This window comes from Halonotius roseus (assembly GCF_006861655.1).
GTDB classification, from domain to species: domain Archaea; phylum Halobacteriota; class Halobacteria; order Halobacteriales; family Haloferacaceae; genus Halonotius; species Halonotius roseus.
On record NZ_SESI01000001.1, the window covers coordinates 977064 to 1032102 of the forward strand.

A 55039-nucleotide genomic window follows, 5' to 3' on the forward strand; every position below is an offset into this window, starting at 1 on the left:
CGTCCTGCAGGGCCGCCGTCGCGTCGGTGAAGACGCCCGTCCCGTGGCCGACGAGGATTCGATTGGGGACGAACGGTGCGAACAGCTCCCGTGGCGGCCGAATCCGCAGAATCCCGTAACAGGCGAGTCGCTCGTCGCCAACGGTGTAAAATGGGGCCGTCCCGAGGGCGTCAGGGACGTACAGCGTTCCGTTGCGCTCGCGGGAGGCGATGGCTTCGTCGTAGCCGGGAAGCGGGTTGTACCGCGTGAGTTCAACCCCGCTGTCGCCGAGCGTTGTCGCCCGCTCTACCGACGCGTCCACCCGGTCGGCAGCCCGATCCAGCCACGGCGGCACCGTCACGGGCAGATCGTGGCGGGCGGCGATGGCGTCGGCGTCGCGGGCGTGGTAGTTCGACAACACCGCGATCCCGGCGAGGTCGCCGACGGCGTCGATCCGCTCATCGAGATCAGGGATGTCGAGGGGGTCGAGCAGCCACGGGCCGCCGGCCCCGTTGAGTAGGTGACTCGCGCGCTGGCCCGTTTCGTCGGGATGGGCGAGCCACTCGATCCCGCCGTCGAACTCGGTGACACGGGGATTGTCGGGCGCGCTCCGGTCGTAGACTGGCATGTCGCCACGGTGTTCGTTGGGATGCTGGATAGGGTTGGTGACAGCGGCCGCACTGGCATCGAAGTCGCTTTCAGGAGCCTCTACCAACGAGAGCATATGCACGTCGGCGCACACGTTTCCATCTCCGGCTCCCGCGTCTCCTCGGACAGCGAGACGCCCGCCTACGACGACATCCGCAACGCAATCGACCGCCAGCGCAACTTTGGCGGCAACTGCGGGCAGATCTTTACCACCTCGCCGCAGGTCTGGCAACAGCCTTCGATCAGCGACGAAGCCGCGGCGGGCTTCCGCGACCTCACGGCCGAACAACTCGACGGCCCATGGGTGATCCATGCCTCCTATCTCGTCAACCTCTGTACGCCGAAAGACGACCTTCGGGAGAAATCCATCGACAGCATGCAGGCCGAACTCGACGCCGCCGACAAACTCGGGATTCCGTACGTCAACGCCCACCTCGGAGCCCACACCGGCGCGGGCGTCGAGGGCGGTCTCGACAACGCCGCGGGTGTGATCGCCGACCTTGAGGTACCCGATGGCGTCCAACTCCTCATCGAGAGCGACGCCGGCAGCGGCACCAAACTCGGCGGCGAGTTCGAGCACCTCGCCGGGATCATCGACCGCACCGACGAGGAACTCGGCATCTGTATCGACACCGCCCACACGCTCGTCGCCGGCAACGATCTGACGACGCCGGAAGCGGTCGACGAAACGATCGGGCGGTTCGACGACGTGGTCGGCCTCGAACACCTCGAATACATCCACCTCAACGATTCGAAACACGACGTGGGCACCCACAAGGACGAACACGCGCTGATCGGCGAGGGCTACATCGGCGAGGACGGCATGCGCGCCATCGTCAACCATCCCGACCTGCGCGACCTACCGTTTGCACTCGAAACGCCGACCGAGGACGGCAAAGGCTTCGCGTGGAATATCGAACGCGTGAAAGACCTCCGCAACTGAGTCGTGCGCCGGTTTACGCCCGAATATCTCAGCCGCACGCGCGAGGGAATGTGGGCCGATTCGCGGGACGCCCTCACGGATCTCGATCTCTCGAACCGCGAGCGGGTTCTCGATGTCGGCTGCGGCACCGGCGAGTTGACACGCGTCCTTGCAGCCGAATCGGCCGACGCCAACGCCGAAGTGATCGGCGTCGACGCCGACCCCCGGCTGCTCGACGTTGCCAGCGACCACGTTCCAACGGTCGCTGGCGACGCGCTTCGCCTGCCGTTTGCCGACGACAGCGTCGATCTCGTTGTCTGCCAGGCCCTTCTCATTAATCTTCCCGAGCCAGCCGCCGCCCTCCGGGAGTTCGCCCGCGTTTCGACCGACTTGGTCGCCGCGATCGAGCCGAACAACGCCGCCGTCAGCGTCGACTCGACTGTCGACAGCGAGGTCGACCTCGAAGCACGGGTTCGGGAGGCCTACCTCCGCGGTATCGACACCGATGTCGCCCTCGGCGAACGAGTCGAATCGCTGTTTGCGGAGGCCGGGATCGATCCACTCTCGACCCGGCAGTACAACCACGAAAAGCGCACTGAACCGCCCTACAGCGAGGACGCATTGCGGAGCGCGAAACGGAAGGCCAGCGGCGAGGGACTGGCCGACCACGAAGTCGAACTCTGCCGCGGGCTGGACGGCGAGGCGACGTATGACACGCTCCGGCGAGCGTGGCGCGAGATGGGCCGGGAAGTTATTGAGCAGATGCAAGACGAGTCATACGAGCGTGTGGAGACAGTGCCGTTCACCGTGACTGTCGGACAGGTCGATAGCGACACCGGCTGAGGATCAGATCACGTCGCCGCGAACGCTCGCACCCGTTTGTTCGGTTCGGTAGCGGCTGACCGTGTCGGCGGCCGCATCTGCGGTATCGGCGTCGACACCCATCTGTTCCAGCGCGCCCGACAGCGTTGGAAACGGGAGTTCGCCGCCGCGAAGCTTGCCGAGGAGGTCGTCGTCCCACTCGCCGTCGACCCACAGACAGACGCCACGAGGGTCGAGGATCTGTTCGTAGGACTCACGATCGAGCGCGCCCCGCAGCCGCTGGGTGACGTTTTCGTCAAAGCTCGCGTTACAGACTTCGAGGTGGATCGGCTCATCGTCACCGAGCAGGTGGGCGGCCAGACACTTCTCTGGGGCGGCGTGGCCGTTGTCGTTGGCGCGGATGTATTCGGGAAACGCCTCGGCCCACTCGGCGTCAACGCTCTGGCCGACACCTTTCACGCCGTGTTGCTCGTAATACTCCTCGGCGGCGTCGCTGTCGCCGCGCAGCAGGATGTCCTTCGTGAGATAGATGTCGAGACGATCGATCGGATCGAGCCCGAGAGCAACATCGCCGTACACCCAGATCTCCCGGACTGGCACCGGCATCGGCTCGGAGTCGACCGTCTCGATCAGCTCGACGATGCGGTCGATGGCGGCGTCGCGGTCGAGTGTCGCCTCGCGTGTCATTGCTGACCCTGGGATCGCAGGCCACAAACCGGTTTCGACGCCGTGCGGTCGGGTGTGTTGTGGAATGGTCTGGCGTGTATGACAGACCGATCGTGTGTCGTATGACACGCTGCGTCGGTGTCGACGAGGGCAGCCGATCGCCCCGAAGAGCGAAACGGGTATCCCAGCCGGCCGGCAACGCTCCGGTAATGGAGTGCGACAAATGCGACCGTGACGCCGTCATGCAGGCGGCGTACTCCGGCGGCCATCTCTGTGAGACGCATTTCTGCCGGTCGGTCGAGAAACGCGTCCGACGACGAATTCGGGCGGATACACTGCTCGATCCCGAGTCGACACCAGACAATCCAGAAACGTGGGTGATCGGCCTTTCAGGTGGCAAGGACAGCGTCGTCCTCACACACATTTTAGACGAGACCTTCGGTGAAGATCCCCGCATCGAGATGCTGGCGTTGACGATCCACGAGGGGATCGAGGGCTACCGCGACGAAAGCGTCGACGCCTGCGTCGAGTTGGCCGACGATCTGGAGATGCGCCACGAACTCGTCAGCTACGAGGAGGAGTTCGGGATCCGCATGGACGATGTCGTCGACGACGACCCCGAGGACATGGCCCCCTGCGCCTACTGCGGTGTGTTTCGGCGTGATCTCTTAGAGGAGTACGCCGACGAGTACGGCGCGGACAAGCTGCTGACCGGCCACAACCTCGACGACGAGGCCCAAACCGCGCTGATGAACATTCTGGAAGGCGATGTCAAACAGATCGCCAAACACTTCGATGCAAGCATCGGCGATTTCGAGGAGCGCGCCGAACAGGATGATTTCATCCCGCGGGCCAAGCCCCTCCGGGATATCCCCGAAAAAGAGGTCGCACTCTACGCCCAACTCATGGAGTTGCCCGCCCACATCACCGAGTGTCCCCACGCCAGCGAGGCCTACCGCGGCGAGATCCAGGAGCTGTTGTGGAACCTCGAAGAGAATCACCCCGGGACGCGGCACTCGATCATGTCCGGCTACGAGGAGCTCGCGGAGCTGGCGGCCGATCGGTATGGTGGCGACGACGAGGAAAACGACGACCTCAGCGAGTGCGAGCAGTGTGGCTCGATGACCGGGGGTCGGATCTGCCGGAAATGCCGGCTATTGGAATCGATTGCGGCGGTATAGCGTTAGTACCAGTTGCGAGAAATCGACCGTCGCCGTCTAACGTCGCCATCTAAAACGGCCGTCGCGCTGAAAAAAGCGTTAGCGGATGACGTCGAGACCGTTGTTCTGTTCGACTTCCTGTTTGCCGCCGTCAGACTCCCAGGCCGCGGTGTCGGAGCTGACGTTCGCGCTGGCGTCGAACTCGGCGGGGTCGCCTTCGATGCTGGCGCGTGACTGATCGGCCTGTTTTTGGGTCGTCGAGCCGAGCACCTGCGCGCTCTGGACGCCGGTCATGATCGCCATGACGCGAACCTTGCCCTTGTACTCGTCTTGGATCCGGGCACCCCAGATGACGTTCGCGCTGGCTTCGAGCCGTTCGGTGATGTTGTTGGCGATCCCCTCGGCCTCCTTCAGCGTGAGGTCGGGGCCGCCGGTGATGTGGACGAGCCCGCCGCTCGCACCGCGGTAGTCCACATCCAGCAGTGGGTGGTTCATCGCGTCGCTGACCACCTCTTGGGTCTTGTTTTTGTCCTGGGTTTCGCCGACCAGCATCACGGCGACGCCGCCCTGATTCATGATCGTCGACATATCCGCGTAGTCGAGATTAATGAGGGAGGGCTGGGTGATCGTCTCCGAGATTCCTTTGACGGTTTCGGCGATGATCTGATCCATCACAGAAAAGGCCTTGCCGATCGGGAGGTTCGGGACGTAATCGAGCAGGCGGTTGTTGTCGAGGACGATGATCGAATCAGCGGTATCGCGGAGCTGTTCGAGGCCTTCCTCGGCTTTGACCGTCCGAGCGCGCTCAACATTGAACGGCGTCGAGACCATGCCGACGACGATCGCGCCCTGTTCTTTGGCGATATCCGAGATCACCGGGGCCGCGCCGGTGCCGGTGCCGCCACCCATGCCGGCGGTCACAAAGACCAGGTCGGCGTCGCCCAGCACTTCCTTGATCGTTCCCTGGGCCATCTCGGTGGCGCGCTCGCCCATCGAGGGGTCGCCACCCGCGCCGAGGCCCTGGGTGAGAGATTTGCCGACGAGGATCTTCGTGTCGGCTTCGATCATCTTCAGGTGCTGTTTGTCGGTGTTGATGGCGACGGTTTCCGCGCCGTCGACGCCGATGTTGTACAGCCGGTTGACCGTGTTGTTGCCCGCGCCGCCGGCGCCGACGATGACGATCCGTGGATCGCCGAACTCGTCGTCATCGTCGAAGCTGGCGTCCATGTCACGGTCTTCTGCTTCCGCGTTGTCGAGGGCGTCTTGTACGATATCCTGCATAGTTACACCTTCGCCCAGCTGCGCTCGCTTTTGTTTCGTCGTGGTTCTGTACTCTCGGTCTCGTTGAGCATCTCTCGGACGGCCGACCGGATCGCCTCACTCCGGTTTGGGAACTGGCCGGTTTCGACCATTTCCTCGACCTCGTCGATCTGCTGCTTTGGAATTCGTAGTGTCACACGCTCCATTGTTACATTCCCCGGTAAGACAGTCGGCGACGCCGACAGCCCCACAGCGTGCCACGGACGGGCACACTGTAAGACGATTGTCTTACGCGGTCGTAACACTATGCCGAGGGTATATAAATTTACTGGCGGATGTAAGACATTCCGGCTATCGAGGCAGCCACGAGGCCGTGAGATCGGGGTGTGTGTCTGTCATCCGTTGTCCAACACGTCGGCCGCCGGGGTGCGACGCCCACAGCCGGGACAGAACGCCCAGTCCGATCGGAGCTCGTCGCCGCAGTCACAGAACAGCCGCCGGGAGGCCTTTTCGCCACAGTTCGGGCAGTACACGTGCTCGCTGTCGACCGCTTCGCCACACTGACCGCAGCTGTGGGCGTCGTCTTCGCCGGCTGTCGGCTCCGGTTGTGGGTCGCCCTCGGCGTCAGGCGTCTTACGCTCAACGGCTTGGTCGGTGACAGTGGCCTCCTCGTCGACTCCCTCAAGGGTGATATTGACCGACACGTCGGTGCCGGCATCGGCCGGATCGCGGCGGGTCGCCAGCGCGGAATCGACGCGTTCGGCGACGAGGCGGTCGATTCGGTCGTCGATGAGGGCGTCGATCGAGTCGGCGTCGGACGTGTGCGCGTGTGTGTCCGTCGTTTGCGCGGTTGTCTCACGTTCCGACCCGTCGAGGTACTGACGGAGGGCCTCCCGCATGACCTCGGATTTCGAGGCGTCGAAGGCCTCTAACCGGCCAACGAGGTCATCGTCGGCGCGGAACGTGATCTTACTCATGTGCAACAGGTGTGTTACACAGGGTATTCAATCTTCCCACTCTGTCAGACATCTGTCGGCGGCGCGCTTGGAACAGAACCCTTAATTGTACGACCGGGATACGAAAGAGTGCCCGCCCTTAGCTCAGCCTGGTAGAGCAGTCGACTGTAGATCGACTTGTCCCCCGTTCAATTCGGGGAGGGCGGACTTTCTCCTGCGAACAACGTGAGCAGTGTGAAATCTCTCCCGACCCGAATTGAGCAGCGAACGACCGCAGGGAGTGAGTGAGTTCAATTCGGGGAGAGACGATGGCAGATGGTCAGCACCCGATGTGGAAACCGGGGGTGCAAGCTATGCCGACACACAGTCGGAGGCCGCATGACTATCTTCCGTGCGATGCCAGTACGCTGCTCAGGATAAAATGTAGTCGCTCGCTGCTGTTGCCACATCTTCGATGCGTTCGTCAACGAGGGAGGTCATGTAGTAGTCGACTGCTGTAGCACTGTTGAGCGTCACGAGCGACCACGGAAGCACGTGACTTCGGGTTCCCAAGGCCTCCCACTGTAGTCCTCGTCCCAGAGCGTGAGCGACTCCTCGTGGTAGGTCTTCGTGGAAATCAAGACTGTAATGAGTTGAACGCCGTGGGCCGGAAATCGAGGCGTGCCGACCACGAGCATCGGCCGCCCTTTGTCCGAGAGTGGATCAGTCGCCCAGACGATATCGCCGCGGTCGAGATCGTCAAACGCCGTCACTGTACGCGTTCCATCTCGTTGGTCTGGAGGGCTTCGAGAGCCTCGTCGCCGTACTGCTCGGTTGCGGTTTCGTGGTACTGATGGAGCTGGTAGGCTGACTGGAGTCGTTCGTCGTCGTCGGTGATCGCCCAGTATGGGCGTTTGTGTCGGACGAGCCCGCGGTGCTTCAGTCGTGAGAGGATCGCACTGACAGCGTCCTCCTCAAGATCGAGTTGGTCGGCGATTGTCGACGCCTTCCACGCACGGTCGTCGTGCTCGTCGAGGAAGCGCACGATCCGCTCGGTGTCGGTTCGCCCATTGAGTTCGTCGGCATCGGTGTTCTCGAACTCGTCGATATCGATACTCCCGCTTGACATACGCGACTGTTGGGGCTGTTGGCTGATAGCTGTTTGGAGTATTTGGAGTATTAGTTTAGCAGTCAAAGCAGCGAGATAGCGATCCAACGCAATGGGCGTCTGGGGCAGTTCGCCAGTAGACACGGTATATTGGAGGGCGAGACATTATCCGGGGGTTCCGACTCTATCCCGAGAACACGGGCGACGAGTCGCTCCCGAAGTTTATGCAGTAGATGGTGCGGACAAATTGTTCCTATCTGAGCGCGACAGCGTCAGTCGCGGCGGGAACAAGCTTGATATTCTCGTATACGCTTGTATACAACATGAGCGAAGCATCGAAAACGATCCGCGTCTCCGACACACTCCACGCTCGTATCAAGGCGGATAACCGTGAGGGCGAAACACTCAACGAGACGCTGGAACGGCTGCTCGGCGAGCCGTCGCTCCGCGAACTCGCCGGGACGCTATCCGATGAGGACGCCGCGACGATGCGCGAGGCTATCGACGCGAGTCACGAGCAGCACGCGGCGGAACTCAGCGAGCAGTTCGACGGGATGGAATGATTCTCGACACCTCCTTTCTGATCGACGTGATGAACGACGATACGGCCGCGTTGGAGACAGTCGATGAGATCGAGGCCGCCGAGGTTCCCCAGCGGATTCCGGCGATGACGCTACAAGAGTTATATATCGGCGTCGGGATGAGTGACTTGCCCGAGCAGGAGCGACGCGAGATTGAACACGTTATCGAATCCCGGCCGGTCGTGCCGACGAGCGCGGCCATCGCCCGCAAGGCCGGGCGGATCGACGGGGAATTGCGAGCGGCGGGCGAGCCAATCGACATCGGGGATGCGACGATCGGAGCGACAGCGGTGGTATGCGACGAGCCGGTGGTGACGGGGAATCCCGAGCACTTCGAGCGGATTTCGGGGATCGAAGTTGTGGGCTACTAGTTCTCACTCGGATAGACAGTCAACCGAGTCGCACTATTTTAAATGGGCTCGCTGACCATACCACTGCCATGCAGCGGTACGAAATCGAGGAATACGTCCAGGTTCATCTACCAGAGAACGAGATGCTGAGCCTCATCTGATGTTTCTGGAGCAACATCCAGAGAGGCAGGTTTCTGAATAATAAATGAGCTTTCTACCACCGGGAACCGAGGCTGGAGCTACCAATCTAACTTGCCCTAACTGCGACAGTCGGATAGGCATACTCCAGCTTCTACGCAATATATCTCCAGAGACGATTTCACCGAATACGTACACGACGTGTCCCCAGTGTTCAGTTTGGTTCTTTCCAGAAAATGCCCTACTCCAAACCCTTCGGAACATCCAGTCAACCGGTAAGTCTTTTTTCCGATTTCCTATTTCGCTGGGTAGCGGTATTGGAACCAATGTCACATGGGTAAATGTATCCGAAACCCGTGAGACTCAACTGAACAATCTCTACGAGGACTACGAAATTGAAGCAGTCTATCTCGAAAATGCTGAACGGTCTGATGTGGGAGAGGACGAACGTCTGCCTATCGAAACTATCAACGGGTTCTACCACCGGGCAACCCTGGCCGATATTTTACTCGTTGAAGTCTCCATCATCGGTTCCAAAAACACGGTTGTCAGAGCTAATCTCAGAGAAGGCCGAGAAGATACTGAGACCATTGAAGTAGGTGATGAAATCAAGATCGTGTATGAACAAGCGTTGACTCTTCGTTCTGCTACAAATCCACCTTGGATAGACCTCTTACGGGGAGCCGCTGAGTCAATTCGTAACAAGAATACAACTGCTGCTGTCCCTCTAATCGTCTCCGCTGTTGATAACCTACTGTATCGCCAGATATATCTCTATTATCGGCTGGATGGGAATAATCATGACAACTCCCACGAATTAATTGTGGATAAATATGGCAACGACCGTGGTGATCTCTACAGAGAGGATTTCGCAAAAAATGCATTAGACAATATATCTGGAGTTCGGCTTACCAATGGCCCACCGCATAAGGAGTGGCGTACATTCCAAGACGAGATTCTTGAAACCCGAAGAAAAATTGTTCATCCCCAGAGAGACCCAGTCCAGAAGATCGATAGGGAAACAGCGATTGATTGGTACAATACAACTTTTCGTTTGATTCTGGGTATGTTTGACCTTGTTTGGTTCGAGTAATCTTTTGATTATGATTTAGTAGCAACCTCTTTCCCTCGTAAAACTCGGTCGCTCCGATGGACTCGCCGGGATTTGAACCCGGGGCCTCTTCCTTGCGAAGGAAGCGATCTACCGCTGATCTACGAGCCCGCATTTAGATTCTGCCGTGGCGCGTACTTGTAGCTTCTGTTTCGCCCGACGACGTATCGAGCACCCCCGCCGCGCCAGCCAGCAACCCAACGAACAGCCCGGTGAAATGCGCGACCAGTGCGACCCCCGGCTGACCGGTCAGCACCGTCACCACCAGCGCGGCGACCGCGTAGATCGCCACCTGCACCCGCGGGGAGAGCCGCAGCCGATCCAGCAGCGTCGTCGACACCGTGTTGCCGGCCAGCAGATAGCCGACCAGCCCGAAGACCGCACCGCTGGCCCCAAGCACTGCTGTCGCCGGGCCAAGCAGTCCGCTGACGACGACCTGGGCAACCCCCGCGAGCGCGCCGACCGTAAGGAAAAACAGGTGAAAGCGTAGCCACGTCGTCCGGCGCTCGACCGCGAGCCCCGCCACCAGCAGCACGACGCTGTTGGCGATCAAATGCCCCAGCGAGGCATGCGCGTAGATGCTGGTGACGATCGTCACCGGATCGGCGGTGATCGGCGGCGCGAGGACGAACAGCCCGCTGAGGCCGATGAACGAAAGCGGCACCTGGAGGAGGAAGACGACCAGCACCACCCCAAGCGTGTCGATCGTCGGACTCCGATCCATAGGTGGTGTTTGACGAGCGGGAATAAAAACGGACTGTCGGGCGACGGTTCAGATGAAGAGCCGGCTGAGCGTGGGCGGTAGAGAACGACGACAACGCCGTTCTATCCACCAAGAGAGGAGTGCGCCCGCAGTATGCGCGCAGCGGTGCGGCGGGCGTCCACCCGATCGGTTAGCGATCCCACTCAACCTCGGTCACGTCGTCGGTCTCCCGCAGGATGAACGGCCCGATCGACAGCGTGTGTTTTGTTACCGTGGCGATCCGCATCACGTAGGCCAACAGGATCACAAACGGCACCACCGCGAGCGTCGTCGCCGCCGCAACGAGGACGACCACCCACTCGATGCCGAACACCGTCCCGGGGTAGGCGGTCGGATCGAAAAAGGCCATCATCACCGCCGACACCAACAGCGCGGGCACCGACACCGCGAGAATCTGCCGGGAGAGATTGATCAGATCCCACTGGAAGTACAGCGTCTTAAAATGCTCTCGGGCCGGCCCGAACAGTTTCAACACCGCGATCAGCTCGTCAAGGGCGTCGCTGGCCTCGCTGTCGAGGGCCTCGCCGTACCGCTCGTCGATCCGGCGGGCGGCGAAGATCTTCCATGAGTAGTTGAAATCGAGGGCTGACGACACCACGTCGAACGCGCCGAACTGCGCGTTGTCGAGGCCGGCGGCAACGCGGTCGGCGTTCTCGGTGAGACTATCGCTCAGCTCCGCCACCTCCTCGCGGAGCTCCGCGTCGGCCGACTCGCCGACCGCCTGCCGGAGATCCGCAGCTCGCTCGCCGGCAACCGTCACCAACGCACGAAGAAACTGCGATGGCCGGGCGGGGCTGACCGGCGTGTCGATCCGGGCGGCCACATCCTCGCGGAACTCCATCGCGCCCATCATCCGCTCCTGTTGGTCGCCAACCGCACCGAGTTCCTGTGATAAGACCAGCTGGTTCAGCGTGAGCACGAGCGTGACGCCGGTGATCGTCGCCGTCAACAACGCCTGAAACAGCGTGTCGACCGAATCGCTCGTCCGCAACGTTTCGGCGGCGTCCGGGGCGACCATGCCGGCCGCGAGCAGAACGGCGAACACGACGGCGAGCAACAGCCCCGTGACGAGCCAGCGGTCGGCATCGAGCAACAGCCACAGCTTGAGCCGGCTGCCCGCCGCGCGGTCGCGCAACCGATCGCTCGGTGTCTCGCCGTCGCTCATACCACTCTCTACCGAGGGCAGGCTGAAAAACGCGGGGTTACTCGGGGTGACAGGCGCGCCGCTGGCAGGGGTGAAAAAACGAAAAATCGGGGCGACCGTGATGGCCTTAGCGCGGCACCAGCGGCCGGTGGGTGTGACCCACGAGCCGGCTCAGTCTTCGAGAACGATCTCGATGCTGACTTCGTTGGGCACCTGCACACGCATGAGCTGGCGGAGCGCGCGTTCGTCGGCGTCCAGATCGATCAGCCGTTTGTGGACGCGCATCTCCCAGTGCTCCCACGTCGCGGTGCCTTCGCCGTCAGGCGACTTCCGCGAGGGGATCTCCAGCGTCTTCGTCGGCAGCGGGATCGGGCCGCTGAGCGTGACGCCGGTTTTCTCGGCGATCTCCCGCACGTCGTCGCAGATGTCGTCGAGATCCTCGGGATGGGTTCCGGCGAGGCGGACACGTGCTTGCTGCATTTATCGCTCGTTGACTTCGAGCACTTTGCCGGCCGCGATGGTCTGGCCCATGTCCCGAACCGCGAAGCTGCCGAGCTCCGGAATCTCACCCGAGGGCTCGATGCTGAGCGGTTTCTGCGGACGCACCGTCACGATGGCGGCGTCGCCCGACTGGATGAAGTCCGGGTTCTCCTCGGCGACCTCGCCCGTCGAGGGGTCAAGCTTCTGGTCGATGGACTCGATGGTACAGGCGACCTGCGCCGTGTGAGCGTGGAAGACCGGCGTGTACCCCGAGGTGATCACCGACGGGTGCTGCATGACGACGAGCTGGGCCTGGAACGTCTCGGCGACGCTCGGCGGGTCGTCGGCGGGGCCACAGACATCACCGCGCCGGATGTCGTCCTTGCCGACACCGCGGACGTTGAAGCCGACGTTGTCACCGGGACCAGCCGAGGGCACTTCCTCGTGGTGCATCTCGACGGTCTTGACCTCGCCGCCGACATCCGAGGGCTGGAAGGAGACGTTGTTGCCCGGTTCGAGGGTGCCGGTTTCGATCCGTCCGACCGGGACGGTACCGATACCGGAGATGGTGTAGACGTCCTGGATCGGGAGTCGGAGCGGCGCGTCCGTCGGCGGCTCGACTTCCGGCAGGTCGTTGAGGGCTTCCAGCAGCGTGTCGCCGCTGTACCAGCCCGTGTTGTCGGAGGCCTCGGCGATGTTGTCGCCTTCGAACGCCGAGATCGGGATGAAGCTCGCGTTCTCGGTGTCGAAGCGAACCTGGTTGAGGAGGTCGGTGACCTCGTCTTTGACCGACTCGTATTCGGCCTCGCCGTAGTCGACAAGATCCATCTTGTTGACGCCGACGATGAGCTCGTTGATACCGAGCGTGCGGGCGAGGAAGACGTGCTCGCGGGTCTGGGGTGCGACACCGTCGTCGGCAGCGACGACGAGTACCGCGTTGTCAGCCTGCGAGGCACCGGTGATCATGTTCTTCACGAAGTCACGGTGGCCCGGACAGTCGACGATGGTGAAGTAGTATTTGTCCGTGTCGAACTCCTGGTGGGCGATGTCGATGGTGACACCGCGCTCTCGCTCCTCGGCGAGGTTGTCCATGACGTAGGCGAACTCGAAGCCGCCCTTGCCCTTCTCCTCGGCCTCTTCTTTGTGCTGTTCGATCACGTGCTCGGGGACGGAGCCTGTCTCGTACAGGAGGCGTCCCACGAGCGTGCTTTTGCCGTGGTCAACGTGGCCGATGATGGCCAGGTTTTGGTGTGGTTTGTCGCTCATGGGTAAAGTAACGCGCTAAGGCGTTCTGTGCAGCCTCTTTCGACTGTTCCCCGTAAAACCATTACGATACGTCGGTCGAAAAAGCCCGACGCCGTCTTGCGGTTTGTGGGAGCACATACCATGCTATGTGGGTCGTGGTCGATGGTACTCACTGTGGAGGGAACAGGGGTATTAACTCACCACACACCAACGCACCTCCTATGCAACTGCGGATCGGGCTGTTCGTGCTGTTGCTCGCCGTCACCGTGGCCGGCACAGCGACCGTTGCGGCCACACCCGCCAGCGGCCAGCTGGACGGGGTCGCCCAACAGACGGGCGTCAACGCCGACGATGTTCGGATCACGATCAGTCTCGCCGAGAACGGCACCGCCGAGTGGGAACTCGCCTTCCGGCGCATCCTTGAGACCGACGAGGAGGAGGCCGCCTTCGAATCACTGCAAGCCGATATCGCCGACGACCCGGCGTCGTACACCAACCCCTTCGCCGAGCGGATCCGCCGGACGGTCGCCACCGCCGAAAACACGACCGACCGTGAGATGGCCGCCGAGAATTTCAGCGTCGACACCGAAACCCAGTCACTCGGCCGGGAGTACGGGATCGTTACCTACCGCTTCACCTGGGAGAACTTCGCAGCCACGAACGACGACGAACTCCGGGCCGGCGACGCCATCGACGGCTTCTTTCTCGACGACCAAACCCGGCTTCGGGTGCAGTGGCCCGATGGCTACACAGCCGACTCGGTGACGCCCGCAGCCGACGAAACCCCGGACAACGCTGTCGTCTGGGACGGCGATTCGACGGACTTCGTGACGGGTGAACCCCGGATCGTCGTTGCCGAGAGCGGGAGCGGGCTCACACCGGGCATGCTGATCGGCGTCATCATCGTTATCCTGCTTGCGGGTGTCGGCGGCTGGTTCTACCAGCGACCGCCGAGTCCCGCCGACAGCCCGTCGCCGGCAGCCGCCGCAAACGAAGCCGACGACGAGCCCGATGCGACACCCGCGGATCAACCGGGCGACGACGCCGAGACGACAGCAGCCACGGCCGACGACGAGCCTGATCCGGAGCTCCTCAGCAACGAGGAACAGGTGCTTCGCCTGCTCGACGACTACGGCGGCCGGATGAAACAGAAACAGGTCATCGAGGAGCTCGGCTGGACCGACGCCAAGACAAGCAAGGTCGTCAGCGGGCTGCGGGAGGACGGAGAGATCGACTCCTTCCGGATCGGCCGCGAAAACGTCCTCACCTTCCCGGACGAGCGATTGGTCGATGATGACGATGGGGAAACCGATGAGTAGCCGATCGCCACGACTCGGTCGAATCGCCGGCAGTCGACGTGATGAACCGAACGCAACTCGGCGAAAACGGCGGTAATTCGGCGATACCACCATCGATTTATAACCGATGTGAGTGCTTACGAGAAACTATCATGAACCGACCGACGACGCTGTTTGGAACCGCCCTCCTCGCGGCCGCGGTAGTCGTACTGGCGGTCATCGCCGGCGGCGTCACCGCCACCGCTGGGCCGGCAACGACAGCAGCTCCACAAGTCGCCGCAAACGACACGACCGCAAACGCGACCGCGCCGGGGGCCCAACTCGCCGGCGTTGTCGGCGTACAGCAGGCCGAGGTCGACAGCGATCTCGACAACCGAACCTTTGGTCTCCGTGTCGCTAACGTCGACAGCGACGAAGAACGCGCCGCGATCATCGCCGAACGCCAGAACACCACACGAGCCCAGCTAGCCAGCCAGACCGATCGTCTCGCTGCCCTCCGGGAAGCGCGGGCAAACGGCACCATCTCAAACGCCGAGTATCGAGCCAGGGTCGCCACCGTCGCCGCGCAGGCGGCCGACACCGAACGCGACGCCGCCCAGCTGAACCGCACCGCCCGCCGGCTGCCTGACGCGGTCAGAGAGCGCGCCAACATCAACGTCTCCGCCATCGAACAACTCCGGGGCGACGCGCGAACCCTCGGTGGCCCTGAAACCGCTGCGATCGCCCGCTCGATCGGCGGCACCGCCGCCCGAAACCCGATGGCCGGCGGTGGTCGTGGCCCGCCGATGGGGACACCGGGTGCAGATCGAGCGACCCCTGGCAGTTCAATGGCGGGCGAAGCCGGTGAGCGCGGTGGACAGGCCGGTGCTCGCGGCCCCTCAGGGCAAGGGGCAACGAACACCAGCGAGCAAGCTCGGACACCGGGGGAAGCCGGTCGTGATCGCAGCGCGACCCCGACTGAACCCAGCGAGCGACGCGGCGGCGGCAACAGCGAGAACGCCGGCGGCGAACCCAACGACGATAACGACGACGCTGGAGGTAGCAGGAGTACCGATAACGCCGGCAACGATGGAAACAGCAACAACGCCGGTGGCAACCCAAACAGGCCGTAGCTCGTTGAAAAAGCCGGAATCGAAGCCGACAGCCCGACTTACTGGGTGAGCCGACTCACATCCGACAGCACCGCGGTCGCCGTTTCGGGGCCGCCAGCACCCCGGCCGCTGATGTTGAGCCGGCCGGCATGTGTCGTCTCCAGTTGGACGATGTTGAGCGTCCCTGTCACCGACAGCGGGCCGTCGTCGGGGACGAGTCGCGGGCCGACACTGACACCCTCCGGTGTCGCCTCGCCGATCAGCCGGATCGTCCGGCCGTCTTCAGCGGCGAGTTCGAGCGCGGTACCGGGGATGTCGGTGATCCCCTCAACCGTTGCGTCATCGAGAGTGTACTCCTCGTCGCCGTCAGCAAGGACGTTCGAGAGGATGACGAACTTCAGCGCGGCGTCGATCCCCTCCACATCGAACGTCGGGTCGGCCTCGGCGACGCCGAGATCCTGGGCCTCCGCCAGCACGTGATCGTAATCCAGCCCCTCGGCGGCCATCCGCGAGAGGATGAAGTTCGCGGTGCCGTTGAGCACACCGCGAGCGGCGGTGATGTGATCCGGGCCGAAGTCGTCGATCGTCGAGCAGATCGGGATCGCACCGCCGACGGTCGCCTCAAATCTGATCTGACCGTCGCTGTCGGCTTCCAACTCGCGGAGGTCGCCGTACCGCTCGGCGACCGGCCCCTTGTTAGCGAGGACGGCGTGTTTGTCGCGGTTGAGCGCGTGGGCGACATGTGAAAATCCGGGTTCGGCGTCGCCGAGCGTTGTCGGGGTTGCCTCGACCAACACGTCGTAGTCGGCATCAAGCGCGTCGTCGGGGTCGGCGTCGCCAACGACGCCCTCGTCGGCTTTGCGGTCGAGGACAGCTTCGGTGTCGATCCCGTCAGCGTCGATCGCGGCCGACGAGGAGTCGGCGACGGCGGTGATGGTGTGGCCGTACTCGGCGGCCAACTCGACGACCGAGCGGCCGACCGCGCCGACGCCGAGGACGGCGAGTCGTGCGCCCGTCATTGGGTGCCCTCCGTGAGCGGCTCGATGACATGGAGATCCTTGCCGTCGGCGATCTCTCGAAGCGTCGACAGCACCGCATCGGTCGTCCCTGATTTGGTTTTCAGGCGCATTCGGGCACTCGAACTGTCGTCGTTGCCGCGAGGTGCCGACAGCGAGAGGTCGGTCAGCGACGCGTTGGCGCAGGCCTCGACCTGCTGGAGAGTATCCGAGAGATCGGTGTCAACGAGGTGACCGACCAGGAGAACGACCAGTTCCTCGTCGTACCGCTCGGAGCCGGCCTGAATCACGTTGACGCCGGCCTCACGCAGGGAGTCGACGATCCGATCGAAGCGATCCGGCGCACACGAAACGTCGACCTCAACGGGGATGTGACCCCGCGGGGTGACGTTGCCGCGCTCGTGGTAGATCGACATGAGATTGCCGCCGGCCTCCGAGATCGGTTCAAGTGCTCCCAGCAGCTCGCCGGGTTCGTCAACGAGTTCGAGCCGGATGGTGTGCGTCTGGACTTCGCTTGCGGTGTCGCTCATCGGCGACCACCTCGCTGCGGCGTCGTGAGATCCGGTGTTGTGGTCGGACACGGTGTCGGTGTTGATCCCGACAGAGAGCCGCGGCTCCGTCGTGCGATACTGGTCGGTCGGGAACGTGCCGTGTCCGTCGGCATACAGGTGTCACGTTTTGACGGACGGTATAAGACTGCATCGAAGGCGGCTCTCTGACAGCGAAAACAGCAGATCAGAAACCACAGCGCGTCGACAGCGTTAGATGTAGTCGATACTCGGCGGGAGTTCCTGCTTCATCCCTTTGCGCTCGCGGATCTCGCTGATGATCTCGGGCTGGAGGCTGTCGACCAGCACGCGGAAGCCGGCGTTCTCGGTGTTCCAGGAGGCACGACCCTCAGTGGCCGAGCGAATATCGGAGGAGAACCCGATCATCTCTTCGACGGGAGCGATCCCCTCGATGACCATGAGGTCACCCTCCTGGTACATGTCGTCGACGCGGCCGCGGCGACCCTGAATCTCGCCGGAGGCATCGCCCATGTACTCCGAGGGCACATCGATGCGGACATCCTGAATCGGTTCGAGCATCTTGATCCGCGCGTCGATCAGCGAGCGGTGCACCGCATCGCGGACAGCCGGGATGACCTGTGCCGGACCACGGTGGATGGTGTCCTCGTGGAGCTTGGCGTCGTGAAGGCGCAGCAGCGCGCCCTGGACGGGCTCGGCGGCGAGTGGACCGTCTTCGAGGGCATCTTCGAGCCCCTCGATGACGAGCTCCATCGTCTCGTTGAGGTGCTGAATCCCCTTCGTTTCGTCGATGAGGACGTTGGTGTTGAAGATGTGTTCGACGTTCTGGGAGGTGTCTTTGTCCATGCCGGCTTCCTGCAGGGCTTCACGGCGTTCGAGCTCCGGCATATCCATCGACGCTTTGCCGAGATGGATCGCATCGACGATGTCCTGATCCATCGGCTCGGCGGTGATGTAGAACTTGTTGTGGCGGTTCGGCGAGACACCCTCGACCTCGCGGGATTCCTCCTGTGGTTGCTCGCGGAAGACGACGATCGGTTCGCCGGTGTGGACATCGATCCCCTGATTGTCGCGGATGCGGTGGGTGATGACTTCGAGGTGAAGCTCGCCCTGGCCGGAGATCAGGTGTTCGCCGGTGTCCTCGTTGATCTCGATCTGGATCGTCGGATCCTCCTTGGCGACCTGCTGGAGCACCTCGATGAGCTTTGGCAGATCGTCCATCGTCTTCGCCTCGACACTCTTCGTGATGACGGGCTCGGAGATGTGCTCGATTGACTCGAACGGCGTCATCTCGACGCTGGAGACTGTCGAGCCAGCGATCGCGTCCTTCAGGCCGGTGACGGCGGCGATGTTGCCGGCCGGAACGCGGTCGACCTCCTCGCGTTCGCCACCCATGAAGATACCAACCGACTGGACGCGGTTGGTGCCCGCGGTGCCGGAGACATAGAGATTCTGGCCCTTCTCGATCGTTCCGGAGAACAAGCGTCCGGTAGCGATCTCGCCGGCGTGGGGATCCATCGAGATATCCGTCGACATGAAGACGACCTCGCCGTCCTCGTCGACCAGCCGCATGCTTTCGGCAAGGTCGGAGTCGGCGTCGCCACGCCAGACCGTCGGGATACGACGGGGCTGGGCGTCGACAGGGTTCGGGAAGTGCTCGGCGACCATGTCGAGGACGACGTTCGACAGCGGGGTTCGCTCCTGCAGTTCCTCGCGGCCCTCCTCGCCACTGCGTTCGAGCTCCATGATGTCGCCGAAGTCGATGCCGGTGCGCTGCATCGACGGCATCGAGACGCCCCACTTGTAGAGCGCGGAGCCGAAGCCGACGGTGCCGTCTTCGACGGAGACGGTCCAGTCGTAGTCCTCCTCCTCGGTCATCCCGCGGATGAGCTCGTTGACATCGGAGATCACCGACAGCAGCCGCTTTTGCATCTCCTCGGGGCCTTCCTGGAGCTCGTTGATGAGCCGGTCGACCTTGTTGATGAAGAGCGCGGGTTTGACACCCTCGCGGAGTGCCTGCCGGAGGACGGTCTCGGTCTGCGGCATCGCGCCCTCGACGGCGTCGACAACGACGAGCGCGCCGTCGACAGCGCGCATCGCTCGGGTCACGTCGCCACCGAAGTCGACGTGGCCCGGCGTGTCGATGAGGTTGATGAGGTGGTTGGTGTCCTCGTACTCGTGGGTCATCGAAACGTTCGCCGCGTCGATGGTGATCCCGCGTTCCTGTTCGTCCTCCTCGGTGTCCATCGCCAGCTGCTGGCCGGCGGTCTCGTCGGAGATCATGCCCGCGCCGGCGAGCAGGTTGTCTGTCAGCGTCGTCTTTCCGTGGTCGACGTGGGCGGCGATGGCGATGTTCCGGATGTTCTCCGGCTCGTCCATCAGCCGCTCACACTCGTTGACGATCTTTTTTCGTCGGCCCATTATACAGACGCGTACCGGCAGGAGGGTGAAAAGCATAGTGTTTCTCCTCGCGGGGATTCGCCCGCATACGACGGTCAGGGGCCGAAAACCGACGGCTGCGTGTGTGGTGGGTTGCCACAGGGTGCGACGGCATGATGAGAGTCGAGAGCGACAACGACCACGTGCCGCGAAACGACCGACCGAACTACAATCCCGGCGGTCGACCGAAATGACAATGGGCGAGAAGGAACCGCGCGAATACGACCGGGAGTACACCACCCCGCTGAAACATCGAACCCGGCGACGCATCGGCTACACACAGCACCGAGGGACAGTGACCCGATTTGTCGTCCAGTTGGAATACCGAGTCGACGGTGAGTGGATGGAAGTGGTTCGCTTCGACCACGATCCGAAGAGCGACCACGCCCACGATGTGACCGAAGAGGGCGTCCACATGGACGTGTATCGTGACGGTGATAAACTCCGGTCAGAAGAGGTCTTCCCGCCGATGAGGGCGGGTGAGGCTCTCACATTCGCCGAAGAACACTTGAATCAGCACGCCGAACGATACATCAACAGGTTCGAAACATGGCACGAGATCAAGACCCGATGACCGACGAGGAGATCGCCGAGTTTGAGGCAGCGATGGACGAACAGGCCGAACAGCTCCGCGAGGCCCTCGCCGAGGATCTCGGTGGCGATCCAGAGGACTATCGGCGAAAACCGGTTGCTGACGGTGGTGAAAGCTAGTGGAACGCGTGACAGACGCAGAGTTCGAGGCTCTCCGCGAAGCAATGGACGACCAGCGTGCGGAAATCCGCGAGGCACTGGCGGAAGACCTCGGTGGCAAGCCCGAAGACTACAACGCCGAAGCACACCTCAACGACCGCGCCGGTGAGCCTGTCGCCGACGGCGGCGACCACTAAGTTGCGTACTGGATACTGACCGTTTTCTTGTTTAGTCGACGACGGTGTTGGAATAAGAGCAGCCAAACAGCGGGTCAGCCGACTGATCAACTGCGCCCCCTGGCGGCCTGCGAAAATCGAAGATTTTCGGGCGACCAGAAGCTTCGCTTCTGGTAGACTGAAAGGGCGAGGCTCTCTCGACGAACCCCGGCGTTGACGAGAGCTTCGCTCTCGTCCGCACACCAGAAATCTCCGATTTCTGGGGACGACGCAAGCACCGCAACGAGCGAAGCGAGTGAGGAGCACAGCGAGCCGCGGGAGTTCTGCGAGCCGGGCGGGATCGTAGATCCCGCTGGAAGCCGGCCGTAGGCCGGCGACGAAGCGAGCAGAACCTCGAAAGACGAGCGGAGCGAGTCTTTCGGCGGTCGAGAGAGCCGAGGGCTTTCTACACCTAAGTCACTGATTCAGCTTCTCAACTGACAACCATGTATAGCCGCGAAACACCCATATAGCTGCCATCCCTTGGTACACTCACACATGGATGTTCGCGTCCAGGGGACGGTCGCCCCGGATCCGTTTTTGAGCGCGGCCGATCTCCTCGAAACCGAATACAGTCTCTCACGACCCGTCGAGGTACACATCCGCGAAAACCCAGACGAGCGAACGTGGGCGGCCCACTACGACGACCGCCACGTTCTCAACATCTCCCGACAGGCGGCCACCAGCGTCCTCGCACGGGAGCTCGCCTTACACGAGTTCGCCCACATGGCCCGCTACGAGCAACGCCATGCCTCCCACACCCAGTCGACCGACGAAGCCCTGTTTCTCGGGCTGGCCGGCGAGTCGGTCGAACGCCGCAAGCTCGCACACTGCTATCAGATCGCCAACCACATGAAGGATATCTACGCCGACGATATCACCCTCGCCCTCGCACCGGCAACCAAGCTGATCGACTTTTTCGCCTCGAAGCTTGCAACCGCGATCACCGACCAACAAGAGGACAGCAGACAGGGAACTCCAGTCGAAACAGAGGGGGCAGATCCGGAGATGACCGTCGTCAACGCCGCCTTCGCCCTGGCGTTGGTCGAACGCCACAGTCTGGTCAGCCCGGAACACCGCCTCTACGAGCTGGCCGACACGGCGGCTGCGGCCGCCCCAGGGGTTGATCTCGCGGGCTTCAAACGGCGATTCAAAACGCTGGGTGACGATCCAACGGAAAGCGAATATCGGAAGTCGCTGGTGGAGATGACGCGGGCGTACGCGACGGCGGAGTAACGCAAATCGAGGATAATAAAAACACCACGAGTCCAACGAGAGACTTTACCCGCAACCGAGAGCAACAGTGGCGTTATTCGACGACGGTAGTCACCGATTCTGAGAACGTATCATCACCGCGGAGTTCGATATCAGTAGAGTACTCGCCACTTTTATTAATATTCTCGACACCATTGAGTACGATATTCATTTCACCACCGACAGTCGTATCCGCATTCGGATCAAGTACGACGGTCGCAGTTTCCTTGTTTTGAGATGTGACAGAATCGACACCGATAGTCGTTAGACTGTCGTCGTCGCCAACTTCCATTTCAACGGTCACATCGTTAGCAGTGAGACCACCAAGCCGGAATCCACGTGATTGGCCCGAATAGTCGAAGAAGACCTCACTGACCTCACCGTTGAAAGTAAATCCAGGGGTACTCCACGTATGTGTCGAGTTCTTGTCGCCTGCAGTCGCCGGAGCAAGATCAAGACTCCACCCACCGATTACGGACACTGTGGTGCTGGCCGTGTCATTTTCGCTTTGGACATCAATTGAGACATCCCCACCTTGATCAATCGAATTGGATTCAAGGTTGACCGTCTTGGTCTGGTCATTTGTGAGCGTGACTTGTTTATTATCTTGGCCACTGCCGTCGACAATTAGATCGATGACTTGACCACCGTCGGCACCAGTATTTTCGATTTCTGCCTCGATGGGAATAGTATTCCCAATAGTAATCTCACTGGGAGAATCAATAATTGTAACATTAAATTGTCCAACCCCGCCTGCTGTTGATAATGTGTCTGTGACTGTGAGATTTTCGCCATCATCACGAATAAATGTGAGTTCCGCTGAATAGTTACCTGTTTCAGGGTTTTCGAAGTTGACGATGTCGATACTGACATTGGTGGAGCCATTGGAATCTACAATCACTTCTTGGCCACCGGTAATCTGAAACGTTGCCGTCGCACCATTCACGTTTTGAAGGTTAAAAGTAGCCTCACGGCGTCTATCACCCCGATCACTATAAAATTCGATTATAGTTGCACCCTCGTCAACTGTATCGAATCCGCCACTTCCGTTGAAGTTGTAATCTGCTTGGATCTCTACAATAGTCTGTCCATCCGAAGTAAACGGCATACCATCCCACGTATGTGTAGTTGTTTCAAATTCAGTAGTATCGACAGCTTCTAATTTGGCATTAATTTCTTTTTCAGCGAGAACTCGAAAATCCGCTGCCGTCGATACAGCATCCGCGAGGCTGGCGTTCGTCGCGGTTGTCCCGAGGCTCAGTGTCGCAAGCAGCCCGCCGCCGAGGATGAAGTTTCGTCGTTTCATCGATATGAGTGGCCGATGACGCTGCCCGGTGGCGTTAGTTCGGCCGGAGAGTGATCACTATTCGGACTGTAGCTACATAGCTTTTGGTATGTGGGTTGTTCCCGTAACAAAGACCAAGGCGAGCCCTGTCGAATCCCTACCATCGACCCCGACACCTGCCCGCTGGTAGGCGAATCGAGTATGTTCAAAAAAACGGCGTCCGGTATCAGCGAGCCGCAGCCGCAACGCGTTCCCGCTCTTCTTTCTGGGTGATCGAGTAGCTTTCCACGTCGTAGTCGGCCGCACCGATCAGCTGGTGGGCCAGTGCCTCGGAGGCGTCGGTCGGCGATTTGTAGCTGCCGTTGTGGGTGCCCTGGGCGATGAACTTCAGTGCCTCATCGACCCGTCGCTGCGGGGCCACGTCGACGGCTTTCGGCACCGAGATCCCGCCGTATTTCAGGCGCACCGTCTCCTCGCGTGGGGCGGCGTTTTCGACCGCGGTAACGAGCACCTGCACCGGGTTTTCGTCGGTCTGCTCGTGTACCGTCTCGAAGGCATCCTTGACGATGTTGGCCGCCTGCTGTTTCTTGCCGGTGTTGTCCTCGGTCTGCATCAGTCGGTTGATCAGCCGCTCGGCGATCGAGATCTCGCTTTTCTCGAACTGCTTGGCGGCGTGTCGACCCATCGTGTGAGCGATCGGCGTCACGTTGATGTACCGCTTCGTGCTGGGATCGTTGTACTCGATCTCCGCGACCGACCAGACACCGAACAGTTTCGCGCCATCGTCGACGACTTCCTCGTCGGCCTCGTCGGCCGCAGCCTCGTCGACTGTCTCGTCGTCGGGTGTGGCTTCGCTTTCGGACATTATCGCACCGGTTTCTCGGCGTTGCCGCGAACGAGTTCGATCATCGAGACGCCGTTGACCTTCTCGACTTTGTAGTTGACACCCGAAAGGTCGCCCATCGCGCGACCCTTCGCGCCGCCGATCCCTGCGATCGTGACCTCGTCGTGTTCGTCAATGAACGAGATCGCGCCGTCACCGGGACAGAACGCGGTGACCTGTTTGCCGTTTTTGATCAGCTGCACCCGGACGCATTTCCGGATCGCGGAGTTCGGTTGCTTTGCCTCGATGCCGACCTTTTCGAGGACGATGCCGCGGCCCTGCGGCGCGCCCTCAAGCGGGTCGGACTTTTTCTTGAGCCCGCGCTCGCGTCGAGCGTACTCCGAGTCAGACCAGCGTCGCTGCTGCCGGTCTTTCTTGAGCTTGCGGGCGGCGTATTTGCCGTTTGCCATGTGACCGCTCTTCCGGACGCGGCTACTTAAGCATCCCTTTTTCGAGGCGGCGAAACGGGCTGAGACCGCTCCGGAGGGGTCGCTAATCGGATTTGAAGACGTTTTACAATCTGTCGCTGACGACCGCAAAGATCCGTGGAGGCGGTAAGCGTCGTTTACAGCGCGCCAGCGGCAGCGATCATGTGAGTTGAATGTCGTCGATCTCGTAATGTCGCTCGGCCAGCTTGCGGGCCGTCTCGATCCGGCGGCCATCGCCCCCGATGGCGATCCCGCGGTCGGCTTCGACGACCTCGACGTAGGCAACCCGATCGCCCTGTTCGGAGATCGTCACCCCACGTACCGCCGCCGGCGACAGCGTGCTCTCGACGAACGCCGCGGGCGTGTCGGCGTCGGCGATCAGCTCGATCTCCCGGCCGAGCTTCTCCTCGACGCGCTCGACGGTGTGGCCGTCGGGGCCGATCGCATCCGCCATCTCGTCGGCCGGGATAACGAAGACAACGCGGTCGTCCTCGACGAGACAGTCCCGGGGGTTGATGTCGGTCGCCTCGGCGAACAGCCGCATGAACCGCTTTGCGTCTGCCGACAGGGTGACCCGCATCGTCAGTCGTCAGCCGGCGATGTCTCCATCGACCCCATCCGGAGCTTCACGTCGCCGGTGCCGATCGAGACCGGTTTGCCCGCGATGACGTTCTCGATGATCCCGTTGAGATCGTCGCTCTCGCCGTGGATCGCGGCATCCAGCAGGTGGTTGACCGTGACCTCGAACGCAGCCCGCGCGAGCACGGAGTCCTTCGAGCCGGAGATGCCGTGGCGGCCGATCGACTCGATGGTGCCCTCGTTGGTCATGATGTCAGCCACGAGCATCAGGTGTCGAACGTTCACGTCGTCGAGACCCTGCTCGCGGAGCGTATCGATCGTCTCGTTGATGATCGCCTCGCGGGCAGCTTCGATGCCAAGCTCCTCGTTGATCTCGTGGATGTTGTTACAGGTCGAGCGACTGGCATCGACACCCTCGATCCGGAGCACGTCGCCGAAGGCCGACCCCTCGGTGTAGAGGACGAACTCCTCGCCGTCGTCGAGCTCTTCCTTGCGGATGACGACGCGGCTGATATCCTCGATCCCCTTGAAGACGATCTCCCGGAGCTCCTCGACCAGCTGGAGTAGCTCCCGGTAGCTCGGCTCGCTGGGGCCGAACTCGATGGCCATCCCCTGATGGCGAGTGTCGACACCGAGGGCATCCTCGATGGTTTCGGCGATCTCCTCGGCGATCGGCTCGGCGGCGTCAACGGTCGGCCACCGCTCCAACAGCGTCTCCTCGTTGAGATCGATCCGGACGACCATGTCGGCGACGTTCGTCGACACGTCGCCGAGCGCGAGGATCTTCGTCGCCTCAAGCGCCCAGACGACCTCGCGGGCCTTCTCGCGGTTTTCGGCGTATTCGTCTTCGAGATACACCGTCATCATCGGCGTGTCGGGCTCCTTGCGGGCGTCGACCAGCTCGATGAGCCGCGGCAGCCCCTGTGTCACGTCGATCTCGGCGACACCGGCGTAGTGGAAGGTGTTCATCGTCATCTGGGTGCCGGGTTCGCCGATCGATTGCGCCGACACCGTGCCGGCGGGCTCCAGCGGCTCGATCCGGGCGTCGAGATACTCCGCCTCGACGGCGCGGGCGATCTCGTCGGCCTGCTCGGTCGAAACACCCTCTCGACCCTCGATGGTGTCGTACACCCGCCGCCGGAGGCGACGCGGAAGCTCGGTGTCCTCGACGACGGCTTTGATGTCGTCGGTGACGTGGTCGTACTCAGTCATCGGACTCCACCTCCGAGGACAGCGCGGTGTCAGTGTGCTCCGAGAGGTTTGTCGGCGGCTCGGAGGGGCTGAGGAACGCCTCCTTTTCGCTTTCGCTGTCGAACTCGGCGTCAACGACGCGATCGGTGATCCCCTCAACGTCGACCTCGAAGTCCTCGCTGGAGGAGACCTTCACCGGCGAGGTGCCGTCCTCGCCGAACTCGAACTGGACGACACGGTCGGAGGTATCCCGAACCGTGCCGTCGTACTGCACCTCAAGCTCCGAGAGCGCGTTGATCAGGCGTCGCTGCAGGTAGCCGGATTTCGAGGTACGGACAGCCGTATCGACCAGCCCTTCGCGGCCACCCATCGCGTGGAAGAAGAACTCCCGCGGGGTCAGCCCGCCGCGGTAGGAGTTTTCGACGAAGCCGTGGGCTTCCGCCGAGAGATCGTTTGGCTCGTAGTGAGCCAGCGTCCGATCCTCGTAGCCGCGGTTGATCCGCTCGCCGCGGACTGCCTGTTGGCCGACACAGCCGGCCATCTGCGTGAGGTTCAGCATCGAGCCACGCGCCCCCGAGCGAGCCATCACGACCGCCGGGTTGTCGTCGTCGAAGTGTTCCTCGGCGATCTCACCCGCGGAATCCCGGGCCTTGCCGAGCGTTTGCATGATCTTCATCTCCAGGGTCTCATCGACCGTCCGACCGGGCAGCGATTCGAGATCGCCGGCCCGGTAGGTGTCGATCAGCTCCTCGATCCGGTCGTAGGCGTTGTCGATGGCCTCGTCGACCTGCTCGTCGGCGACCGGCGGGATCGATTCGTCGTCGATCCCGATCGAGAAGCCGAAATGCATGATCGATCGCATCGCCAACGCGGCGACCTCGTTGATGAAGACCCGCGCCCGCGTCTCGGAGTGTTTCTTCACGATGGTGTCGACGATCTCGCCGCCGAACGCGCCGACAGCGTCCTCGTCGATCGTCCCCTGTTTGAGCTGGCCGTCCTCGATGACGACCTGATCGCCGGCCGAGGAATCGAATTCGAGGTTCAGCTCATCGGGCAACAGCAGCGAGAAGACGGTGCGACCGCTCCAGTAAGGGCCGTTTTCGTCCTCGCCGTCGGGGTCGGGCAGTTCGTCGACCTGTGTCGCCCGCAGGAGGTCGAGCGCCTGGGTCTCGGTGAAGTTGGGGTTGTCGTGGGTGAGCAGGTAGGTACCCGAGATGTGATCCTGGATCGCGCCGATGATGTTCTCGCCAAATCTCGGCGAGAGGATCTGTTCCTGCACGCGCATCAGCACGCGCGCCTCGGCGCGGGATTCCTCGGTCTGGAGGGCGTGCATGTTCATCTCGTCGCCGTCGAAGTCGGCGTTGTACGGCGGACAGACCGTCGTGTTGAGCCGGAACGTCTTGTACGGCATCACGACGACCTCGTGGGCCATAATCGACATCCGGTGGAGCGACGGCTGGCGGTTGAAGATCACGATGTCGCCGTCGATCAGATGGCGGTTGACCTCCCAGCCGGCATCGATCTTTGTGGCGAGTTCCTCGCAGTTCTTCTCAGTGACTTTGAGGCGGCGGCCGTCAGGCCGTTTGACGTAGTTCGCGCCGGGGTGGGTTTCCGGCCCGTTGGCGACGTACTGCTTGGCCTCCTCGATGGTGCGGTCGGTGACGTTGATCGTGATCGTCATCTCGCTGGCGACGCGGTCGGGCACGCCGACCTCGTTGAGACTCAGCGTCGGATCCGGCGAGATGACGGTTCGCGCCGAGAAGTTGACGCGTTTGCCCGACAGACTGCCACGGAAGCGACCCTCCTTGCCCTTGAGTCGCTGACTGAGGGTCTTCAGGGGGCGACCCGAGCGGTGTCGGGCGGGCGGCGTCCCCGAGATCTCGTTGTCGACGAAGGTGGTAACGTGGTACTGCAACAGCTCCCAAAGATCCTCGATGATGAGCTGGGGCGCACCGGCCTCGCGGTTCTCCATAAACCGCTGGTTGATCCGGATGATGTCGACCAGCTTGTGGGTGAGGTCGTCCTCGGATCGCTGGCCGTTGTCCAGCGTGATCGATGGCCGGGCGGTCACCGGCGGGACGGGGAGGACGGTCATGATCATCCACTCCGGCCGGGAGTCGGCGGCGTCGATGCCGAGCACCGCAATATCCTCGTCGGGGATCTGCTCGAACCAATCGCGGATATCGCTCGGCATCAGCTTGTTCATGTCCTCCTCGGTGAGGTCAACGTCGAGAGCCTTCTCAAGTGCGCGACGACCCTCGTCGCGCGGCCGGAACTCGCCGCCGAGGATCTGGTTGATGCGGTCGAGTGGGATGCCGGTTTCGTCGGAGAGTGCCTGCGGGCTCATCCCCTCGTCGTCTTCGTCGTCCTCGTCGGGCTGCATCGCCTCGGCGATGATCTCCGAATACTCGCCGGACAGGACGTTTTGAACCTCGTAGTAGGTCGTCGGCTTCTCGTGTTTGATGTCGGCCTGGGGCTCGCCACAGTGCGGGCAGCTGCCGGCCTTGCGGGCCTGTCGGACAGCCGCCTTCAGCACGGTGTCGGGATCCTTGCCGAGATCCTCAGCGCGGTCGAGCTCATCGCGGAACTCCTCCATCTCCATCTCGGTGAGCGTCAGCCGGCCGCACTCCCGACAGGTCGCTCGCAGGAGCCGCCGGATGAGCGTCGTAAAGCCGACGTGGATGACCGGTGCAGCGAGTTCGATGTGGCCGAAGTGGCCGGGACACGAGCCGGAGTGTTGACCACAGGTTCGGCATTCGAGACCGGGGTCGATCACGCCGAGCCGTGGATCCATCAGCCCCATGTCGATGGGGTAGCCGTCGTCGTCGTAGGTGTCGGCCGTGATCACTTTCGTCGCCGAGATGTCACGGTACGTCTCGGGATCCATCAGTCCGAAATCGATCCCGCCGAGCTGTTTGGGTGTTTGCATTGACATTGTATCTTAGACCGCGTCTTCGAGTTCGAGGGTTGGTCGGATGCCGAGCGCCATCATCTCATCAAGGAGGAGCTTGAACGCGTAGCTCACGTCGAGTTCGTGGATGTTGTCCTCGCTGCCGGTCGCCGGGTCGTACACCCGGCGTTGCTCTCGATCCTCGACAGCGATCATCCCGGTGTCCTCCGAAACATACACTGTCTCCTTGTCTGAGGATTCAAGCAGGCGTTCGTTGAGCACCATCGACGCGCCGTGGCCGATGATCGTGTCGCGTTCCATCTCGCCGACGCGGAGCCCACCCTCGCGGGCACGCCCCTCGGTCGGCTGGCGAGTGAGAACCTGCACCGGCCCACGCGAGCGGGCGTGCAGCTTGTTCGAGACCATGTGGTAGAGCTTGTGGTAGAAGATCGTCCCGACGAAGATCTCCGCGTCGATCTTCTCGCCGGAGACACCCGAATACATGACCTCCTTGCCGGAGGATTTGAAGCCGTGCTCTTCGAGCGCGCCGCGGAGTTCGTCTTCGTCCTCGCCTTGGAACGGCGTCCCGTCGACACGACGACCTTCCAGCGCGCCGACCTTCCCGCCGAGCATCTCCAGGACGTGGCCGACAGTCATCCGCGATGGGAGGGCGTGCGGATTGAGCACGAGGTCGGGGACGAGCCCTTCCTCGGTGAACGGCATATCTTCCTGGGGTGCGAGGTGGCCGACAACGCCCTTCTGGCCGTGTCGGGAGGCAAACTTGTCGCCGAGTTCGGGGATGCGTTCGTCCCGAACTTTGACCTTCGAGAGCATCGAGCCATCCTCGTTTTCCATGACGGTGACGGTGTCGACGACGCCGTCCTCGCCGGAGCGCATCGTCACGGAGGTTTCGCGTCGCTTCTGGGGTGAGAGCCCACCCATGTCGTCGGGCTCCTCAAGGAATCGTGGCGGGCTGGTCTTGCCCAACAGCACCGAGTTCTCGTCGACGACGGTCTCGGGGTTGACGAGGCCATCGTCGTCGAGGTGGGTGTAAGCGTCCTCACCGCGGGCACCGCGAACGTCCTGATCGGGGATCTCGAAGCGATCCTCCTGGCCGCCGGGGTAGCGACGCTCCTCACCCTCGTAGGTTCGGAAGAAATGCGACCGCATCAGCGCGCGGTCGACCGACCCTTTGTTCATCACGAGGGCGTCCTCGATGTTGAACCCCTCGTAGCTCATCACGGCGACAACGAGGTTCTGGGCCGCGGGACGGTCGTCGTAACCGATCTGTTCGGTCGTCTGCGTCTTGACCATCGAGAGCTGCGGGTAATGCAGCAGGTGTTGGCGGGTGTCGGGCCGGATCCGGTAGTTCGCGGATGGCAGCCCGAGAGACTGTTTCATCATCCCCGCGCCCATGGTAATGCGGGGACTGGCGTTGTGTTCGGGGTAGGGGATCATCCCCGCGCCGATCCCGAAGATCAGCGAGGGATCGATCTCAAGGTGGGTGTGTCGATCGGTGAGATCGTTCTCGTCGACGCCGACGAGGATGTCCTCTTCCTCCTCGGCGTCGATAAACTCGATGTAGCCGCGGTCGACGAGATCCTCGAACTCAAGGTCGCCGTCGGTGACGGCCTCGATCTCCTCGTCGCCGAGCAGCGGTTCGCCGTCCTCGACGACGATCAGCGGGCGGCGGGCCCGGCCGGCGTCGGCGTTGATGATGACCTCCTGGGTGCGGCCCCGGACGGAGACGTTGACCATATCGCTCACGTCGCCGCGGCGGCGGGCATCGCGTACCTGTTCAGCAAGCTGTTCCGGGTTCGGGTGGGTGCCGACGAGGCTCCCATTGACGTAGACTTTCGCTTCTCGTGATTGAGCCATTGGTTAGTCGTCCGCGGGGGTTGTTCGTTCGACGCCGTCGATACCTGGGATCCCCTCGACTCCCATCGACGATAGTTCGCGTTTCAGTCCCTTCTCGTCCTCGATATCCTGGCTCAGCTCCATCGCTTGCGCGAAGTTTTTGACCAGGCCACAGTTCGGGCCCTCCGGCGTTTCGGAGGGACAGATCCGACCCCACTGCGTGGCGTGGAGATCCCGCGCCTCGAAGTGTGGCTGGCTTCGGCTGAGCGGTGAGCGAAGCCGGCGGAGGTGCGACAACACGCCCATGTGGTCGGTGCGGTCGACTAGCTGTGAGACGCCCGAACGGCCGCCGACCCAGTTGCCGGTGGCGATCGGGTGTTCGAGTCGCTCGGTGAGCACGTCCGAGCGAACGACCGTGCTGACCGAGAGATCACGGTTTCGCATGTTGGCGCGTTCGAGCTGGTATTTCACGTCCCGGGCCAGCTTGTTGAGTGCTGTGCGGAACAGATCGGTCATCAGGTCGCCCGATACTTTGAGGCGTTTGTTGGCGTAGTGATCCTTGTCGTCAGCTTCGCGGCGATCGAGAGCCAGCTCGAAACAGGCCTCGGCCATCCGACAGAGGTAGTAGGCCTTGTTGGTGCGAACCTCCTCCTCGTCGACACCCTCCTCATGGAGATGCGGGAGGAGGTAGCGGTCGATGACGTAGTTGGCGCGTTTCAGCTGGTAGTTTTTGCCCTGCCCGCTGGCGACGCGCTGACCGAGGGTTTCGATGGCGGCCTCGGTGGTCTGCACGTCGGCTTCCTCCAGATTCTCCAGCATGAACTTCACGATCTCGGGGTCATCTGAGACGCGGTGGACGATCTCCTCGTCGGATTCGAGTCCGAGCGCGCGAACGAGCGTGACGAAGTTGACGCTGCCCGACACCGAGGGGAAACTGACCTCAAGGAGGCCTTCGCGGTTGCGCTCACAGAGGACGAGCGCGCGGTAGCCACGACGCTGGCTGAAGGTTTTGGCGACCTGGATGTCGTCGTCGTACTTGGTGTCGTGTTCGGCGAGAATCTTGTTGGGTGCGAGATCCTCGCTGGTCATCAGCACGCGCTCGGAGCCGTTGACGATGAAGTAGCCGCCGGGGTCGGCGGGATCCTCGCCGATCTCGATGAGCTCCTCCTCGGAGAAGTCGGCGATGTTGCATTTGTCGGAGCCGACCATGATCGGCATCCGGCCGACCTTGGTCTCCGTGGAGTCGACGACGGTTTCGGGCTCCTCGTCGCCGCCGCGGACGATGGACATCTCCATGAACACCGGCGCGGCGTAGGTGATGTTGCGAAGGCGGGCCTCCTGTGGGAAGAGGAGTTCTTCGCTGCCGTCGGCCTCCCGTACCCGCGGCGTCAGGATGCGGATGTCGCCGAGTTCGACGTAGACGGGCTCTTGTCCCTCCTTGTCGCCGATGTCGGTCTCGATGGTCTCCTTCTCGTCGGCGACCTGCTGCATGCCGCGTTCGAGGAAGGCGTTGAACGAGCGGAAGTGGTGTTCGGCGAGGCGATCCTCCGAGAAGTACTCTCTGGATACGTCGCGTCGATCTTGTCGGTTCATTCGACCACCAGCCGGTAGGAAATCGAGGTGTCTGCTGTCCGGGAGTCACGGACGATCTTGATGACATCGCCCGTCTCAGCCTCATCCGGCAGTGCCGGGTCGTCGGCTGTGATCTCCGGAAGGTCGGTACGATCCAACCCATACTCTTCGAGAACCGAATCGAGTTCGGCTCCCTCGATGGGGATATGCTCGGGTACGAGTTCGTGTTGGCTTACGTCTACCATGGATGTGTTTGGGGTGAAGAAACGATGGTCACGAGATACTACAGTGCGGTACAAAACGAGGCCAGTTAAGGATTGCTAACTCGGTGTGAGCCCATCAGCTCATCGACCGCGGCTGCCACGATAGGCGTGTCAACGGGCGACACCACTAAAGAGCTTGTGGCAGGCTCCCACGAGAGCGACCCCTGGGCTGCGGAGTCAGCGATCAGTCCTCGCTGACCGTCCCAGCGATCAGTCCTCGCCGACCGCGCCCAACAGCGCGTCGAGATCGACCCGCTCGGTCAGCAGACCCGCCATCGTCTCGACGGTCTCCGCATCGCGGGTGCGACCGCTACGGACGACGGATTCGGCGCGCTCGACGGCGGTCAGGGTATCGGTGTTGATCTGGAGGATCGGCGTGTTGGCCTCCTCAGCCCGACCCAGTATCGCCGACGACGGCCGGTGGCCGCCGGTCAGGATCAGACATTTCACGCCGGAGGCCTCCAGGGCGGCGGTGTGGATATCCGACCGGTCGCCGCCGGTGATCGCCGCCGCGTTGCGCGCCCGCCGGAAGTAGCGGAGGGCTTCGTCGCCGCCCATCGCACCCACGAGGAAGCGTTCGACGTAGGCATCGGTCGGCGTGTCGGTCAGGATATCCGCGCCGAGCTCCGCCGCGAGATCCTCGATCGTCACGCCGGCCAGCCGCTGTTCCTGTGGCACCGCCCCGAAAACCTCGACGCCGCGGCTTTCGAGAAACGGGATCACGTCGCTGTCGAGCTCCTCGAAGGCACTCTCGGAGATGCGGTTGAAGATCACACCAGCCAGCCGGTCGCCGAGCTGATCGATCGCCCCCAGCAGGCTGTCGATATCGCCGGGCTGTGTGTAGTCGGCGACCAACACCGCCTTTGCGTCCAGCAGTTCGGCGACCTCGGGGTCGGTCAACCCGACGATCCCGCCGGTCGACAGCGAGCCGCCGCCCTCAACGATCATCGTATCGCGGTCGGTCGCCAGCGCGTCGAACTGCGTCTTTACCTGTTGGCGGAGCTCGTCGGGATCCTCCTGGCCGCGGATCGCTCCGTCGATAAACGTCGGCGAGTAGACGACGGGTTCGAGCTCGTGCATCTCGGCGTCGAGCTCCAGCAGCTCCCGTGCCAACATGGGATCCTCGTCGAGCGTTTTGCCGACGTTGCTCTGCAGGCGGGTGCCTTTCGGCTTCATGTAGCCGACCGACTGTCCGCGGTCGCGGGCGATCGTCGCCAACGCGAGCGCGATGGCGGTCTTGCCGGTGCTTTCCTCGGTTGCGGTGATGAGTAGCGTGTTCATAGTTCGTCAGGGTCGACGGTGAGTCTGATGTCGACGGCGGCGACGCCGTCGGGCGTTGCGACCAGCGGGTTGATATCGAACTCCATGATCGCCGGGAAGTCGGCGACGAGCTGGGAGAGCCGCTGGATCGTTTCGACGATGCCATCGATATCGGCGGCATCACGGCCTCGTGCGCCACGAAGGAGCGGAGCCGTCTTTATTTCTTCCGTCATTTCGCGGGCCTCGGTCTCCGAGACGGGGGCAACGCGGAAGGTGGTGTCTTCGAGTACCTCGACAAAGATGCCACCGAGGCCAAACATCATCAGCGGGCCGAACTGCGGATCGCGGTTCATCCCGACGATGGTTTCGGTGCCCGCGTCCAGATCAGCCATCTCCTGAACCTGGACGCCCAACAGATTCGCGTCGGGTTGGTAGTTCCGCGCGCGTGTGATCAGCGTCTCGTAGGCATCCTCAACCTCGTCGTCGGCGACGCCGACCTCGACGCCGCCGATATCCGACTTGTGGAGGATGTCGGGGCTGACGATCTTCATGACCACGTCGCCGTCGATCCCCTCGGCGACCGCGCGGGCGTCCTCGGGGGCGTCGACGATCTCGCCGTCGGGCATCGGGATGCCGTAGGCGTCCAGCAGCCCCATCGCCTCGACGCCGAGGCGGTTGTCGCCGCGCTCCTCGACGCGTTCGAGGATCTCGCGGGCGGCTTCCCGATCCACGTCGAAGTCGGCGGGGGCCTCGTATTCTCGCTGTTGGATACCGCGGTAGGCCCACAGCGAGTCAAGCGCGCCGATCGCCCGGGAGGGATCGAAGTAGTTCGGGATCCCCGCCTCGTTGAGGATCTCCGCGGAGGCGTCGACGCTTTCGCCGCCCATAAAGCAGGCCGCAACGGGTTTGTCGTGTTTTTCCCGCATTTTTACGGTTTCCTCGGCCAGCTGCTCGTAGTCGAGTACCGCGGTCGGACAGGACAACACCATCGCCGAGCCGACGTTCTCGTCGGCCAAGGCGATATCGAGGGCGTCGCGGAACCGCTCAACATCGGCGTCGCCGACGATATCAACAGGGTTGTAGATGTTGCCCTCCGGCGGCAGCTGCTCGGAGAACTCGTCGAGGGAGTCCTGCTCGAAGGAGGCCATCTCCAGATCGGAGTCGCCGACGGCGTCGGTCGACATCACGCCGGGGCCGCCGGCGTTGGTGATGACGGCGATATCGTTGTTCTCGGGGACGGGCTGATTCGCCAACATCTGGGCGGCATCAAAGAGATCCTGTACCGATTCCGCACGGAGGACACCGGCCTGATCGAGACCGGCCTCGTAGGCCTGCTCGGAGCCGGCGATCGTCCCGGTGTGGGAGGAGGCGGCCTGCGCACCGGCGTCGGTGCGGCCGGATTTCACGAGGACGATCGGGGTATCCTCGGTCACCTCACGGGCGGTGTCGATAAACTCCCGACCCTGCGAGATCCCCTCTAAGTAGCCGATGATCACATCGGTGTCGGGATCGTCACCCCAGTGGTCGATAAAGTCGGTTTCGTCGAGAACGGCCTTGTTACCCAGCGAGGCAACATCCTTGAAGCCGACATCCTCGTCGTTGGCCCAGTCGAGAACAGCGGTGATGAACGCCCCGGATTGGCTCATAAACGACATGTTGCCGGGTTCGGGGCTGTCGGGGCCGAAGGAGGCGTTCATGCCGTTTGCGGTCGACATGATGCCCAGGCTGTTGGGGCCGACGAGATTGAGGTCGTACTCGGCGGCGATCTCCTTGAGTTCCCGTTCCCGGCTTGCGCCGTCGCCGCCGGTTTCGCCGAAGCCGGCGGTGATGACGACGACGTTTTCGACGCCGGCCTCGCCGGCCTGCTCGATCGCCGGCAGCACGATCTTCGGCGGGACAACGATCACGGCCATATCAGCCGCCGCCTCCCCGATCTCCTCGACACAGGGGAGGCCCAACACCTCCTCGTAGTTGGGGTTAACCGGCACCACCTCGCCGTCGAACGCCGACAGTAGGTTGTCGGTGACAGCGCGGCCGATCGACCCCTCACGTGCGGTCGCACCGACGACTGCGATGCGATCCGGCGCGAATAGTTCCGTTAGGGTGCCCATCACTCTGTGTGTAGCCGCCGGATCTTCTTAAACGCCGGTGTACCCGCTCTGGCATGCCAAAAATTCACACGACCCAGCGATAGCTAGCGATTGTGACGCACGTACCACGATCACAGCCCGACCCAGCAAAAACACGCAGCCGTCTGTGGCGCGCCGATCAGTGACTGTGGCCCATCGCATCCTGCAGGCTCATCCCGAAACGATCCTCGAAGAGATCCTCGACAGCCTCGTTGAGCTCGACGAGCTCCGGCGAGGGCTCACCCTCCGCGTGGTGGACGAGCGAGTGGGCGTGTTGAGCGAGTGCCTGGACGACGATATCGCTGATGACCGTCGTCGACTCCTCGTTGCCCTCGGCGAGCGTTTCGACCAAGCCGGCCGGGATATCGATCGTTTCGCTGGTGCCGTCCGGCCCTTCGATGGTGTAGGCATCGGTGTCAACCATACCGGGAGATACATTCCCAGCCATAAGGCCGTGTGGGTTCGGTACAATGAGGAAACAGCCCGAGAGGCGGACGCAACAACAGCGCGGCGACGACAGGGTGGAAAAGGAATTATCAGGCGTGCGGTCGTAGACTCGGGTATGACCGACGCGGAGTGGGAAGCAACGTGGACAACCAACGCGAGCGCGTTCGACCGGGTTCGGTCGGTTGTCATGGCCCTCCCTGAGCCGAAGTCAGCGGCGTGGCTCGCCGACCACGCCCGCGTCAGCGAATCGACCGCCAGCGAGCATCTCGACCGGCTTATCGACATGGGGTTGGTGGCAGCGCACACCAGCGACAACGACCCCAGATATGGCCCGGATCCAGCCTATATCCGGTTTCGGGAGATCCGCGAACTCACCGCCGACTACGATCGGGCGGAGCTACGCGAGTTCGTTGCCGAGCTCAAAGCATCGATCGAAACGATCGACGAACAGTACGACGCAGCCACACCCGAGGAGCTGCGGGCGACCGCGAACGAGCCCGCAGTGTCGGCCGAAACGGCACGGGAGCTACGGGACGCCGCCGCCGACTGGGAGCATTACGACTATCGGCTGGGGCTGCTCAATGATGCGATCAATCGCTACGATGCATACACCGAGTCAGCGACGCCGGCGTGACCGAGTCAGGGTGTGTGCCGACGGCGGCAGCGAGTTTACCGCCGACCGCCACCGGATCCTTCGTGCCGTCATCGACGCGCTCCGCCAGCATCCGATCGTCACGGACGCCCGCGGCCATCCGCCGGCCACGTTTACCGAGGTTCGGGCGACGCTGGCGACAGGTCGCTGGGATCACGCCGCCGAAGCAGCGACACTACGGGTGACATGGCAGCCAACCGAGCCAGCCGAGTTCGCCTTCCACTACAGCGAGGCTGAGTTCGACTGCGGCTGGCACCGGGAGCCGAACCCACATGTCGATGGCGACACTCACTACCAGGAACGAACCGGTGACGGGGCGTATCAGTACGAGCCGATCACGCTCGACGGCGACACCGCCCCCGAGTTGGTCTGGGAGATCATGGAACGATTGCGCCGGCGATTGGCGGAACGGTAGCCGGCGACCGACCTGCGGGCTTATTAGCCTCCCGGCCGAACAGCGGGGCGTGGATACGATCGTCGTCCGAACCACGGTGTACGCCGACGCCGAGACCGTCTACGACTTTTTGCTTGATTTTCCGGGGTATGCGAACTACTCGAAGTATCTGACCGACGTGCGGACGCGGACAGGCGATGGCGGCGTCGGCACCCAGTACGCCCTCCGATTTGCGTGGTGGAAGCTCAGCTACACCGCCCACTCGGAGGTCGTCGGCGTCGACCCCCCAACCACCATCGACTGGGAGGTCACCAAGGATATCGACGCCGGCGGCGCGTGGCGGATCGACCCCCACGAGTCGCCGCCGGCCGACGCCCCCGACGACGCGGATGCCGCCTGTGAGGTGTCTCTGGAGATCAACTTCGATCCCGACTCCGCCGACGCCGGCGTGTTGAACCTCCCCGCGCTCGTCTCCTTCGGCTGGGTGTTGGAGAAGGCGATCCCGCTGATCCGCAACGAGGCCGAGCGCGTCATCCAGCGGGCGGTCATCGACCTCGAAGGCCGCCACCGGGAGGTTAGCGTGGAGATCACGGCTGACTCCGACTACCTGTGAGCGAGATGTTGGGGGAGCGAGCGACGCCAGCACCCCCGTCGCTGTCGCCGTGGGTCGATGGGGAACTGATAAACGGCGGCCCTCGTTACGGAGGGGTATGACCGGTGGTGCGCCGTGAAGGTACTCATCGTCGGCGCGGGACAGGTCGGCGAAAGCATCGCGCGGGATCTGGAATCCGACCACAACGTGACCGTCGTCGACCAGCGGAGCGAGCGAAGCGAGGAGCTCGCCTACGGCTACGACGTGTTGACCGTCACCGGCGACGGCACCGAACTATCGACGCTACAGGAGGCAGGCCTCGCCGACAGCGACATGGTGATCGCCAGCACCGACGACGACGAAACCAACATCGTCGCCTGTTCGACGGCCGCCGCCCACAGCGAGGCGTTCACCATCGCCCGGATCAAACACACCAAATACCTCCGGACGTGGGATGGTGTCGACCGCGCCTTCGGGATCGACGACATGGTCTGTACGAACCTGCTGACCGCCCAGTCGATCACGCGCGTCGTCGGCTTGCCCGCCGCCATCGATGTCGACCCCTTCGCCGGCGGCCGCGTCCAGATGGCCGAGTTCGAGATCAGCGATGCCTGCCCGATCGTCGATCAGACCGTCCAGGAAGCCGACCGCTATGACTCGCTGACGTTCGCCGCGGTCATCCGCGACGACGCGGTGGTGATCCCCGATGGGGCGACGACCATCGCCGCCGGCGACCGCGTCGTCGTCATCGGCAGCCCCGAGAGCGTCCACAGCTTCGCCGACGGGCTCGAACCGAGCCACGCGGGCGACAGCGTCGAGGAGGTAGCGATCTTCGGCGGCAGCGAGATCGGCTACCACGTCACCCGGCTGCTCGGCGAGCGAGGGTTTACCCCGCGGCTGATCGAGCAGGATCCCGACCGCGCCCGCGAGCTCGCCGAGGAGCTGCCGGCGGCACAGATCATGGAGTCCGACGCCACCGACATGGAGTTTCTCGAACGCGAACATATCGACGAGGCCGATGTCGTCATCGCCGCCCTCGAAAGCGACGAGAAGAACCTCCTGGTCTCGCTGCTCGCCAAACGACTGGGCGTCGACCGAACCCTCGCGGTTATCGACACACCCGCCTACGTCGAACTGTTTGAGGCCGTCGGCGTCGACGTGGCGATCAACCCACGCGTCGTCGTCGCCGAGGAGATCACACGGCTCACCCAGTCCGAGAAGACCGAAAACGTCGCCCTCATCGAGAGCGACAAGGCCGAGGTGATCGAGATCGAGATCGACGCCGACAGCGTGCTGGCCGGGCGGCCGATCCGCGAATCAATCGCCGATCTCCCTGACGGCGTCGTCATCGGCGCGATCACGCGCAACGCATCCTTTGTCACGCCGCGCGGCGACACCGAGATACAGCCGGGCGATCATGTCGTGCTCTTTGTCGATGCCGCCGCGATCAACGAGACTACCAACAAGCTCTGACAATGGCCACGCTCCGCGTCAACTGGCGGGTCAGCCTCCGACTGGTCGGCGGCGTGTTGCGGTGGCTGGCGATCCCGCTTGCCGCACCGCTCGTTCTTGCGGCCATCGATGGCGACCCCATCATCCCGTTTCTCATCCCGATAGCGATCACGCTGGCCGCCGGCTTCGGTCTCGAACGCTTAGAGACCGACAAGGAGCTATACACCAGAGAGGCCTACCTCATGGTCGCGCTGTCGTGGCTCTGTGTCGGCCTGGTTGGCGCGGTGCCGTTCGTCCTCGCCGGCAACGGCGGGCTGGCCACACCGGTCAACGCCGTCTTCGAGAGCATGAGCGGGATCACGACGACCGGCGCGACGGTCATCGACGACTTCGCCGCCCACTCGCGGGCGATCTTGCTGTGGCGGCAGGTCATCCAGTGGCTCGGCGGGCTCGGCATCCTTGTGTTGGCGATCTCGATCCTCTCACAGCTCGCCGTCGGTGGCGCGCAGCTGATGGAAACCGAATCCCAGACGCAGGATGTCCACAAGCTGACCCCGCGGATCAGCGAAACCGCGCGGCTGATCTGGCGACTGTACGCGGGGATCACCCTGTTTGCGGCCGGCGGGCTGTTCGCACTTGGCCTCGCCGGGATCGCCCCGAACATGGACGCCTTCAACGCCGTCTCGCATGCGATGACGGCGGTTGCGACCGCGGGCTTCTCACCCCAACCGGATAGCGTCGGCGCGTTCGCGCCGGCCGCCCAGTGGCTGATCGTTCCGTTCATGTTCGTCGGCGCGACCAACTTCATCCTCATCTACTTCTTCATCAACGGCGACTGGGGCCGGCCGCTGCGCAACGAGGAGTTTCGGTTCTATGTCGGCCTCGTTGTCGGTGCCTCGGTGTTGATGGGGCTGTTGCTCGTCACCGATCCGAATCTCACGACGACCGGGATCGAGGAGACCGCCCGGCTGGCGACGTTTCAGGTGGTCTCGCTTTTAACGACGACGGGGTTTGCGACCGTCGACTTCAACGCGTGGTCGCCGGCGGCCAAACACCTGCTGTTTAGCTGTATGTTTCTCGGCGGGATGGCCGGCAGTACGACCTGTTCGATCAAGCTGCTTCGGTGGCTAATCATCTTCAAATCCTTCCGCCGGGATCTGTTTACGACGATCCACCCCGAGGCGGTGCGACCGGTGCGGCTCAGCGGGGCGGCTCTCGATGAGGGGACGGTTCGGGACGTGTTTACCTATACGATGTTGAGCCTCGTGATCTTCTTTCTCGGGACGATCTTCGTCGTCGTCGACGGCGCGCGGATCGGGCTGGGGCTCTCGGAGTTCGAGGCACTGAGCGCGGCCGCCGCGACCTTCTTCAATATCGGCCCGGCGTTCGGCATCGCCGGCCCGTTCAACAGCTACAGCCCGTTTTCCGAGCTCACCAAGTGGGTGATGATCCTCCTGATGTACGTCGGCCGGATCGAGATCATCCCGGTGCTCGTGTTGTTCACCCCCTCGTTTTGGCGATCGTAGCCGACGAGCAACACGGTCGGCGGCGGCGATCCGTGCGGGGGTGTTCAGATAAAAACAATCAAGCAGGCGGGTCGGCTGGCCGATCAGCCGACTTCCTGGTGGACTGAAAGGGCGAAACGCTCTCGACGAACCCGGCCGACGCAAGCACTGCAGTGAGCGAAGCGAACGAAGCGCGCAGCGAGGCCCGGGAGTCGAGAGCGTTGAGGGCTTTCTACACCTGCTGCACTCACACGACTGCTTATCTGAACACTACCGATCCGTGCTGTAACAACGTTAAATACCCCGGCGGCTGTAGGACTATGATGGATCATGGATATTACTGATATTGTTGTCGAGGAGTTCGTCGAGGTCGACGCCGACGAACGACTGGCCAAGGTGCGGGCGGCGTTCGACGAAGCGAACCCAAAAGGCGTCATCGTCACCGAAGACGGCGACTACGCCGGGGTGATCGGGGAATCCGAGCTGGTGAAATCCAGAATTCAAGACGACACGAAGGCCTCGGTGCTGATGACCTCCGCACCGCGTGTCGACCACCACGAGGATATCCGCGAGACCGCCCGGCTGCTGGTCGAAGGCGACGTGAACGTCGCGCCGGTGTTCCGGGGCGAACAGCTTGCCGGCATCATCACGACCGACGCGATCCTGGCGGCCGTCCTCGAAAACCTCGACGCGCTGACCGTTGGACAGATCTACACCGACGAGGTCATCACCGCGACGACGGCGGCGACGGTCGGCCAGGCGATCAACCGCCTGCGGGAACACGGGGTTTCCCGGCTCCCGATCGTCGACGACCGCGACGCGCTGACGGGGATCATCACAACCCACGACATCGTCGACTTCGTCGTCCGCGACGAAAACCGCCAGGAGAAAGGCGACCGCAGCGGCGACCGCGACCGCATGCTCGATCTCCCGGTCGAGAACCTGATGACCGATCCCGTGTTGACCGCCGAGCTGTCGGAGTCCGTTGAGGCGATCGTCGAGCGCATGTTCGACAACGACATCTCCGGGCTGGTCGTCACCGACGAAACCGACAGCGTCGATGGGATCATCACCAAAACCGACGTGTTGCGCGCGCTGACGTTCACCGAGGAGGAGTCGATGGACGTCCAGATCACGAACGTCAAGCTCTTGGACTCGATCGATCGCGCGGAGATCGTCGACTCGATCACCCAGGTCGTCGACAAATACCAGGCGATGAACGTGATCCACGCCCACGTTCGGTTCCACGAACACAAGGAGAAGCTGCGCGGGACGCCGCTGATCCAAGCGCAGATCCGCCTCCGGACGAGCCACGGCCAGCTTGCGGGCTCGGGTGAGGGGTACGGCGCGAACCACGCCTTCCACGTCGCCCTCGACAAACTGGAGCGAAACGTCTTGGAGCGAAAGGGTGTCAACGCCGACGCCAAACAGCGCGGCCAGCTGCTCCAGAACCTCGAACTGTAATCACGTCGCGGCGATCAGAAGTCGTCGATGACGACGATCAGAAGTCGTCGACGCCGTCAATCAAAAGTCGTCGACGCCGTCGATCCCGCTGTCGGTGATCTCGAAGGTCGTCGTCTCGCCGGCGGCTTTCGCCCGATGTTTTTCTAAGGTTGCACGTCGCTTCCCGCCGCGGAACCGATCCAATCGCAGGACGACGCCTGTCCAGTGTTCGAGTGTGTGACCACCCAACGCTCGCACCCGGTCAGCGTCGGGGTCGGTGTACACCTGGTTTGTGATCACGACCGCGATATCGTGTTTGCGCGCGATCGACAGCAGCTCGGTGATCTGGCGGGCGACCGCCCGCAGGGAGTCGCCGCCTTCCTCGTCGCCGGCGCGGTTGAGCCGGTAGAAGCCGGTCGCGCTGTCGAGGACGATCAGCTCGACGCGTTCAGCAAAATCGGCGGCGTCCCGAACCGCCTCCTGTTGGTCATCGAAGTCGACAGCGTCGGTGATGATGAGCCGGGAGGCAACGGTGTCGAGGGCCTCCTCGGTGCGGTGTTCGATCAACTGCTGAAAGCGGTCGACCGACAGCCCCTCGGTGTCGATATACAGCGCGCTGTCGCCGGCGGCTGCGACCCCGACGGCGGCCGACAGCGCGATGTTGGTTTTCCCGGCTGCCGGCGGGCCGTAGAGCTGGGAGACGACCCCGCGTTCAAACCCGCCGTCGAGCAGCGTATCAAGGGCGTCACAGCCGGTTGAGACTGGCTCCGTCACAGTTGGGGTTGGCGTGGTCGGCGCAAAAGCCCCGCGGTCTGTGGTAGTCTCTGCGAGCGGATGCTGTGCTAATTAGTCCGTCATCAGTCGCTGATAGCAGGTAAACTGATTTACCGACAGCACCCAAAGAAATCGATATGAGTCGTCCTGCCGATGAGACCGAGGGAGATATCGAGCATCTCCTAACCTCGTCAGAATCGAGTTCGCTTCGGGATCAGATGCGGCAGTTCATCGAAGCCAACGGCGGAGAGATCGATCTGAAAGCCGAACGGAAAATCGGAACTGACGACGACATGCTATCTAGTGTCGTGATCGACAATCGAGACGAGCACCGATAACTGCGGACGCCACTCAGTCGAGTTGGTGATGCGTAATCGCGTCTGTCCCCGACCCCTCGGTGTCGAGGATGGCGACGTGGAACGTGTCGTCGGCCCCTTCGATCGGCAGACCGCCGGGGTTGACGCGAACGGTGTCGCCATGGGTGTCGATTACGCGTTCGTGGGTGTGGCCGTGGAAGACGTAGTCGTAGGTGCCCGCCTCGACCAACGCCTCCCGGAGCACCCTGTTGGTGCCGTGGTAGACCGCGATCTCAACGCCGTCGAAGGTGAGTTCGCCGCACTGACCGAGATACGTGCCGAACTCGTCGACAACGTTGCCCAGTGCCCACTCGCCGTCGTTGTTGCCGCGGACGGCCGAGAAGTCGAAGGCGTCGGTGTCGAACGGCGTCGCCGAAAACGGCGCGATGATGTCGCCGCAGTGGATGACATGGTCGACGCCTTCCAGTTCGAACAGCGAGACCGCTTGCTGGACGTGTGCGAGGTTGTCGTGGGTGTCGGAGACAATGCCGATCTGCATGATCGGATGTTGGTGGCAATGCCCAAGAAACTACGCCGTTTTGCGGTGGCTACTCGGCTGGCTCCCGCGTCGCCGTCCAACCCGAGACCGTCCGCTCGCGGGCGAGAAAGGCGGTGAAATACAGCAGCGTCGCCAGCAGGCCGCCGGTGCTGGCATCGATGAGCAGCGGCGTCAGCTGCGGAGCCAGCTCCGTGACCAGTTGAACCCCCATAAAGACGCCAGCGATGAACAGGAACCGACCGGCCATCCCGATCCGGTGAAACCAGTCCTCGACAGCTTTGAGCGGGAGCGCGAGCAGAAACAGGACGAATCCGGCAGCAGCGACCGTATGCGAGTCGATATCGGCGACCAAGTCCGGGAGCAGGAACCCCACAGTCGCAACGGTGCCGATCACCTCGACCCACGTCGGCGGTCGATCCGGAAAATACGGCTCGAAGTTGCGGAGGGCCATATGTGTCCGTTCACCCCACTGAGCAAAACAGTTGTGCAACCGACAGGTGGAGCCGCGATAGCGAAGCTCAGTTCGCGGCGTCGATCAGCAGTTCGATGCCCGGCAGGTCGTCGCCGGTGAGCGCGCGGATGTACGCGCCGCCGGCGATCGAGACGTGGTCGAAGTCGTTTTCGTCCATGCCATACATCTCGATCGATCGGGAGGTGTCGCCGCCGCCGACGACCGAGAAGCAGTCGGTTTCGGCGATGGCTTTCACCGCGCCGACGGTGCCGGCGGAGAACTTCTCCTCCTCGAAGACGCCGAGCGCGCCCTTGAGGAAGACCGCATCGGAGCCCCGGATGATCGGGTCGTACTTGTCGACCGTTTCCTCGGAGATATCCATGTAGTCGTAGTTGGCGGCGTCGAGCTCCTCGTTGTCGTGTTCGGCGCGCTCGCCATCGTCGTCCTCGTAGGCGAGGCCCTCGGGGAGTTTGATCTGGTCGCGCCGCTCCTCGTAGAGTTCGCGGATGATCTCTTCGTTGTTTTCCCACTGCGTGTCGTAGAGGTCGAGATCCTCGTGGCGGTCGTAGCCAACGTCGTAGCCCGCCGCCCGGAGGAACAGGTGGCTGGCGATCCCGCCCATACAGAAGGTGTCGATCTTATCCCCGAGCGTGTTCATCACGCCGATCACGTCGGTCGCTTTGGTGCCGCCGACGACCATCGTGACCTGCCCGTCGAACTCGCGGTTGGCGATGGCGGTGTTGGCCTCGTACTCGGTTTCCATCACGCGACCCGCGAAGGCCGGCAGGACGAGCGGGAAGCCAACGAGCGAGGCGTGTTTCCGGTGGGCCGCCGAGTAGGCGTCGTTGATGTACGCATCAAAGTGCGGCGCAAGCGTCTGGACGAACTCGGTTTCGGCCTTGAGTTCGGGATCTTCCTCGGGCAGTTCGTCGTCGCTCATCCGGGTGTTTTCCAGCAGCAGCACCTCGCCGGCTTCAAGCGCGTCGATGGCGTCGAGGGCTTTCTCGCCGTAGATGTCGTCGACGAACCCTACCTCGCGGTCGATGTAGCCGCCGAGAATCTCGGCGTGCTGATCCAAGGAGACGAAGGTGTCGTTGCCGGGTCGACCCTGGTGGGCCATCAGCACGACGCGGTGGCCCGCCTCGGCGAGCTCCCGTACTGTTTTTGCGTGTCGCTGGAACCGGCGGTTGTCCTGTACCTCGCCGTCCTCAACCGGGGAGTTCAGGTCGAGCCGGACGAGGACGCGCTGTGCGTCGTCGAGATCGTCGATGGTGTTGAAGGATGCCATTGGTATGTCGGAAATCGGGTGGGTCGGTGAAAAGGTGCGTGGGTCGTCAATAGAGTTGGCGGCCGGCCGAGGGTCGCCAGCCGCAGGTCGCTGGTCGGCTTAGGATTCGTCGACGAGGAACTCGGCCATATCGAGCATGCGGTTCGAGAAGCCGTACTCGTTGTCGTACCACGTCAGGATCTTCACGAGGCCGTCGTCGCCGATGACGTTCGTGGAGTTGAGGTCGACGTACGAGGAGAACGGCAGGCCGACGATATCCGAGGAGACGACCTCGTCGTCGGTGTAGCCGAGCACGCCCGCCAGCGGGCCGCTGTCGGCGGCATCCTGGAAGGCGGCGTTGATCTCCTCGGCGGAGGGATCGGCCGCAAGGTCGACGACGAGCTCGGTGATCGAGCCGGTCGGGACGGGGACGCGGATCGCCATCCCGTCGAGTTTGCCCTCAAGCTGCGGGAGCACCTGGGTTGCGGCCTGTGCCGCACCCGTCGAGGTCGGAACGATGTTTTCGGCGGCGGCGCGGCCACGGCGGGTTTTGGCCTTCGGCGCGTCGATCAGCGTCTGGCTACCGGTGTAGGCGTGCACCGTCGTCAGCGTCCCGGTCTCGATGCCGAACTCCTCGTCGAGCACCTTGGCGACCGGCGTGACGGAGTTGGTCGTACAGGAGGCGTTGGAGACGATGTCCTCGCCGTCGTAGTCGTCGGCGTGGTTGACACCGTAGACGAGCTGCGGCACCGGTTTGTCGCCTTTCGGCGGCGCGGAGATGACGACCTTGTCCGCGCCGGCCTCCAGATGCTGGGCGGCGTCGTCTTTCGTCCGGAAGATGCCGGTACACTCGAAAGCAACGTCGACGTCGTTTTTGCCCCACGGCAGGTCGGAGGGGCTCTGGACGTTGTGCAGCGAGACCGAGGTGCCGCCGATGGTGAGCTCGTCGCCGTCGAGTTCGAGCCCATCGAGCGTCCCCATGATGGTGTCGTACTTGCCGAGGTACTCCATCTGCTCGAAGTCCATCACGTCGTTGATGCCGACGAGCTCGACGCGCGGGTTGTCGAGGATCGCACGGAACGTGTTGCGACCGATCCGGCCAAAGCCGTTCAGGCCGACGCGAACCACATCGTCATCGGCGACCTCCTCACCAGCGTCTAAATATGATTTACTCATACGCGAATGGCGATTCTACAGCTACTTAAAATAGCCCGAATCGTCACGACGTATGTGAACAATAGACATCCAGAGACACCCCAACACGCAAGCTTCCGACATGGCGTTGATGGATAGCGGGCATACAGATATCGGGTTGCGAAACACGAATCATAAGCGTTCGGGAGCGTCAAACCGAGATTGCAGCCATGGTCATGAGATCGTGTCCGCCACGGTCGTAAGAGTGGGTGGCTGCTGGACGCCGACGTGGACAGAACGTTTTTGATGGAGACGCCCGAAATACGTCGTATGAATCGTGACGACCGCGACGACCCGTTCGGCGATATCTTCGATGAGATCGAGCGGATGATGGGCGAGATGAACGGCCCCGAGGCCTCGGGGGGCGACGCCCACATCGACGTCTACGAGGACGACGATGTCGTCCGACTCGTCGCGGATCTCCCGGGTGTCGAAAAAAGCGATCTCACCCTCCAGTGTGATGGGACGACGCTCACGATCCGAGCCCAGACCGCCACACAGGAGTACGACGACCGCGTCCGCCTGCCGGCGACGGTCGACGAACACTCCGCGGAGGCGACGTTCAACAACGGCGTCCTCCACGTCACCTTCGATCGAGAGGCGGAGTCGGCCGCCATCGACGTGGAATAGTTACTCGCTGGGTGCTGTCTCGTAGATCAGATCGGCCAGTCGGTCGTAGAAGCCGTCATCGTATTTCTCGGCCGTATCGACGGTTGGTCGGGCATTTGTTTCGTTGACGACGAGCCGGTCATCCGTTTCCAGCAGGTCGACACCGAGATACGGGATATCGAGTTCGGCAGCCACCCGCTCGGCGAGGCGGCGGTGTGACTCAGGAAGATCGACGCCGGTCGCTTCCGCGCCGCGATGGACATTGTGTTTCCAGCGGCCGTCAGCGAGGCCGTCGGGGAGGCGACGCTCGACGCCGCCGACACAGTCGCCGTCGACGACCATCACCCGGTAGTCGCGGGCATCAGGGAGAAACTCCTGGACGATGTAGGATTTGTCGCCCGTGGCGCGGAAATCGTGGACTAAATCGAGGTAGTCGACGACGCCGAGCAGCGAGTCGAGATCACCGGCTTTGGCGACGCCGACGCCGCGGGTCGCGGAGTTCGGCTTGACGACAACCGGAAACGAGAGGTCGGCAACAGCGTCGACGACGACCGAGTCGTCGACCGGGTTCGAGAGCATGACCGAACGGGGAACGTCGATGCCGGCAGCGTCGAGAGCGGCGAGCACGCCGCTTTTGTTGCGGGAGGTGAGCACCGCCTCGCGGCCGTTGACCCACGGAATGTCGAGCCCGGCGGTGACCGCCGCGCCCTCCATGAGCCGGCCGGGATAAACGAGGCCGACATCGAAGTCAGGCTGAGCGTCGGGGTCAGTAAGCTGGATCGCTCGCTCTTTCGCTTGGAGATGGTCGACAGCGATCCCGCGGTCGGCCAGCGGCTCACGCACGCGGGCGAACGTCTCGGCGTTGGTTGTCACCGCCAGCCGGAGCATACCCTCGTTAGGTGAGAACAGCGAAAAGGGGTGTCGATCCGGTTAGGAGACCAGCAGTTCCTCGCCGCGCTCAACGTTGATGCGGCACGGCGGCGAGATCTTGTTGTACGCGCGTCGGAAGGCTTCCTTGACCACGGGAGCCTGCTCGGCCGTACAGTAGGCCGTAAAGATCGGCTCGTCGGCACCCATGCGGGCAGCCGTGCCGACGATCTTCCCGAAGGACTGTCGCATCCCGTCGGAGACACGGTCGGCACCCGCGCCGGTTGCCTGTTTGTTCTCCCGGATGACCTGGTGGGGGAACTTCCGGAGCTGCATCTTGTAGTTGCCCTCGCCGAGCTCCTTCAGCAGGTGGCGGTTCGCCGAGAGCCGCGAGGACTCAAGCGAACCGTGGCGAAGCTGGACTTCTTCCTCAGTTTCGAGGGTGATCTTGACCGGGTAGTCGTCAGGGTCGGCCTGCAGGTCGCCCATGTCGTGTTGAGCGATCTTTGAACCCGGAATACCGGTGATGTACTCGCGTCGTGTGTACGAGGGTTTGTCGATCTCCCTGTACATCGAGGCTGGTTTCTCTCCCATGGTTACTTGTCGTGGCGAACGCCGCTGGCCCGAATAAAGCCTTCGAATACAGCCCGCAGGGAACGCCTGTGAGGCGTTGACACAGCCAAATTCGTCAGTTTGACCCCTCGCCCGCCGACTCTGCGGTCGACGACGCGGCCGTGTCGTCGTCGGTGTCGTCATCAACAACATCGGCATCGTTGTCAGTGGCGGTCGAAACAGCAACAGAACCATCCGACGGCGGCTCGACAGCAACGAACTCCAACCCGTGTTCCGCAAGGAGTCGCCGAGCCCGGTCGGTCACCGATGGCGCGACGAGAATCCCCCGCACCGCGGCGGCATCGCCTTCTTCACGCTCGATGGCCGCAACGTATCGCTGGAGTTGGCTTGCCGCGCTCGGCCCGACCCGACGACGTTTGAGTTCGACGACGACGGGCCGGCCGTCGCTGTCGCGGCCGAAGAGGTCGATCGGGCCGGCATCGGTCGGCCGCTCGGTCGCCAGCGGCTCGAATCCGGGTTCGATGAGCGCGGGGCGATCGAGCAGGGCGTTCCGCAGGTCGGCCTCGCTGCCAGTAACGGATAGGTCGCGGCGGCCGCTGACCGCCATCGCCGACAGCTGTTCGACCGTCTCGAAGCGGACGTCCAGCGTTTCGTCGGGCGAAGAGCGGACGCTGCGAACCCGGAGTCGACCGTCCCGAACCGCGGCGTGGTGTTCCGACCCCGGCGGCTGCCAGTTGACCGGTTTTTGATTCTCGTCGGTATGCACCAACGCCGTGCCGTCGGGTTTGAGGATCAGCAGCCGACGCCCGGGGTCGAGCGAGGAGGCCGCCCGGCCGTCGTACTCGACGGTACAGCGGCCAAAGATTGTAATGAGGTCGCCGCGCTCGAAGGCGTCCTCAAGCTCCCAGAGGGCTTCCCGGTGGGTCGGCTGGTGGACGGTCGTGGCGGTCACCACCGACGACTACAGCCGGGAGGGACAAAAACGACCGGCCGACGGCGACACACGCACCGAATCACTAAGGGACGCCTCGTTGTAGGGCTGCTATGGTAGCGGTAAGCGACGGGATCGCGATCGACGCATCCCCAGAGACGGTCTTCGAGTATCTCGATGAGCCGGCCAACCACCGGACGATCACACCATCGATCACCGGGATCTCCAACATCGAACCGCTGGACAACGGCGGTAAGGAGCTCGATTTTACCTACCGGATGGTCGCCGTCGAGGTTGAGGGCCATCTCGTCCAGACCGTCCACGAGCCGCCGACCTGCCATCGCTTCGAGATGGAGGGTGGGCTCTCGGGGGAGCTGACCTTCGATATCGAGGCCACCGACGACGGTAGTTGGGTCACCTACACCGCCGAGTACACGATCCCCGGACAGGTGATCGCCAAGGTCATCGAGCCGTTCGTTCGGCGGTACAATCAGGGCGAGCTGCAGTCGACGCTGGCGAATCTCAAAGCCAAGATCGAAGGGGCGTGATCGCGCCAACGCGGAAGGGTTATTCGCCGAGCGCGGCTAGCATTTCTACAATGAATCGACAGCCGTGGACACAGCTCGACCGCGGTGGCCAAACCGCCGACCGACGCCGACCACGAGGGAGCTGAGATGCGGGTCGGCGTCGTCGGGGCTGGCATCTCGGGGCTCACGCTCGTCGACGCGCTTGTCGACCGCGGGGTCGACGTTGTCGCCGTCGAATCACGCCCCGAGCCCGGCGGGATCGTTCGCAGCCAGCGGATGGACGGCCGGGTCGTCGAACTCGGCCCTCAGCGGCTCCGGCTCACCCCAAGTATCGAATCACTGGTCGACGACCTCGGGCTCCGCGAGGGGCTTCGCATCGGCGACGACGACCAGCCGCTGTACATCTATCATGATGACGCTCTCCGAGTCGCGCCGCTGTCGGTTCGGGAGGCGGTGACGACGAGTCTGTTGAGCCCGCTGGGCAAGCTCCGGATTCTCGCCGAGCCGGTGACCGCCCCCGCCAAGTCGGGTGAGACGGTCGACGCGTTTCTTGTCCGGCGGTTTGGGCGGCAGGCCGCCCGGCGGTATATGGGCCCGCTGTACAGCGGCTTGTACGGCACCGACCCCCGAGAGATGCTGCACGAATACTCGCTGGGACGCGCCCTCGACAACGCGGGCGTTGGCCGCAGTCTGCTGTGGTGGGTCGCCAAACGCGTCGTTGACGGCCGAGAGACCCCACCGATCTGTACGTTCGACGATGGGCTGGGGACACTGACCGACGCGCTCTACGAAGCCCACAGCGACGCCATCAAGCTCGACACCGCTGCAGTCGAAATCAGGGCCCACGACGGTGGCGTCGATAGCGACGATGACACCAGCGTCGACAGCGACGGCGATGGCGATACCGCCGACGGCGACGGCGATGGCAGCTACGAGATCGTCACCGAGGCCGGCAGCGAGATCGTCGACGAGGTAGTGGTGACGACGCCAGCACCGACGAGCGCGAAATTGGTCGAACCACTCGACAACGACCTCGCGGCAACGCTGGATCGGTTCCGGTACAACCAGATCACGATGGTGTTTCTCGACTCCGGCTTCGACCGCGAGGGGATCGGCGCGTTGGTGCCGCCGGACGGCGAACTGCCGATCAGCGGCACGACCTGGAACGCGAGCTTTCTGGATCGAGAACGGCTGTTCACCTGCTATGTCGACCCGAACAGCGATCCGGAGCTGCCGAGCCGAACCGACGAGGAAGTCGGCGAGCTGGCCGCCGACGCCTTCGAGGAGCTGACCGGTGCGGCGGCGACCCCGATCGGCGTTCACACGTGGCAGCCGGGGATGCCGGCCTACGACGGTTCGTGGACAGCGATGGACGACCTCCAGCCGCCCGCTGGGTTGCGGTTCTGTGCGAACTTCGTCGGTCGGCCCGGGATCCCTGGGCGGATTCGGAGCGCGAAACGGATCGCCAGCGAGATCGCCGACCGGGAGTAAGATGTTGAAGCCGGGTTGCTTCCGAGTTGCCGGTTTGTTTCACCACGACACGCGAAGGACTGACACAGGCTGTGAATAGACACGCGATCGATACAGAAATCAACGGTGAGTGGGTTCTCTGAGTCTGAAACCCGACGAAGAGATATAAAAACAAAAGCGGATGTTGATCGGTATGAGCTGGGCGTTCAGAGTTCCGAAAAAGGTCTCCCCACGAGCGATGAGACTCGTGCTTGTAGTGTCACGTCTGACGATTGCTAGTCTCCGGTATTTCACTATCGTATGAGCTCTCGGATAAACAGGCGCGCAGTGCTGTCGACAGCGGTTGTCGGCGCGGGTGCGCTCTCGGGCTGTCTGTCGATACTCCCATCCGTGGACTCGGATCGACCCCTGCCGAACGCCCCCACAGGGGCGTGGACACAGTACGGAGCGAACGGAGCAAACACGTTCACACCGGGCGTTTCTGCTCCATCCAAAGGAAATCTCGCATGGACATCTGAGGCGTTCACACGCTTTCAGCCCGTGGTTGCCGACGGGATCGTCTACATAACGAACTTCGATCCCAGCCATGATGGAAGCGTGATCGCACTTGATGGACAGGATGGCACCGAACAGTGGCGAACGACGCTCAACGCCAGTGGAGCAAATGCGACTGCCGTCGTTGACGGTCACTGCCTCATTGCGTACGACACAGAGCTTGTCGCGCTCGATGCCACAACAGGCGACCGAATCTGGTCGAAATCAACAAACGGGTTCGAACACCTCGTCGCCGATGACGCCACCGGAACGGTATTTGTTGTTTCAGACAACAGCATTGCGGCGTTCAGCGCGACAGCAGGGAAGCTCCGCTGGGAAACCGACAGACTCCGACCCGTCCATGCGCCTGCGATCCACGGTGGGGGTCTGTTCGCCGTCGGCTACGTCGATGAAACGCCATCTCTCGTCTGCCTTGCAGTGAACGATGGCTCGAACCGTTGGCAGCGTGACCTTTCGTCGGTACCCGAGTCAGCCGCACCGGTCGTCACCGCGGAGGGTGTGTTCCTCTCCGACGACCGAACGCTCGTCGTCCACGATAGGGAAACCGGTGCTCGGCAGCGGGAACTCTACTCGTTTGAGCGGGAGTCGGTTGGGAGTCCGACAACGGTTGCGGTCGCCGACCGAACCGTGTTTGCCAACAGCGCGTCCGGCATCCTCGCAGTCGACAGCGAAACCGGAAGGGAACGATGGCACCGAGCGGAGTCAGTATCCTACCCGGTGGGGCTCTGTGTTGGAACCGAAACGGTTGTTGTCCCGGTCGATAACCCCGAATTCGCCCCTCAGAAGAAGACGATCAGTGCGTTTGATCGGAAAACGGGAGCGACGCGCTGGTATTATGCGTTCGATCCGGGGTTCCACCACCACGTGACATCATCACCTGCACTGGTCGATGGTGCTGTGTTTTTTACAGCCACCCATATCGATGGGCTCGGAGCTCTCGGCGACGTCCCTACACGGGATAACTAGTTTCGAGTGCCGTCCACCCTCTTTGTTTGAAAAAGAGACATTACCGTGGGACTCTCAGAAAGACCGTTTCACTAGGAGTCGTCGTTGGCCAGCGTGGTTGCGGCAGTGACGATTGTCTCTCGGTTGGCGTTCCCACCGATTGTGTGGCGGTAGTCATCTTCCTCCCACAGCACGGTCGTTGACTCTCCGTACTCCTGGAGATATCCTGCCGTGCCGTTCAGATCAACCGATTCACCATCCAGCTCGTAATCGCTTTGATTGCTAACGGTATGGCGGATGGTAGTATCCGACGATGTGTATGTTAGCGTGTAGCTTGCTGTTCCGTTCATGATCATCTCGTTGCCGCGCTCAAAGCGATATTCGTCGCCGAGTTCGGGAGCACCGATGTCGAACGGGGCAGCCTCTCTGAGCGCCGCCGCCGAATCGAACTGCTGTGTGTCGGGCCCATCAAACTCCTCAACGGTCGCATCTGCAGGAACATCCAGCGTCACCTCATCAGCACTCACGTTGCCGTTGAACTCGACGGTCTCGAAGTACGAAACGACCGTTGTCTCCTCACCGTCGGGTGATTCGAACGTCATTTCGGTGCGGAGCGGGTACCAAAACTCCTGATCGACGTAGGCGGTGACGGTTGAGGTTGGCTGGTTTGCGGTGCGATCGAGTGTTATCACATGAACATCCCGATCAGCAACCGTATCGGTTCCCTCGTAGGAAACATCGCTGTCGTTGAGGATCTGTTCGATCTGATCGGCATCCACGGCACCCCCGGTAATGCCGCTGGGTCGGTCAGAACCGAGATCATACCTGGTGACCGTATTGTCCTCAGGATCATAGGTTCGCGTGACACCGTCTCGCGTGAGTGTAGCGACCCCTTCGGCTCCAAACTGATCGTTCTCGGATTCGGTGATGACTTGCTTCGAGACTGTACCAGGGATTTGGATCATCTTAGTTTTGGTTCGGACTGTTTCGCCGTTCGATTCCGTTTCGGAGATTTTCACACCCTCGATCGAGTCGATATGCTCGTGTCTATTTTCGATCTCCGTGGCGATTGTTTCTGGATCAGGATCACCGGTTGCAAGACCCATACACCCTGCTGTGAGGAGTAGCAGAGTGGCGATACCGACGCCAAGAACCAATCTGTTGTTGTGAGTTACCATCACCGTTGGGTACCATGAGATGGAGCATAAGTATGCAAACCGAACTTCAGAGTCTGAAGATGCTACTGGATGCCGTCAGTATTAGTTGACGACGGTGAACAGCGTCATGAGTTCGTTCGGCGCGATGGCAGCCACCAGGTATCTTGAAACACTCATTCGTTCCGTTTTGATGGCGTTTA

The 55039-nt window shown here is 62.6% G+C and carries 57 protein-coding genes, 2 tRNA genes and 1 pseudogene (1 of these 60 running past the window's edge); 24 read left to right on the forward strand and 36 right to left on the reverse strand.

The window, feature by feature from the left end:
- Positions 1 to 703, reverse strand: the 5' portion of a protein-coding gene (locus EWF95_RS05155; protein WP_246055634.1) for a hypothetical protein. 92 nt of this gene lie to the left of the window's left edge; only the first 703 of its 795 coding nucleotides appear in the window; the start codon lies at positions 701 to 703; its stop codon lies off the left edge, out of view.
- On the opposite strand from EWF95_RS05155, the gene EWF95_RS05160 reads away from it, so the two are divergent.
- Both EWF95_RS05160 and EWF95_RS05165 read left to right on the forward strand, forming a co-directional pair.
- Positions 704 to 1570: a deoxyribonuclease IV gene (locus EWF95_RS05160; protein WP_142442967.1), complete on the forward strand. Its 867-nt coding sequence runs from the start codon at positions 704 to 706 to the stop codon at positions 1568 to 1570.
- A 3-nt stretch (positions 1571 to 1573) separates the two neighbouring features.
- Positions 1574 to 2392, forward strand: a complete 819-nt coding sequence (locus tag EWF95_RS05165; RefSeq protein ID WP_142442968.1) for a class I SAM-dependent methyltransferase — start codon at positions 1574 to 1576, stop codon at positions 2390 to 2392.
- 3 nt (positions 2393 to 2395) lie between these two features.
- Here the strand turns inward: EWF95_RS05165 and EWF95_RS05170 are convergent, their stop codons facing one another.
- Positions 2396 to 3058 (reverse strand): DUF7095 family protein, encoded by a 663-nt coding sequence (locus EWF95_RS05170; protein ID WP_142442969.1) that lies wholly within the window; start codon positions 3056 to 3058, stop codon positions 2396 to 2398.
- Positions 3059 to 3246: 188 nt separating this feature from the next.
- Here EWF95_RS05170 and ncsA point away from each other — a divergent pair, with 188 nt between their 5' ends.
- On the forward strand, positions 3247 to 4218 hold the full coding sequence (gene ncsA, locus EWF95_RS05175) for a tRNA 2-thiolation protein NcsA (RefSeq protein ID WP_142442970.1): 972 nt from the start codon (positions 3247 to 3249) through the stop codon (positions 4216 to 4218).
- Positions 4219 to 4296: 78 nt separating this feature from the next.
- Here ncsA and ftsZ read toward each other — a convergent pair whose 3' ends face one another.
- The 3 genes from ftsZ to EWF95_RS05190 form a co-directional block, all read right to left on the reverse strand.
- Positions 4297 to 5478: a cell division protein FtsZ gene (ftsZ, locus tag EWF95_RS05180; RefSeq protein WP_142442971.1), complete on the reverse strand. Its 1182-nt coding sequence runs from the start codon at positions 5476 to 5478 to the stop codon at positions 4297 to 4299.
- Between the two features lie 2 nt (positions 5479 to 5480).
- Positions 5481 to 5663 carry a ribbon-helix-helix domain-containing protein gene (locus EWF95_RS05185; protein ID WP_142442972.1) on the reverse strand — a complete coding sequence of 61 codons (183 nt, stop codon included), beginning with the start codon at positions 5661 to 5663 and terminating at the stop codon, positions 5481 to 5483.
- Between the two features lie 189 nt (positions 5664 to 5852).
- Complete coding sequence (locus EWF95_RS05190) at positions 5853 to 6434, reverse strand: double zinc ribbon domain-containing protein (RefSeq protein ID WP_142442973.1); 582 nt, start codon at positions 6432 to 6434, stop codon at positions 5853 to 5855.
- Positions 6435 to 6546: 112 nt separating this feature from the next.
- Here EWF95_RS05190 and EWF95_RS05195 point away from each other — a divergent pair.
- A tRNA-Tyr gene (locus tag EWF95_RS05195) sits at positions 6547 to 6620 on the forward strand.
- Between the two features lie 204 nt (positions 6621 to 6824).
- Here EWF95_RS05195 and EWF95_RS05200 read toward each other — a convergent pair.
- Both EWF95_RS05200 and EWF95_RS05205 read right to left on the reverse strand, forming a co-directional pair.
- Positions 6825 to 7165 (reverse strand): annotated as a pseudogene (locus EWF95_RS05200) (PemK-like protein).
- Entirely contained in the window at positions 7162 to 7521 is a 360-nt protein-coding gene (locus EWF95_RS05205) for a MarR family transcriptional regulator (RefSeq protein ID WP_142442974.1), read from the reverse strand. Before EWF95_RS05205 ends, EWF95_RS05200 begins: the two are co-directional and overlap by 4 nt.
- A 302-nt stretch (positions 7522 to 7823) precedes the next feature.
- Here EWF95_RS05205 and EWF95_RS05210 point away from each other — a divergent pair, with 302 nt between their 5' ends.
- The 3 genes from EWF95_RS05210 (at position 7824) to EWF95_RS05220 (ending at position 9662) form a co-directional block, all read left to right on the forward strand.
- Positions 7824 to 8063 carry an antitoxin VapB family protein gene (locus EWF95_RS05210; protein WP_185911700.1) on the forward strand — a complete coding sequence of 80 codons (240 nt, stop codon included), beginning with the start codon at positions 7824 to 7826 and terminating at the stop codon, positions 8061 to 8063.
- Positions 8060 to 8452: a type II toxin-antitoxin system VapC family toxin gene (locus tag EWF95_RS05215; RefSeq protein ID WP_142442976.1), complete on the forward strand. Its 393-nt coding sequence runs from the start codon at positions 8060 to 8062 to the stop codon at positions 8450 to 8452. Before EWF95_RS05210 ends, EWF95_RS05215 begins: the two co-directional genes overlap by 4 nt.
- Positions 8453 to 9002: 550 nt before the next feature.
- On the forward strand, positions 9003 to 9662 hold the full coding sequence (locus tag EWF95_RS05220; protein ID WP_142442977.1) for a hypothetical protein: 660 nt from the start codon (positions 9003 to 9005) through the stop codon (positions 9660 to 9662).
- A gap of 57 nt (positions 9663 to 9719) precedes the next feature.
- On the opposite strand, the gene EWF95_RS05225 is transcribed toward EWF95_RS05220, so the two are convergent.
- From EWF95_RS05225 to tuf, 5 genes are all read right to left on the reverse strand, one after another.
- Positions 9720 to 9791 (reverse strand) — tRNA-Ala (locus tag EWF95_RS05225).
- 4 nt (positions 9792 to 9795) lie between these two features.
- Positions 9796 to 10404, reverse strand: coding sequence for a rhomboid family intramembrane serine protease (locus tag EWF95_RS05230; RefSeq protein WP_142442978.1), 609 nt, complete (start codon positions 10402 to 10404; stop codon positions 9796 to 9798).
- A gap of 169 nt (positions 10405 to 10573) precedes the next feature.
- Positions 10574 to 11608, reverse strand: a complete 1035-nt coding sequence (locus EWF95_RS05235; protein ID WP_142442979.1) for a hypothetical protein — start codon at positions 11606 to 11608, stop codon at positions 10574 to 10576.
- A gap of 150 nt (positions 11609 to 11758) precedes the next feature.
- Positions 11759 to 12067, reverse strand: a complete 309-nt coding sequence (gene rpsJ / locus EWF95_RS05240; protein WP_021060477.1) for a 30S ribosomal protein S10 — start codon at positions 12065 to 12067, stop codon at positions 11759 to 11761.
- Complete coding sequence (gene tuf, locus EWF95_RS05245) at positions 12068 to 13333, reverse strand: translation elongation factor EF-1 subunit alpha (protein ID WP_142442980.1); 1266 nt, start codon at positions 13331 to 13333, stop codon at positions 12068 to 12070. It abuts the gene before it with no gap.
- 200 nt (positions 13334 to 13533) lie between these two features.
- Here tuf and EWF95_RS05250 point away from each other — a divergent pair, with 200 nt between their 5' ends.
- Entirely contained in the window at positions 13534 to 14631 is a 1098-nt protein-coding gene (locus EWF95_RS05250; protein WP_142442981.1) for a helix-turn-helix transcriptional regulator, read from the forward strand.
- A gap of 131 nt (positions 14632 to 14762) precedes the next feature.
- Positions 14763 to 15722 (forward strand): hypothetical protein, encoded by a 960-nt coding sequence (locus tag EWF95_RS05255; RefSeq protein WP_142442982.1) that lies wholly within the window; start codon positions 14763 to 14765, stop codon positions 15720 to 15722.
- Positions 15723 to 15760: 38 nt separating this feature from the next.
- Here the strand turns inward: EWF95_RS05255 and EWF95_RS05260 are convergent, their stop codons facing one another.
- The 3 genes from EWF95_RS05260 to EWF95_RS05270 all read right to left on the reverse strand — a co-directional run bounded on the left by EWF95_RS05260 (position 15761) and on the right by EWF95_RS05270 (position 19665).
- Entirely contained in the window at positions 15761 to 16720 is a 960-nt protein-coding gene (locus EWF95_RS05260) for a homoserine dehydrogenase (protein WP_142442983.1), read from the reverse strand.
- Entirely contained in the window at positions 16717 to 17247 is a 531-nt protein-coding gene (locus tag EWF95_RS05265; protein ID WP_142442984.1) for an amino acid-binding protein, read from the reverse strand. The genes EWF95_RS05260 and EWF95_RS05265 overlap by 4 nt, the downstream gene beginning before the upstream one ends.
- A gap of 231 nt (positions 17248 to 17478) precedes the next feature.
- Positions 17479 to 19665 (reverse strand): elongation factor EF-2, encoded by a 2187-nt coding sequence (locus EWF95_RS05270; protein WP_142442985.1) that lies wholly within the window; start codon positions 19663 to 19665, stop codon positions 17479 to 17481.
- Between the two features lie 214 nt (positions 19666 to 19879).
- Here EWF95_RS05270 and EWF95_RS05275 point away from each other — a divergent pair, with 214 nt between their 5' ends.
- The 4 genes from EWF95_RS05275 to EWF95_RS05280 all read left to right on the forward strand — a co-directional run bounded on the left by EWF95_RS05275 (position 19880) and on the right by EWF95_RS05280 (position 21824).
- A complete protein-coding gene (locus tag EWF95_RS05275) occupies positions 19880 to 20257 on the forward strand; it encodes a DUF7718 family protein (protein ID WP_142442986.1) in 378 nt (125 codons plus the stop codon).
- Complete coding sequence (locus EWF95_RS13490) at positions 20254 to 20394, forward strand: hypothetical protein (RefSeq protein ID WP_185911701.1); 141 nt, start codon at positions 20254 to 20256, stop codon at positions 20392 to 20394. Before EWF95_RS05275 ends, EWF95_RS13490 begins: the two co-directional genes overlap by 4 nt.
- Positions 20394 to 20570: a hypothetical protein gene (locus tag EWF95_RS13495; RefSeq protein WP_185911721.1), complete on the forward strand. Its 177-nt coding sequence runs from the start codon at positions 20394 to 20396 to the stop codon at positions 20568 to 20570. Before EWF95_RS13490 ends, EWF95_RS13495 begins: the two co-directional genes overlap by 1 nt.
- Positions 20571 to 21086: 516 nt before the next feature.
- Complete coding sequence (locus EWF95_RS05280; protein WP_142442987.1) at positions 21087 to 21824, forward strand: DUF5781 family protein; 738 nt, start codon at positions 21087 to 21089, stop codon at positions 21822 to 21824.
- 73 nt (positions 21825 to 21897) lie between these two features.
- On the opposite strand, the gene EWF95_RS05285 is transcribed toward EWF95_RS05280, so the two are convergent.
- From EWF95_RS05285 to EWF95_RS05340, 12 genes are all read right to left on the reverse strand, one after another.
- The gene (locus EWF95_RS05285) at positions 21898 to 23148 is read right to left on the reverse strand and encodes a hypothetical protein (RefSeq protein ID WP_142442988.1); all 1251 of its coding nucleotides are present in this window, start codon (positions 23146 to 23148) and stop codon (positions 21898 to 21900) included.
- Between the two features lie 205 nt (positions 23149 to 23353).
- Positions 23354 to 23992, reverse strand: coding sequence for a 30S ribosomal protein S7 (locus tag EWF95_RS05290; protein WP_142442989.1), 639 nt, complete (start codon positions 23990 to 23992; stop codon positions 23354 to 23356).
- Positions 23992 to 24420: a 30S ribosomal protein S12 gene (locus tag EWF95_RS05295; RefSeq protein WP_021040854.1), complete on the reverse strand. Its 429-nt coding sequence runs from the start codon at positions 24418 to 24420 to the stop codon at positions 23992 to 23994. The genes EWF95_RS05290 and EWF95_RS05295 overlap by 1 nt, the downstream gene beginning before the upstream one ends.
- 178 nt (positions 24421 to 24598) lie before the next feature.
- Positions 24599 to 25018 (reverse strand): NusA-like transcription termination signal-binding factor, encoded by a 420-nt coding sequence (locus EWF95_RS05300; RefSeq protein ID WP_142442990.1) that lies wholly within the window; start codon positions 25016 to 25018, stop codon positions 24599 to 24601.
- 2 nt (positions 25019 to 25020) lie between these two features.
- Positions 25021 to 26229 (reverse strand): DNA-directed RNA polymerase subunit A'', encoded by a 1209-nt coding sequence (rpoA2, locus tag EWF95_RS05305; RefSeq protein ID WP_142442991.1) that lies wholly within the window; start codon positions 26227 to 26229, stop codon positions 25021 to 25023.
- Complete coding sequence (locus EWF95_RS05310; RefSeq protein ID WP_142443165.1) at positions 26222 to 29137, reverse strand: DNA-directed RNA polymerase subunit A'; 2916 nt, start codon at positions 29135 to 29137, stop codon at positions 26222 to 26224. The genes rpoA2 and EWF95_RS05310 overlap by 8 nt, the downstream gene beginning before the upstream one ends.
- A 12-nt stretch (positions 29138 to 29149) precedes the next feature.
- The gene (rpoB, locus tag EWF95_RS05315; RefSeq protein ID WP_142442992.1) at positions 29150 to 30976 is read right to left on the reverse strand and encodes a DNA-directed RNA polymerase subunit B; all 1827 of its coding nucleotides are present in this window, start codon (positions 30974 to 30976) and stop codon (positions 29150 to 29152) included.
- 3 nt (positions 30977 to 30979) lie between these two features.
- Entirely contained in the window at positions 30980 to 32548 is a 1569-nt protein-coding gene (locus EWF95_RS05320) for a DNA-directed RNA polymerase subunit B'' (protein ID WP_142442993.1), read from the reverse strand.
- Positions 32545 to 32772 (reverse strand): DNA-directed RNA polymerase subunit H, encoded by a 228-nt coding sequence (locus tag EWF95_RS05325; RefSeq protein ID WP_142442994.1) that lies wholly within the window; start codon positions 32770 to 32772, stop codon positions 32545 to 32547. Before EWF95_RS05325 ends, EWF95_RS05320 begins: the two co-directional genes overlap by 4 nt.
- Before the next feature lie 228 nt (positions 32773 to 33000).
- Positions 33001 to 34071: a phosphotransacetylase family protein gene (locus EWF95_RS05330; protein WP_142442995.1), complete on the reverse strand. Its 1071-nt coding sequence runs from the start codon at positions 34069 to 34071 to the stop codon at positions 33001 to 33003.
- Positions 34068 to 36161, reverse strand: a complete 2094-nt coding sequence (locus tag EWF95_RS05335) for an acetate--CoA ligase family protein (protein WP_142442996.1) — start codon at positions 36159 to 36161, stop codon at positions 34068 to 34070. Before EWF95_RS05335 ends, EWF95_RS05330 begins: the two co-directional genes overlap by 4 nt.
- 157 nt (positions 36162 to 36318) lie before the next feature.
- The gene (locus EWF95_RS05340) at positions 36319 to 36603 is read right to left on the reverse strand and encodes a DUF7545 family protein (RefSeq protein WP_142442997.1); all 285 of its coding nucleotides are present in this window, start codon (positions 36601 to 36603) and stop codon (positions 36319 to 36321) included.
- A 138-nt stretch (positions 36604 to 36741) separates the two neighbouring features.
- Between EWF95_RS05340 and EWF95_RS05345 the strand changes: the two genes are divergently transcribed.
- The 6 genes from EWF95_RS05345 (at position 36742) to EWF95_RS05370 (ending at position 42685) form a co-directional block, all read left to right on the forward strand.
- Positions 36742 to 37260, forward strand: coding sequence for a DUF7342 family protein (locus EWF95_RS05345; protein ID WP_142442998.1), 519 nt, complete (start codon positions 36742 to 36744; stop codon positions 37258 to 37260).
- Between the two features lie 10 nt (positions 37261 to 37270).
- Positions 37271 to 37693: a hypothetical protein gene (locus EWF95_RS05350; protein ID WP_142442999.1), complete on the forward strand. Its 423-nt coding sequence runs from the start codon at positions 37271 to 37273 to the stop codon at positions 37691 to 37693.
- A gap of 49 nt (positions 37694 to 37742) precedes the next feature.
- Positions 37743 to 38285: an SRPBCC family protein gene (locus EWF95_RS05355; RefSeq protein ID WP_142443000.1), complete on the forward strand. Its 543-nt coding sequence runs from the start codon at positions 37743 to 37745 to the stop codon at positions 38283 to 38285.
- A gap of 114 nt (positions 38286 to 38399) precedes the next feature.
- On the forward strand, positions 38400 to 39737 hold the full coding sequence (gene trkA, locus EWF95_RS05360) for a Trk system potassium transporter TrkA (RefSeq protein ID WP_142443001.1): 1338 nt from the start codon (positions 38400 to 38402) through the stop codon (positions 39735 to 39737).
- Positions 39738 to 39739: 2 nt separating this feature from the next.
- Positions 39740 to 41242 (forward strand): TrkH family potassium uptake protein, encoded by a 1503-nt coding sequence (locus tag EWF95_RS05365; protein ID WP_142443002.1) that lies wholly within the window; start codon positions 39740 to 39742, stop codon positions 41240 to 41242.
- A 309-nt stretch (positions 41243 to 41551) separates the two neighbouring features.
- On the forward strand, positions 41552 to 42685 hold the full coding sequence (locus EWF95_RS05370) for a CBS domain-containing protein (RefSeq protein ID WP_142443003.1): 1134 nt from the start codon (positions 41552 to 41554) through the stop codon (positions 42683 to 42685).
- A gap of 60 nt (positions 42686 to 42745) precedes the next feature.
- Here EWF95_RS05370 and radB read toward each other — a convergent pair whose 3' ends face one another.
- A complete protein-coding gene (radB, locus tag EWF95_RS05375) occupies positions 42746 to 43438 on the reverse strand; it encodes a DNA repair and recombination protein RadB (RefSeq protein WP_142443004.1) in 693 nt (230 codons plus the stop codon).
- Positions 43439 to 43575: 137 nt separating this feature from the next.
- Here radB and EWF95_RS05380 point away from each other — a divergent pair, with 137 nt between their 5' ends.
- On the forward strand, positions 43576 to 43776 hold the full coding sequence (locus EWF95_RS05380; protein WP_142443005.1) for a hypothetical protein: 201 nt from the start codon (positions 43576 to 43578) through the stop codon (positions 43774 to 43776).
- Positions 43777 to 43789: 13 nt separating this feature from the next.
- Here the strand turns inward: EWF95_RS05380 and EWF95_RS05385 are convergent, their stop codons facing one another.
- From EWF95_RS05385 to gap, 4 genes are all read right to left on the reverse strand, one after another.
- Positions 43790 to 44293 carry a metallophosphoesterase gene (locus tag EWF95_RS05385; RefSeq protein WP_142443006.1) on the reverse strand — a complete coding sequence of 168 codons (504 nt, stop codon included), beginning with the start codon at positions 44291 to 44293 and terminating at the stop codon, positions 43790 to 43792.
- A gap of 49 nt (positions 44294 to 44342) precedes the next feature.
- Positions 44343 to 44744 (reverse strand): hypothetical protein, encoded by a 402-nt coding sequence (locus EWF95_RS05390; RefSeq protein WP_142443007.1) that lies wholly within the window; start codon positions 44742 to 44744, stop codon positions 44343 to 44345.
- A gap of 67 nt (positions 44745 to 44811) precedes the next feature.
- The gene (locus EWF95_RS05395; protein ID WP_142443008.1) at positions 44812 to 46032 is read right to left on the reverse strand and encodes a phosphoglycerate kinase; all 1221 of its coding nucleotides are present in this window, start codon (positions 46030 to 46032) and stop codon (positions 44812 to 44814) included.
- Positions 46033 to 46131: 99 nt separating this feature from the next.
- On the reverse strand, positions 46132 to 47187 hold the full coding sequence (gene gap, locus EWF95_RS05400; RefSeq protein ID WP_142443009.1) for a type I glyceraldehyde-3-phosphate dehydrogenase: 1056 nt from the start codon (positions 47185 to 47187) through the stop codon (positions 46132 to 46134).
- Positions 47188 to 47475: 288 nt separating this feature from the next.
- Here gap and EWF95_RS05405 point away from each other — a divergent pair, with 288 nt between their 5' ends.
- On the forward strand, positions 47476 to 47835 hold the full coding sequence (locus EWF95_RS05405) for an Hsp20/alpha crystallin family protein (RefSeq protein WP_142443010.1): 360 nt from the start codon (positions 47476 to 47478) through the stop codon (positions 47833 to 47835).
- On the opposite strand, the gene EWF95_RS05410 is transcribed toward EWF95_RS05405, so the two are convergent.
- The 3 genes from EWF95_RS05410 to nucS all read right to left on the reverse strand — a co-directional run bounded on the left by EWF95_RS05410 (position 47836) and on the right by nucS (position 50206).
- Positions 47836 to 48702 (reverse strand): ATP-grasp domain-containing protein, encoded by an 867-nt coding sequence (locus EWF95_RS05410; RefSeq protein ID WP_142443011.1) that lies wholly within the window; start codon positions 48700 to 48702, stop codon positions 47836 to 47838. It lies immediately after the preceding gene.
- Between the two features lie 42 nt (positions 48703 to 48744).
- The gene (locus EWF95_RS05415) at positions 48745 to 49275 is read right to left on the reverse strand and encodes a 50S ribosomal protein L16 (protein ID WP_142443012.1); all 531 of its coding nucleotides are present in this window, start codon (positions 49273 to 49275) and stop codon (positions 48745 to 48747) included.
- A gap of 94 nt (positions 49276 to 49369) precedes the next feature.
- Complete coding sequence (gene nucS, locus EWF95_RS05420; RefSeq protein WP_142443013.1) at positions 49370 to 50206, reverse strand: endonuclease NucS; 837 nt, start codon at positions 50204 to 50206, stop codon at positions 49370 to 49372.
- Positions 50207 to 50298: 92 nt separating this feature from the next.
- On the opposite strand from nucS, the gene EWF95_RS05425 reads away from it, so the two are divergent.
- From EWF95_RS05425 to EWF95_RS05435, 3 genes are all read left to right on the forward strand, one after another.
- Positions 50299 to 50733 carry an SRPBCC family protein gene (locus tag EWF95_RS05425; RefSeq protein ID WP_142443014.1) on the forward strand — a complete coding sequence of 145 codons (435 nt, stop codon included), beginning with the start codon at positions 50299 to 50301 and terminating at the stop codon, positions 50731 to 50733.
- Positions 50734 to 50859: 126 nt separating this feature from the next.
- Positions 50860 to 52203, forward strand: a complete 1344-nt coding sequence (hemG, locus tag EWF95_RS05430) for a protoporphyrinogen oxidase (RefSeq protein ID WP_142443166.1) — start codon at positions 50860 to 50862, stop codon at positions 52201 to 52203.
- A gap of 279 nt (positions 52204 to 52482) precedes the next feature.
- Positions 52483 to 53703 carry an outer membrane protein assembly factor BamB family protein gene (locus tag EWF95_RS05435; RefSeq protein WP_185911702.1) on the forward strand — a complete coding sequence of 407 codons (1221 nt, stop codon included), beginning with the start codon at positions 52483 to 52485 and terminating at the stop codon, positions 53701 to 53703.
- A 71-nt stretch (positions 53704 to 53774) separates the two neighbouring features.
- Here the strand turns inward: EWF95_RS05435 and EWF95_RS05440 are convergent, their stop codons facing one another.
- Complete coding sequence (locus tag EWF95_RS05440; RefSeq protein ID WP_142443015.1) at positions 53775 to 54788, reverse strand: LolA family protein; 1014 nt, start codon at positions 54786 to 54788, stop codon at positions 53775 to 53777.
- Positions 54789 to 55039: the final 251 nt, after the last annotated feature.

What these genes read in the sequence shown, in the direction of transcription:
- EWF95_RS05320 (WP_142442993.1), bottom strand. Translation starts at nt 32,548, where the DNA reads ATGAACCGACAAGATCGACGCGACGTATCCAGAGAGTACTTCTCGGAG.
- gap (WP_142443009.1), bottom strand. Translation starts at nt 47,187, where the DNA reads ATGAGTAAATCATATTTAGACGCTGGTGAGGAGGTCGCCGATGACGAT.
- EWF95_RS05425 (WP_142443014.1), top strand. Translation starts at nt 50,299, where the DNA reads ATGGTAGCGGTAAGCGACGGGATCGCGATCGACGCATCCCCAGAGACG.
- EWF95_RS05395 (WP_142443008.1), bottom strand. Translation starts at nt 46,032, where the DNA reads ATGGCATCCTTCAACACCATCGACGATCTCGACGACGCACAGCGCGTC.
- EWF95_RS05405 (WP_142443010.1), top strand. Translation starts at nt 47,476, where the DNA reads ATGAATCGTGACGACCGCGACGACCCGTTCGGCGATATCTTCGATGAG.
- ftsZ (WP_142442971.1), bottom strand. Translation starts at nt 5,478, where the DNA reads ATGCAGGATATCGTACAAGACGCCCTCGACAACGCGGAAGCAGAAGAC.
- EWF95_RS05270 (WP_142442985.1), bottom strand. Translation starts at nt 19,665, where the DNA reads ATGGGCCGACGAAAAAAGATCGTCAACGAGTGTGAGCGGCTGATGGAC.
- rpoB (WP_142442992.1), bottom strand. Translation starts at nt 30,976, where the DNA reads ATGGCTCAATCACGAGAAGCGAAAGTCTACGTCAATGGGAGCCTCGTC.
- EWF95_RS05230 (WP_142442978.1), bottom strand. Translation starts at nt 10,404, where the DNA reads ATGGATCGGAGTCCGACGATCGACACGCTTGGGGTGGTGCTGGTCGTC.
- EWF95_RS05275 (WP_142442986.1), top strand. Translation starts at nt 19,880, where the DNA reads ATGGGCGAGAAGGAACCGCGCGAATACGACCGGGAGTACACCACCCCG.
- EWF95_RS05285 (WP_142442988.1), bottom strand. Translation starts at nt 23,148, where the DNA reads ATGAAACGACGAAACTTCATCCTCGGCGGCGGGCTGCTTGCGACACTG.
- EWF95_RS05345 (WP_142442998.1), top strand. Translation starts at nt 36,742, where the DNA reads ATGACCGACGCGGAGTGGGAAGCAACGTGGACAACCAACGCGAGCGCG.
- EWF95_RS05330 (WP_142442995.1), bottom strand. Translation starts at nt 34,071, where the DNA reads ATGAACACGCTACTCATCACCGCAACCGAGGAAAGCACCGGCAAGACC.
- EWF95_RS05390 (WP_142443007.1), bottom strand. Translation starts at nt 44,744, where the DNA reads ATGGCCCTCCGCAACTTCGAGCCGTATTTTCCGGATCGACCGCCGACG.
- EWF95_RS05160 (WP_142442967.1), top strand. Translation starts at nt 704, where the DNA reads ATGCACGTCGGCGCACACGTTTCCATCTCCGGCTCCCGCGTCTCCTCG.
- EWF95_RS05335 (WP_142442996.1), bottom strand. Translation starts at nt 36,161, where the DNA reads ATGGGCACCCTAACGGAACTATTCGCGCCGGATCGCATCGCAGTCGTC.
- EWF95_RS05295 (WP_021040854.1), bottom strand. Translation starts at nt 24,420, where the DNA reads ATGGCAAACGGCAAATACGCCGCCCGCAAGCTCAAGAAAGACCGGCAG.
- EWF95_RS05215 (WP_142442976.1), top strand. Translation starts at nt 8,060, where the DNA reads ATGATTCTCGACACCTCCTTTCTGATCGACGTGATGAACGACGATACG.
- hemG (WP_142443166.1), top strand. Translation starts at nt 50,860, where the DNA reads ATGCGGGTCGGCGTCGTCGGGGCTGGCATCTCGGGGCTCACGCTCGTC.
- EWF95_RS05435 (WP_185911702.1), top strand. Translation starts at nt 52,483, where the DNA reads ATGAGCTCTCGGATAAACAGGCGCGCAGTGCTGTCGACAGCGGTTGTC.
- EWF95_RS05235 (WP_142442979.1), bottom strand. Translation starts at nt 11,608, where the DNA reads ATGAGCGACGGCGAGACACCGAGCGATCGGTTGCGCGACCGCGCGGCG.
- EWF95_RS05410 (WP_142443011.1), bottom strand. Translation starts at nt 48,702, where the DNA reads ATGCTCCGGCTGGCGGTGACAACCAACGCCGAGACGTTCGCCCGCGTG.
- EWF95_RS05170 (WP_142442969.1), bottom strand. Translation starts at nt 3,058, where the DNA reads ATGACACGCGAGGCGACACTCGACCGCGACGCCGCCATCGACCGCATC.
- EWF95_RS05325 (WP_142442994.1), bottom strand. Translation starts at nt 32,772, where the DNA reads ATGGTAGACGTAAGCCAACACGAACTCGTACCCGAGCATATCCCCATC.
- EWF95_RS05260 (WP_142442983.1), bottom strand. Translation starts at nt 16,720, where the DNA reads ATGACGGGCGCACGACTCGCCGTCCTCGGCGTCGGCGCGGTCGGCCGC.
- EWF95_RS05380 (WP_142443005.1), top strand. Translation starts at nt 43,576, where the DNA reads ATGAGTCGTCCTGCCGATGAGACCGAGGGAGATATCGAGCATCTCCTA.
- EWF95_RS05370 (WP_142443003.1), top strand. Translation starts at nt 41,552, where the DNA reads ATGGATATTACTGATATTGTTGTCGAGGAGTTCGTCGAGGTCGACGCC.
- EWF95_RS05340 (WP_142442997.1), bottom strand. Translation starts at nt 36,603, where the DNA reads ATGGTTGACACCGATGCCTACACCATCGAAGGGCCGGACGGCACCAGC.
- EWF95_RS05440 (WP_142443015.1), bottom strand. Translation starts at nt 54,788, where the DNA reads ATGGGTCTTGCAACCGGTGATCCTGATCCAGAAACAATCGCCACGGAG.
- rpsJ (WP_021060477.1), bottom strand. Translation starts at nt 12,067, where the DNA reads ATGCAGCAAGCACGTGTCCGCCTCGCCGGAACCCATCCCGAGGATCTC.
- EWF95_RS05280 (WP_142442987.1), top strand. Translation starts at nt 21,087, where the DNA reads ATGGATGTTCGCGTCCAGGGGACGGTCGCCCCGGATCCGTTTTTGAGC.
- EWF95_RS05300 (WP_142442990.1), bottom strand. Translation starts at nt 25,018, where the DNA reads ATGCGGGTCACCCTGTCGGCAGACGCAAAGCGGTTCATGCGGCTGTTC.
- EWF95_RS05290 (WP_142442989.1), bottom strand. Translation starts at nt 23,992, where the DNA reads ATGTCCGAAAGCGAAGCCACACCCGACGACGAGACAGTCGACGAGGCT.
- EWF95_RS05265 (WP_142442984.1), bottom strand. Translation starts at nt 17,247, where the DNA reads ATGAGCGACACCGCAAGCGAAGTCCAGACGCACACCATCCGGCTCGAA.
- EWF95_RS05365 (WP_142443002.1), top strand. Translation starts at nt 39,740, where the DNA reads ATGGCCACGCTCCGCGTCAACTGGCGGGTCAGCCTCCGACTGGTCGGC.
- EWF95_RS05250 (WP_142442981.1), top strand. Translation starts at nt 13,534, where the DNA reads ATGCAACTGCGGATCGGGCTGTTCGTGCTGTTGCTCGCCGTCACCGTG.
- EWF95_RS05190 (WP_142442973.1), bottom strand. Translation starts at nt 6,434, where the DNA reads ATGAGTAAGATCACGTTCCGCGCCGACGATGACCTCGTTGGCCGGTTA.
- EWF95_RS05310 (WP_142443165.1), bottom strand. Translation starts at nt 29,137, where the DNA reads ATGCAAACACCCAAACAGCTCGGCGGGATCGATTTCGGACTGATGGAT.
- EWF95_RS05185 (WP_142442972.1), bottom strand. Translation starts at nt 5,663, where the DNA reads ATGGAGCGTGTGACACTACGAATTCCAAAGCAGCAGATCGACGAGGTC.
- EWF95_RS05415 (WP_142443012.1), bottom strand. Translation starts at nt 49,275, where the DNA reads ATGGGAGAGAAACCAGCCTCGATGTACAGGGAGATCGACAAACCCTCG.
- rpoA2 (WP_142442991.1), bottom strand. Translation starts at nt 26,229, where the DNA reads ATGACTGAGTACGACCACGTCACCGACGACATCAAAGCCGTCGTCGAG.
- EWF95_RS13490 (WP_185911701.1), top strand. Translation starts at nt 20,254, where the DNA reads ATGACCGACGAGGAGATCGCCGAGTTTGAGGCAGCGATGGACGAACAG.
- EWF95_RS05205 (WP_142442974.1), bottom strand. Translation starts at nt 7,521, where the DNA reads ATGTCAAGCGGGAGTATCGATATCGACGAGTTCGAGAACACCGATGCC.
- EWF95_RS05255 (WP_142442982.1), top strand. Translation starts at nt 14,763, where the DNA reads ATGAACCGACCGACGACGCTGTTTGGAACCGCCCTCCTCGCGGCCGCG.
- ncsA (WP_142442970.1), top strand. Translation starts at nt 3,247, where the DNA reads ATGGAGTGCGACAAATGCGACCGTGACGCCGTCATGCAGGCGGCGTAC.
- EWF95_RS05385 (WP_142443006.1), bottom strand. Translation starts at nt 44,293, where the DNA reads ATGCAGATCGGCATTGTCTCCGACACCCACGACAACCTCGCACACGTC.
- EWF95_RS05210 (WP_185911700.1), top strand. Translation starts at nt 7,824, where the DNA reads ATGAGCGAAGCATCGAAAACGATCCGCGTCTCCGACACACTCCACGCT.
- tuf (WP_142442980.1), bottom strand. Translation starts at nt 13,333, where the DNA reads ATGAGCGACAAACCACACCAAAACCTGGCCATCATCGGCCACGTTGAC.